49 protein-coding genes, 1 pseudogene and 1 riboswitch (1 of these 51 running past the window's edge) are annotated in these 57671 nt (G+C 38.9%); of the genes and pseudogenes, 1 reads left to right on the top strand and 49 read right to left on the bottom strand.

Going from position 1 to position 57671, the window contains the following annotated elements; all coding sequences use genetic code 11:
• From lepB to RWZ05_RS03950, 49 genes and pseudogenes are all read right to left on the bottom strand, one after another.
• Window positions 1–363, bottom strand: partial view of a signal peptidase I gene (lepB, locus tag RWZ05_RS04190; protein ID WP_314642408.1) — the 5' portion only. 222 nt of this gene lie to the left of the window's left edge; only the first 363 of its 585 coding nucleotides appear in the window; the start codon lies at window positions 361–363; the stop codon falls past the left edge of the window.
• 9 nt (window positions 364–372) lie between these two features.
• On the bottom strand, window positions 373–1242 hold the full coding sequence (locus tag RWZ05_RS04185) for a YitT family protein (protein WP_314642406.1): 870 nt from the start codon (window positions 1240–1242) through the stop codon (window positions 373–375).
• Window positions 1232–1759, bottom strand: coding sequence for a hypothetical protein (locus tag RWZ05_RS04180; protein WP_314642404.1), 528 nt, complete (start codon window positions 1757–1759; stop codon window positions 1232–1234). Before RWZ05_RS04180 ends, RWZ05_RS04185 begins: the two co-directional genes overlap by 11 nt.
• A 119-nt stretch (window positions 1760–1878) precedes the next feature.
• Window positions 1879–3093 carry a DUF3084 domain-containing protein gene (locus tag RWZ05_RS04175; RefSeq protein WP_314642403.1) on the bottom strand — a complete coding sequence of 405 codons (1215 nt, stop codon included), beginning with the start codon at window positions 3091–3093 and terminating at the stop codon, window positions 1879–1881.
• Between the two features lie 86 nt (window positions 3094–3179).
• Window positions 3180–4271, bottom strand: a complete 1092-nt coding sequence (locus RWZ05_RS04170; protein ID WP_314642402.1) for an LptF/LptG family permease — start codon at window positions 4269–4271, stop codon at window positions 3180–3182.
• A gap of 8 nt (window positions 4272–4279) precedes the next feature.
• Window positions 4280–4999 carry an LPS export ABC transporter ATP-binding protein gene (gene lptB / locus RWZ05_RS04165; protein ID WP_314642401.1) on the bottom strand — a complete coding sequence of 240 codons (720 nt, stop codon included), beginning with the start codon at window positions 4997–4999 and terminating at the stop codon, window positions 4280–4282.
• Between the two features lie 9 nt (window positions 5000–5008).
• The gene (locus tag RWZ05_RS04160; protein ID WP_314642399.1) at window positions 5009–5734 is read right to left on the bottom strand and encodes an LptA/OstA family protein; all 726 of its coding nucleotides are present in this window, start codon (window positions 5732–5734) and stop codon (window positions 5009–5011) included.
• A gap of 12 nt (window positions 5735–5746) precedes the next feature.
• Window positions 5747–6283, bottom strand: coding sequence for an LPS export ABC transporter periplasmic protein LptC (lptC, locus tag RWZ05_RS04155; protein ID WP_314642398.1), 537 nt, complete (start codon window positions 6281–6283; stop codon window positions 5747–5749).
• Window positions 6270–7202, bottom strand: coding sequence for a lysophospholipid acyltransferase family protein (locus tag RWZ05_RS04150; protein ID WP_314642395.1), 933 nt, complete (start codon window positions 7200–7202; stop codon window positions 6270–6272). Before RWZ05_RS04150 ends, lptC begins: the two co-directional genes overlap by 14 nt.
• A 14-nt stretch (window positions 7203–7216) precedes the next feature.
• Window positions 7217–7738 carry an HAD-IIIA family hydrolase gene (locus RWZ05_RS04145; RefSeq protein WP_314642393.1) on the bottom strand — a complete coding sequence of 174 codons (522 nt, stop codon included), beginning with the start codon at window positions 7736–7738 and terminating at the stop codon, window positions 7217–7219.
• A complete protein-coding gene (locus RWZ05_RS04140) occupies window positions 7738–8709 on the bottom strand; it encodes a KpsF/GutQ family sugar-phosphate isomerase (RefSeq protein ID WP_314642391.1) in 972 nt (323 codons plus the stop codon). The genes RWZ05_RS04145 and RWZ05_RS04140 overlap by 1 nt, the downstream gene beginning before the upstream one ends.
• Window positions 8710–8720: 11 nt before the next feature.
• Window positions 8721–9539 carry a 3-deoxy-8-phosphooctulonate synthase gene (gene kdsA, locus RWZ05_RS04135; RefSeq protein WP_314642387.1) on the bottom strand — a complete coding sequence of 273 codons (819 nt, stop codon included), beginning with the start codon at window positions 9537–9539 and terminating at the stop codon, window positions 8721–8723.
• Window positions 9540–10271 (bottom strand): 3-deoxy-manno-octulosonate cytidylyltransferase, encoded by a 732-nt coding sequence (gene kdsB, locus RWZ05_RS04130; protein WP_314642384.1) that lies wholly within the window; start codon window positions 10269–10271, stop codon window positions 9540–9542.
• A 44-nt stretch (window positions 10272–10315) separates the two neighbouring features.
• On the bottom strand, window positions 10316–11428 hold the full coding sequence (lpxK, locus tag RWZ05_RS04125; protein ID WP_314642382.1) for a tetraacyldisaccharide 4'-kinase: 1113 nt from the start codon (window positions 11426–11428) through the stop codon (window positions 10316–10318).
• A gap of 56 nt (window positions 11429–11484) precedes the next feature.
• A complete protein-coding gene (locus RWZ05_RS04120; protein WP_314642379.1) occupies window positions 11485–12789 on the bottom strand; it encodes a 3-deoxy-D-manno-octulosonic acid transferase in 1305 nt (434 codons plus the stop codon).
• A gap of 2 nt (window positions 12790–12791) precedes the next feature.
• On the bottom strand, window positions 12792–14522 hold the full coding sequence (msbA, locus tag RWZ05_RS04115) for a lipid A export permease/ATP-binding protein MsbA (RefSeq protein WP_314642378.1): 1731 nt from the start codon (window positions 14520–14522) through the stop codon (window positions 12792–12794).
• Window positions 14515–15657 (bottom strand): lipid-A-disaccharide synthase, encoded by a 1143-nt coding sequence (gene lpxB, locus RWZ05_RS04110; protein WP_314642377.1) that lies wholly within the window; start codon window positions 15655–15657, stop codon window positions 14515–14517. Before lpxB ends, msbA begins: the two co-directional genes overlap by 8 nt.
• Window positions 15654–16493, bottom strand: coding sequence for a UDP-2,3-diacylglucosamine diphosphatase LpxI domain-containing protein (locus RWZ05_RS04105; RefSeq protein WP_314642376.1), 840 nt, complete (start codon window positions 16491–16493; stop codon window positions 15654–15656). The genes lpxB and RWZ05_RS04105 overlap by 4 nt, the downstream gene beginning before the upstream one ends.
• A gap of 220 nt (window positions 16494–16713) precedes the next feature.
• Window positions 16714–17526 (bottom strand): acyl-ACP--UDP-N-acetylglucosamine O-acyltransferase, encoded by an 813-nt coding sequence (gene lpxA / locus RWZ05_RS04100; protein WP_314642373.1) that lies wholly within the window; start codon window positions 17524–17526, stop codon window positions 16714–16716.
• A 20-nt stretch (window positions 17527–17546) separates the two neighbouring features.
• Window positions 17547–17972, bottom strand: coding sequence for a 3-hydroxyacyl-ACP dehydratase FabZ (gene fabZ / locus RWZ05_RS04095; protein ID WP_314642371.1), 426 nt, complete (start codon window positions 17970–17972; stop codon window positions 17547–17549).
• A complete protein-coding gene (gene lpxC / locus RWZ05_RS04090; RefSeq protein ID WP_314642368.1) occupies window positions 17969–18808 on the bottom strand; it encodes a UDP-3-O-acyl-N-acetylglucosamine deacetylase in 840 nt (279 codons plus the stop codon). Before lpxC ends, fabZ begins: the two co-directional genes overlap by 4 nt.
• Window positions 18809–19071: 263 nt before the next feature.
• Complete coding sequence (locus tag RWZ05_RS04085) at window positions 19072–19974, bottom strand: lysophospholipid acyltransferase family protein (protein WP_314642367.1); 903 nt, start codon at window positions 19972–19974, stop codon at window positions 19072–19074.
• 6 nt (window positions 19975–19980) lie between these two features.
• Window positions 19981–21012 carry a UDP-3-O-(3-hydroxymyristoyl)glucosamine N-acyltransferase gene (lpxD, locus tag RWZ05_RS04080; protein WP_314642366.1) on the bottom strand — a complete coding sequence of 344 codons (1032 nt, stop codon included), beginning with the start codon at window positions 21010–21012 and terminating at the stop codon, window positions 19981–19983.
• Window positions 21013–21043: 31 nt separating this feature from the next.
• Window positions 21044–21571 carry a hypothetical protein gene (locus RWZ05_RS04075; RefSeq protein WP_314642364.1) on the bottom strand — a complete coding sequence of 176 codons (528 nt, stop codon included), beginning with the start codon at window positions 21569–21571 and terminating at the stop codon, window positions 21044–21046.
• An 11-nt stretch (window positions 21572–21582) separates the two neighbouring features.
• Window positions 21583–22554: a hypothetical protein gene (locus RWZ05_RS04070; protein ID WP_314642363.1), complete on the bottom strand. Its 972-nt coding sequence runs from the start codon at window positions 22552–22554 to the stop codon at window positions 21583–21585.
• Window positions 22555–22586: 32 nt separating this feature from the next.
• Window positions 22587–23072 (bottom strand): OmpH family outer membrane protein, encoded by a 486-nt coding sequence (locus RWZ05_RS04065; protein ID WP_314642359.1) that lies wholly within the window; start codon window positions 23070–23072, stop codon window positions 22587–22589.
• A 118-nt stretch (window positions 23073–23190) separates the two neighbouring features.
• On the bottom strand, window positions 23191–25392 hold the full coding sequence (locus RWZ05_RS04060) for a BamA/TamA family outer membrane protein (protein WP_314642358.1): 2202 nt from the start codon (window positions 25390–25392) through the stop codon (window positions 23191–23193).
• A gap of 177 nt (window positions 25393–25569) precedes the next feature.
• Window positions 25570–29856: a translocation/assembly module TamB domain-containing protein gene (locus tag RWZ05_RS04055; protein ID WP_314642356.1), complete on the bottom strand. Its 4287-nt coding sequence runs from the start codon at window positions 29854–29856 to the stop codon at window positions 25570–25572.
• Between the two features lie 329 nt (window positions 29857–30185).
• The gene (locus RWZ05_RS04050; protein ID WP_314642354.1) at window positions 30186–31646 is read right to left on the bottom strand and encodes a TolC family protein; all 1461 of its coding nucleotides are present in this window, start codon (window positions 31644–31646) and stop codon (window positions 30186–30188) included.
• 42 nt (window positions 31647–31688) lie between these two features.
• Window positions 31689–32948: an MlaD family protein gene (locus RWZ05_RS04045; RefSeq protein ID WP_314642352.1), complete on the bottom strand. Its 1260-nt coding sequence runs from the start codon at window positions 32946–32948 to the stop codon at window positions 31689–31691.
• Window positions 32948–33706, bottom strand: coding sequence for an ABC transporter ATP-binding protein (locus RWZ05_RS04040; RefSeq protein ID WP_314642350.1), 759 nt, complete (start codon window positions 33704–33706; stop codon window positions 32948–32950). The genes RWZ05_RS04045 and RWZ05_RS04040 overlap by 1 nt, the downstream gene beginning before the upstream one ends.
• A 20-nt stretch (window positions 33707–33726) precedes the next feature.
• The gene (locus RWZ05_RS04035; RefSeq protein WP_314642496.1) at window positions 33727–34488 is read right to left on the bottom strand and encodes an ABC transporter permease; all 762 of its coding nucleotides are present in this window, start codon (window positions 34486–34488) and stop codon (window positions 33727–33729) included.
• Between the two features lie 31 nt (window positions 34489–34519).
• Window positions 34520–36526 (bottom strand): SpoIVB peptidase S55 domain-containing protein, encoded by a 2007-nt coding sequence (locus RWZ05_RS04030; RefSeq protein ID WP_314642348.1) that lies wholly within the window; start codon window positions 36524–36526, stop codon window positions 34520–34522.
• Window positions 36527–36537: 11 nt separating this feature from the next.
• The gene (locus RWZ05_RS04025; protein ID WP_314642346.1) at window positions 36538–36822 is read right to left on the bottom strand and encodes a biotin/lipoyl-containing protein; all 285 of its coding nucleotides are present in this window, start codon (window positions 36820–36822) and stop codon (window positions 36538–36540) included.
• Between the two features lie 88 nt (window positions 36823–36910).
• On the bottom strand, window positions 36911–38254 hold the full coding sequence (locus RWZ05_RS04020; RefSeq protein WP_314642342.1) for a phosphodiester glycosidase family protein: 1344 nt from the start codon (window positions 38252–38254) through the stop codon (window positions 36911–36913).
• 212 nt (window positions 38255–38466) lie between these two features.
• Window positions 38467–39852: a rod shape-determining protein gene (locus tag RWZ05_RS04015; RefSeq protein ID WP_314642340.1), complete on the bottom strand. Its 1386-nt coding sequence runs from the start codon at window positions 39850–39852 to the stop codon at window positions 38467–38469.
• Window positions 39833–41098: a UDP-N-acetylglucosamine 1-carboxyvinyltransferase gene (gene murA / locus RWZ05_RS04010; protein ID WP_314642339.1), complete on the bottom strand. Its 1266-nt coding sequence runs from the start codon at window positions 41096–41098 to the stop codon at window positions 39833–39835. Before murA ends, RWZ05_RS04015 begins: the two co-directional genes overlap by 20 nt.
• Window positions 41099–41310: 212 nt before the next feature.
• Window positions 41311–42273, bottom strand: a complete 963-nt coding sequence (gene glpX, locus RWZ05_RS04005; RefSeq protein ID WP_314642337.1) for a class II fructose-bisphosphatase — start codon at window positions 42271–42273, stop codon at window positions 41311–41313.
• Between the two features lie 63 nt (window positions 42274–42336).
• Window positions 42337–42981, bottom strand: a complete 645-nt coding sequence (gene fsa, locus RWZ05_RS04000; protein ID WP_314642335.1) for a fructose-6-phosphate aldolase — start codon at window positions 42979–42981, stop codon at window positions 42337–42339.
• Between the two features lie 13 nt (window positions 42982–42994).
• Complete coding sequence (gene serS / locus RWZ05_RS03995) at window positions 42995–44275, bottom strand: serine--tRNA ligase (RefSeq protein WP_314642332.1); 1281 nt, start codon at window positions 44273–44275, stop codon at window positions 42995–42997.
• 125 nt (window positions 44276–44400) lie between these two features.
• Window positions 44401–45187: pseudogene (locus tag RWZ05_RS03990) on the bottom strand (cation diffusion facilitator family transporter).
• 169 nt (window positions 45188–45356) lie between these two features.
• Complete coding sequence (guaD, locus tag RWZ05_RS03985; RefSeq protein WP_314642330.1) at window positions 45357–46637, bottom strand: guanine deaminase; 1281 nt, start codon at window positions 46635–46637, stop codon at window positions 45357–45359.
• A 105-nt stretch (window positions 46638–46742) separates the two neighbouring features.
• The gene (locus RWZ05_RS03980; protein ID WP_314642329.1) at window positions 46743–48086 is read right to left on the bottom strand and encodes an NCS2 family permease; all 1344 of its coding nucleotides are present in this window, start codon (window positions 48084–48086) and stop codon (window positions 46743–46745) included.
• A gap of 62 nt (window positions 48087–48148) precedes the next feature.
• Window positions 48149–48247: riboswitch (purine riboswitch) on the bottom strand.
• A gap of 308 nt (window positions 48248–48555) precedes the next feature.
• Complete coding sequence (speC, locus tag RWZ05_RS03975) at window positions 48556–50730, bottom strand: ornithine decarboxylase (protein ID WP_314642327.1); 2175 nt, start codon at window positions 50728–50730, stop codon at window positions 48556–48558.
• 115 nt (window positions 50731–50845) lie between these two features.
• On the bottom strand, window positions 50846–52369 hold the full coding sequence (gene lysS, locus RWZ05_RS03970; RefSeq protein ID WP_314642326.1) for a lysine--tRNA ligase: 1524 nt from the start codon (window positions 52367–52369) through the stop codon (window positions 50846–50848).
• Between the two features lie 29 nt (window positions 52370–52398).
• Window positions 52399–52872, bottom strand: a complete 474-nt coding sequence (greA, locus tag RWZ05_RS03965; protein ID WP_004695428.1) for a transcription elongation factor GreA — start codon at window positions 52870–52872, stop codon at window positions 52399–52401.
• 123 nt (window positions 52873–52995) lie between these two features.
• Window positions 52996–53982: a tRNA dihydrouridine synthase DusB gene (gene dusB / locus RWZ05_RS03960; protein WP_314642322.1), complete on the bottom strand. Its 987-nt coding sequence runs from the start codon at window positions 53980–53982 to the stop codon at window positions 52996–52998.
• Between the two features lie 94 nt (window positions 53983–54076).
• Window positions 54077–54844, bottom strand: a complete 768-nt coding sequence (locus RWZ05_RS03955) for a type III pantothenate kinase (RefSeq protein WP_314642320.1) — start codon at window positions 54842–54844, stop codon at window positions 54077–54079.
• A 9-nt stretch (window positions 54845–54853) separates the two neighbouring features.
• Window positions 54854–55828, bottom strand: a complete 975-nt coding sequence (locus tag RWZ05_RS03950) for a biotin--[acetyl-CoA-carboxylase] ligase (RefSeq protein WP_314642316.1) — start codon at window positions 55826–55828, stop codon at window positions 54854–54856.
• A 171-nt stretch (window positions 55829–55999) separates the two neighbouring features.
• On the opposite strand from RWZ05_RS03950, the gene RWZ05_RS03945 reads away from it, so the two are divergent.
• Window positions 56000–57343, top strand: a complete 1344-nt coding sequence (locus RWZ05_RS03945; RefSeq protein WP_314642315.1) for a threonine/serine exporter family protein — start codon at window positions 56000–56002, stop codon at window positions 57341–57343.
• The last annotated feature ends 328 nt before the right edge of the window (window positions 57344–57671 follow it).

Genomic DNA, 57671 nt, shown 5'->3' with positions numbered 1-57671 from the left:
ATCACCAGGACGGCCGATAACGCGTTTTACCCATACATCATTAGTTTGAGCCGCTTTATTAAAGATAGATGCATAGTTCATCAATGGTTCTTTCACATCATCTATCCAAGTGCGAGGACGGTTAACACGACTATCAATGATAACAATTTGACCGTAATCTGGCATTTCGTTCATAATATGGTGCCATTTTGTGACGATTAAATATTGGCCATTGTGTAATGTGTCTTCCATAGATTCACCAGACACACGTGTTGGTTGAATCAAGAAGATGTGAATTACCATAGCAATAACCAATGCTAACACGATAGCATAAATCCAATCTAGTATTTCTTTTATTATTGTATTACCTAATTTATTACTCATATTCCCCCCTTAATGACCATCTTTCGTAAATCGTCCACCAAAGACATCATGTACATCTTGAATGGTAATAAACGCAGTTGGGTCTACTTCATAAACAGTATCCTTTAATCTTGTAATCTCAAGACGAGTTACTACAGAGTATAATACATGCTTCGGTTGTTTTAAATAACCACCTTCACCATACATGATTGTAACACCACGATTGAACTTCGCATTTAATGCATCTGCAATATCTTTAGAATTATCCGCATCAGTAATAATCATAACGCCCTTAGATTCTTCAAGACCTGTAATTGTTACATCAATCATCTTATAAGCAATGAAATAAGCAATTAAAGAATACATTGCACTATTCCAGCTGTATACAAAGCCCGCTACACCAAAGATGACTAAATTCATAGCCATCACGATTTCACCTACGGAGAAAGTCGATTTCTTAGCAAAAATAATAGCTACGATTTCAGCACCGTCCAAAGAGCCACCATTTCGAATGATAAGACCTACCCCAATACCTATAATAATACCACCAAAGATAGCACTTAAGAATGGATCTGTTGTAATAGGTTCATAATTATGGACAAACTTAGAAAATACTGCCATCCAGACAATAGAGAATAATGTGGATAAGATAAATCCTTTACCAATTGCTCTATAGCCTAAATACAAGAATGGTAAATTGATAAGTACTACAAAGATACTAAAGGATATACCAGATAGTTCCGCAGCCATCAAAGAAATACCTACTACACCACCATCGATGATGTTATTGGGTACTAAAAATAAATCTAAGCCCACCGTATAGATTAAGGCTCCTAAAATCATCATTACACAACGCATAATAATGTTTAACCAGTTATGCGTTGACATTTCACTTTTCATGTATATCTCCTTTTCCGTATAAGTGCTCCATAGCATGTAATCGTTTTTCTTCTAACTCACTAGAGCTTATTGTCTGTTCTTTTACTTCTGCGGCATATTGAGCCAACTGCTTTGTATAGCGCAATCCAATAACAAGAGCTGTTAAATCATCTACAGGTTCAGGTGGAAACTGCATAGATGTGGGAACAAACTTACGCCACCCTGTAGGAGGATTATATGCCCAATATAGTTTTCGCGCCTCTTCTGTACTGTGAGACTCATCGATTAAGCTTGTAGTAATTTTATGATTACGTCCAATTTGTTGAAGTGATGGATACAAATGTCTATGATTCGTACCATTACCACATACAATATGAACGATTCCATAATATTCTGTTAATAGACGTTCAATATCATCATTGAAGGTCTTCGTAGAAATAATGTTGCGACATACCATAACCCCACTAGGTGTCACGATAGCCACACCAGTTTTTTCACTACCTGGATCTACTGCTAAAATATATACATTTTCAGTCATTTAACTATCCTCATTGTAAATACAATAGTTATATTTTAACACAAAAAGAAGGTCTTATGTGAAAATTTGCATAAGACCTTCTTTTTTATAATATAAGAAACCAATATATCTTTAGCAGATTAATAAGTTTGCATTTTAGCCTTATCATTAAAAACAGGCATTTGGGTAATGCGCAATTTAAGATGTACAGGGCCAGAAGAATACGTATCACCATCAACGTATGCTTCTACATGAACCTTACCATTCATTGTGCTGACACGCCTAATAGCAGTAAATAAATCATCCCCTGGTATCGTCCCAATATCTCCAGATAAAGAGTCTGGAATAATGCCTTTCGCTCTCGCCTTTTCATTTACTTGCTTTAAAAATTGAAGCATAGCAGATTGAGCATTAGGGCCTCCATCCATTACAGCAGAGTGGATTACTTCTCCATTTTTAAATATAAATTGTTGTGGATACACTTGGATAACTGCCACTGCAGGCTCACCAGAAATAATATTTCCTGCCGCTACAACCTGAACAACCATAGGTGTCTTAGAATCAATTAGCTTTTGAGTAGCAACCTCAAGATTTTGACGATCAACATATACTACAGATTGTCCTTGATCTTCTATCCCTAGACGGCGCAATACTAACTTATTAGTATCATCAATAATGTTTTTAATAGCTGCATTGCTATCTTCAGCACTCAATCCAGGACGAACGACAGCTTGGGCCAACAATTGATCTACTTGGAATAATATTGTCCCTTCCCGTAAATGAATGATGCCATTTTGCAACTGCTCTTGTGTACTCTGTAGATTCTTAATATGAGCTTCCATCTTAGCTCTTATTGCTTCTAAATCAGCTAACTTTTTAGACACTTCATCATATGAAGATTGAAGTGTTGCTAACTCAGCTTCAGTCGCATCTTTAGCAGCCTGTGCACTGGCGAGCTCAGCTTTAGTTGTTTCAACTTCACTGCGAATTCGTTCTATCTCAGCCATTCGCTCCTCAAGCTCTTGTTTATTTTGTTCAAGCAAAGCTTGTCCACGAATAAGCTCTTGTGTCTTAGCGGCCACCTCTTCATTCAGTTGCTTCATATCAGCTCGTAACTGATCCATACCGAATAATGCAGTCCGTACACTTTGAGAAGTGAAGGTTAAAACGCCTACCGTAGCTGCCGCAACTAAAAGCCCTGTTACAATCGTAACAATAATTGATGTATGCTTAGGTCGTAATCCAAAGAGGGACATGCGACGCTTACCAATTTTGGTACCTAACTTATCCCCCATGTAGGCTATTAGACCACCCATAAGGGCAATAATTATTAAAATTTTAACACCTACTAACATCGAGTCCCTCCTTTCATAAGATTACAATAGTTCAAGTCAATTATACTACTAGATTTCGTAATTCTAGTTTCGCTCTTTCTCCTAGGTTACTTCGATACGCGCCAATTTAAATATAAACCTGCAATGACACCTAATGTATTAGGTATTAGTGCTGCCAATAAAGTCGGCAATGCACCACCTTTACCTAAAGCACCGGCAAATGTCATCACACCATAGTAGATAAAGATGATTAAAATACTAATACCAAAGCCGATAGATGAACTAGAACGTTGCTTTTGAAGACCTAATGGAGCACCAACAAGAGCAAACACAAAGCTCGCAAGTGGAATTGTAAAACGTTGGTACAGTTCCATTTCTAGCTTATTAGCATTTGTATAGGCTGCCTTATAAGCTTTAATTTGATGACGCAACTCTTTAATCGTTAATTCTTCTGGTTTACGTTGATCTTCTTGAATATCCTTTGGTGCAGACTTAATCGGCAAGGATTGTTCCTTGAACTTCATAGTTCTCTCTACGCCATCACCAGCAGATAAATCATAGATGATACCATTCTGCATCACCCAGTATTGACCATTCCAGATAGCCGTATCAGCATTTTCAACCTGCTGCAACTTACCGCCTTCGCCAAATTGTTGCACCGTAATCATGCTCAACTGTTTCGTTTCAGCATTATAGCTCTTAGCATACATCAATGTTCCCAACTCATCACCATTCATCGTTTTCAAAACAATATGATTTTGTGTTTGAGGTGATGCATTTTTTATGATTTGTTCGCGTACAATCGTTTGATACATATTGTTCGTACGAGGTACGACGAACTCATTAAATGCTACGGCCCCAATAGAAATGATGAGGGCAATGATATACACCGGCATCGCTAAACGCAAGAAACTAAGGCCACCGGCACGCATAACAACAATCTCACTAGTACTACTCAAACGACTAAAGGTCATAAGAGAAGCCAATAGTACCGACATAGGGAATGTTAAGATAACAATGCTTGGTAACGCCAAGACAAAAGCTTTCATAACAAGCAATAATGGTGCCCCATATTCAGTAATATATTGAGCAATTCTAAATAATGTGCCTGTACCAATAAAAATACTAGTAAAAGCAAATACACCAAATAGGAATGGGCCTACGAAGGCTTTTAAAATATATTTATCTAATAATCTCATAGTCCCTCCTATAATTTAAAGTTATCCCCTAAATAATGCTCACGAGCGATTGGATTGTTCGCGATTTCATCAGGGGTACCCTCTAGGAGAATTTTGCCACTACTCAAAATATAAGCTTTATCTACAATCCCCAATGTTTCACGCACATTGTGATCTGTAATCAAGATACCTATACCTCGATTTTTAACATGTAAGATTATTTGTTGAATGTCAGCTACCGCAATTGGATCGACACCAGCAAATGGTTCGTCTAAAAGGACAAAATTAGGCTCTAGAGCAAGACAACGAGCAATTTCTACACGACGTCGTTCACCACCAGATAATTGCATCCCCATGCGATCTCGAACATGACCAATATTGAACTCTTCAAGTAACGACTCCACAATAGCCTCAATTTCATCAGATTTCTTTGATGTCGTTTGTAACATTGCACGAATATTATCCTCTACGGTCATAGATCGAAAAATCGAAGCTTCTTGTGGTAGGTATCCAATACCTTCAGCAGCTCGTTTATACATTGGAATATTGGTAATATCCTTACCACCAACGGTAATAATACCAGAACTAGGTCGTTCAATACCTACAATCATGTAGAATGATGTAGTTTTCCCCGCCCCATTAGGACCGAGGAGCCCTACGACTTGCCCCTTATCAACGCGCAGACTCACCCCATCTACCACATTGCGACCACTAAAGGTTTTGACTAAGTTTTTGGTTTCTATATACATATTTTATCCTTATTGATTCGGAACAATGATAAGTGTACTACGTCCACCTAATGTTTCAGCAGAATCATCAGCTAAACGTATTTTAAGCTCAGGTGCATTAAGCACATTGCCATTTTGAACGGCGTGTGCAGAGCCAGATAATAGTACTACCCCATCATTTTGGTTAGGTGTTTGTGTATAGGTAGCTCGATCGGCAGAACCAGATACATTTCGTTCTGGATTAGAGAATGTTACATTCCCTTGTGCTACTGCGCGAATTTCGTTTAGCCAGCCTTCTACTTTATCGCCTGTCAATGTAGTACCTTCTGCAATTAAGCGAGCGTTACCAGTTACAAGGCCATACTCTGTATCTGTATTATATTCAACTTTGTCGCCAAAAATTTGACGATCACTACGTTGTAAATGAACACCGCCATCAGCAGTGAATTTATTATTATTATAGCTGTGCACTGATTGTGCAGACATAGCCATATCAGAACCAATCATAGATACGCCACCATCAAGATTTGCTTCTTGAGTTTTTGTATTGTACCAACCATTCGCACCAGTCATTGTTTTATCAGCTTGAGTGATTACTACATTACCTTTTGCATCAGCACGTCCTGTATTACCGTCATAAGATAATGTATCTGCACTAATCATTAATGGATCATTATTTGCGGCCCAAGCTGTAACAGATGCTGTCATAAGTATAGCTAAGATAGCCATACCTATCTGTTTTTTCTTATTCATCATATTTCCTCTCAATTACTTCTTCGTTAACTTCGCGTTGCCAATAGCTTTAATAATCTTCAAGGACATATTGCCCTCTAACTTATCCCCTGTTAAAGTTACGTCCTTACTGTTATAGGTGAATGGTGTTTTAGATGTCAACGTTTTCGTTTTATTATCAAAGTGAAGGGCTTCAGTTTTAAATTCTGCCCCTTCCGTATTGGTAGCTGTAACGCCTTGATCAATATCAAGAGAATTACGATCTCCTGTCAATACAGCATGTGGTGCTGTAATAGTAGTAGTCACATCATCTTGATAGAAAAGTCCCTTCAAATTAGTCAAAACTATGGCCTTTGTCCGTGGGTCATATTCAATCTTTTCAGCTGATAAAGCCCACACTAACTTGCCATCCTTTTCCTCTTGTAGGTCAGCACCTTGGAAATTAACAAGTTGACCACTTTGATTTTGAGTAGTACTAACCTCATTAGAGTCTTTCATAATATATACGATAAGACCCACTAAAGCCAACACTATAGCGGCCACAATGGCAATTAATTTTTTATTGTTTTTCATGTGCCCTCTCCCGTGCAGCTATCTTCTTGTCATAATCAATAATTTGATCCATCTTAGTCATCCAACGATGTTGGAACCAAAGCCATTCATCTGGATGCTGACGGATAAAGTCTTCAGTAACACGTACACATTCCTCAGTTAGACGATACATATCTGCATCTTCATCACCAGTTTCAATATAATGCAATGCTGGTAAAATGTTAACAATATGTCCACCTTCAGGTTTACGAGATGCAAAAATTGGAACTACAGGGGAACCAAATTTTTTCGCAAATGTAGCTGGCCCAATAACCGCTGAGGAGTCTTGACCTAAAAACGGAACTGGTAAACCATTTATATACCCATCTTGGTCAGCTAAGAAGCCAAGCAGTTTTTTCTTTTTTAAGGCCTTTGCAGCGGAAACGATTTCGTTGCCACCACTAGCAAATACATCAAGCCCTACCATCTCACGATACTCATTCATGAGACGTGTAAATTGAGCATTCGGTTGTTTCTTAACAATTGTAGTAGATGGGTATCCATGAGCCGCCATAGCCGCGCCCATCCATTCCCAGTTTCCTACATGACCAGTAAGAACGATAACACCTTTATCTTCAGCAATGGCGTCTTCTAAATATTCGACACCACGCATTTCAATATGTTTATCGATAAAGGATTTTGTTAGGTTTGGCATGTATAGTACTTCCATAGCACTACGACCGAGATTTTTGAACAGCTTATCAATTAATTGTTCTGCCTCTTGATCATTCATGTTCATGCCAATTTTAATATTTTTTATACCTCTAAGTTTTTGCTTCTTCGCTATGAATCCATATACAGGACCTAAACTAGCGCCTATGAGCAAAATGAGCTTGTACGGCAGTCGGCAGACAAGCCAACTAATGCCTTTAACTAAATGGTATTGCCATTCGTTATTCATTCTGCCCACCTCCTTTATTGTCCATGAGCATGGGCCTCTCGTGCATAGTCTGCTACGACAGTTTCCCATAATCCTTGATTTTTCAAGATATATTCTACAGCTTCTCTTACGGCACCTTGACCGCCATTAACAGTAGAAATAAATTTTGCTAATTGTTTTACCTCCGGTACCGCATTATTTGGCGCCATTGGTAAACCAACTATTTGAAGAGCCCCCAAATCGTTGAGGTCATCTCCCATGTATGCAATCTTCTCTAAATCGATTTGATGTTCTGCACAGAGAGTTCTTAATGCTTCTGTTTTATTAGCATGGCCCATAAGGAGTACATCAAAGTGAAGCTCCTTAGCACGACGCTCAACCATCGGGGAAATACGAGCTGTAATAATTGCAAGTTTAATCCCTGATTTACGAGCCGCTGTTAAACCTAAGCCATCTTTTACAGAAAAAGATTTTAGCTCTTCTCCACTCGATGTATAAACTAGAGATCCATCAGATAAAACGCCATCCACATCGAGAACAATCCATTGAATATTCATTATACAATGCCTCTACGCAATAAATCCGTAATATGAACAATGCCAAGACATACATTATTACCATCTACAACGGGTAAAACAGTAATTGGACGAGGTTGATTTTTCTCCATCAAGTGAAGAGCTTCAGCAGCCAGTTTGTCCTTAGTAATAGTGCGAGGCATAGCAGTCATCATATCCTCTACAGGCCATTCTAAGAAGTTACTGCCAGAATCAAGACCACGGCGAACATCACCATCAGTAACAAGGCCTAATAAGTGCCCTTCTTCATCGATTACATTAGTAGCGCCCAATCCTTTTTCTGTCATTACAAAGAGTGCATCACGAACAGTAGCACCTTTAAATACAGTAGGATTATCTTCACCACCATGCATGATATTTTCCACAGTCAGCAATAGCTTGCGACCTAAAGAACCACCTGGATGGAATACAGCAAAGTTTTCCGGTGTAAAATGATGACGCTCTAATAAGCATACAGCTAATGCATCGCCTAGCGCCAATGCAACTGTAGTACTTGTAGTAGGCGCTAATCCTAGTGGACAAGCCTCACGTTCTACTTCAGCCAACAATACGATGTCGGAATTCTTAGCTAATGTAGATTCTGGTTTCCCGACAATGCAGATTAATTTTGCACCTATGCGACGCAAGGATGGCAAAATACTAATGATTTCACCAGTTTCACCGCTATTAGAAAAGGCTAATACTACATCATCTTCTGTAATCATACCAAGATCACCATGTACGCCTTCACCAGGATGCATGAATAATGCTGGAGTACCAGTACTTGCTAAGGTAGCCGCAATTTTACGGCCAATATGACCAGATTTACCCATCCCTGTACATACTACACGGCCCTTACAAGCCAAAATCATATTTACAGCATTTACAAAATTGTGATCCAAACGAGAACTTAATTCTTCTATAGCACGAGCTTCCTCATGAAGCACCTGTGCCGCTTGTTCTAAAATAGTCACAAATACCGCCCCTAACCTTTTACGATTTTATCAATAGCTACTAAATCGCGTAGCACAGCTTCGAATTGATCTAAATACAACATGTTTGGACCATCGGATAATGCTTCCTCTGGGTTATCATGTACTTCAAAGAATAGGCCATCTACGCCACTAGCTACAGCTGCGCGAGCCAAGTTAGGTACAAATTCACGATTACCGCTAGATTTAGTACCTGCACCACCTGGTAATTGAACGCTATGAGTAGCATCAAAGATTACAGGATAGTCAAAAGAGCGCATAATAGGGAACGATCTCATATCTACTACGAGGTTGTTATAGCCAAAGCTAAAACCACGTTCTGTAAGCATAAGATTTTCATTACCCGTTTCTTTCATTTTATTAAGAACATTTTCCATGTCCTTAGGTGCCATAAATTGGCCTTTTTTAACATTTACGCATTTACCAGTTTTAGCAGCCCCATAAACAAGGTCTGTTTGTCGGCATAAGAAAGCTGGAATTTGAAGAATATCTAACACTTCAGCAGCAGGCTCTATTTGCTCAATAGAGTGAATATCACTTACAACTGGTACGTTGAGTTCTTTCTTAATAGAAGCGAGCATTTTTAAACCTTCGTCTAGACCTGGGCCACGGAAGGAGCCAAAGCTAGAACGATTAGCTTTATCGAAAGATGCTTTAAAGATGTAAGGGACACCTAAACGCTCACAAATCTCTTTTGCCCGTTTACCAATGGCTAATGTGCGATCATAATCCTCGATAACACATGGTCCTGCAAGAACAAATAAGCCTTTGCCACCACCTACTGTAATATCTTTAATTTGAACTGTTTTCATTTATTTCTCCTCTTGCTCGTAAATTGCATTTACACGAGCTAAGTCTTCCGGTGTGTCCACACCGATAAATCGTTTATCTGTAAGAATAACACGAATAGTATAGCCATTTTCAAGAGCTCGTAATTGTTCTAACGATTCTGTTTGCTCAGCAGCAGTTGGCTCCATCTTGGCGTAATTTAATAAGAAACCTCTACGATACGCATAGATTCCAATATGTTTTAATGGAGTTCTCACAAAATCATGGCGAGGATAGGGAATTAAAGATCTTGAAAAATACATCGCATCATTACGATTATTTAAAATGACCTTTACCGCTGAAGGTTCATCGTATTCCTCCTCTAATAAAGGAGTAGCTACGGTAGCCATTTGTAAGTTTGGATCCTCTTCAAAAAGCTGGGCCAAGTCATCAATAAGGTTTGGCTCAATCATAGGCTCATCACCTTGGACATTGATAACTACATCTAAGTCAGTATAATGACTAGCAACCTCTGCTAATCGATCAGTTCCTGTCGGATGATTAGGATCTGTCATCATAACAGTTCCCCCAAATTGTTGAACTGCAGAATAAACGCGGTCATCATCAGTAGCAACAATAGTACATGATGTTTTTGTTGCTTGAGACACCCTATCGTAAACGCGTTCAATCATCGGTTTTCCTGCAATATCAGCTAATGGTTTACCAGGTAATCTAGTAGAACCATAACGGGCAGGAATGACACATCCAAACTTCACAATAAAACCCCATTTCTGTTATTCGTGTATCTTATTATTATACACTAAATCTCTAAATTTTCTATGAATTCTTGTTTCCCAAAAACAAATTCAATCCCGATAGATAGCACTAGAATCGGTATTTTCAAGTCTTCGATTGCATGCAACTGACTTAACTTCACCGCATCCTTTTCTGTAATGCAAATTGCATCAGCTTGATGTGCAAACGCTTCTTTCCAAATGTCTACTACATCATCATTGGTGAAGTCGTGATGATCACCAAATGGTAAAGTATGAACCACATTATATCCTACGTCAGTCAAAGTTTGCGTAAAGGAGTGTGGATTACCGATACCACTAACAGCCATAATACGCTGATCCTTATAGGAGTCTACTGGATTACCAGCTGTACCGTTAGCCCACTCATCCAACGTATACATACATTGAGGCTTATGTGTAGTTTCATAAACAGGTATATTGGGAACCAGTTGAGATAAGCGCTTACGAACAGCCGACACAATACCTGGTGCCACTTGATCTACCTTCATAAGGACAATAATATTAGCCCGTTGTAAACCACTGAGTGGTTCACGCAATAAACCACGTGGTAATACATGGTCATAGCCAAATGGATTAGACGCATCGATAAGTACAATATCAATATCTCTAGCTAATGCGCGATGTTGAAATCCATCATCCATTACTAGACAGTCGGCTCCGAGTTCATTAATAGCAATCTCTGCTGATTTCGATCGTTCACGGCCAATGATAACATTAGATTTTTGCAAAACCTTTGCAAGTAACCAAGCTTCATCACCACTAATAGTTGGTTCTACAAGTATTGTGCCATCTTTAGAAATAATGATGTTCTTCTTGTTATCTTCTGCTCGATAACCACGACTAAGCACGGTAGGATGAAGACCCTTTTGGGTAAGCACATCACAGATAAATCGTACCATCGGTGTTTTACCAGTACCACCAGTCGTAATATTACCAACGCTGATAACAGGTACAGTAACTTTTGTAACGCCTTCGCCTTCATCAAATTTAGCATTGCGCATAGATATAGCCTTCTCATAACCTTTACTTAAAAAACCTAAGCTAGAACGAGCTATATCACCTAATATGGATTGATTTTCACCACTAACTATGGATTTAAATAATGCTTCCCCACTCATAGGTGACCCCTCCTATTATGAAATATTATGGATTAAAGAAACAAATCATATCTATCTTATGGGACAATATGATGTTTTTCGAATAATTGACGCAACTCTTGTGTATTACGTTGAGTAGCACCGCGATTCTCACGAATAATATCAAGGCAATTTTGACCCATTTCTGCTGCCAAACCTTTGTCTTTACATAAACGTAACACCATAGTGGTTAACTCTTTACCATTCTTCACTTGCTCACAAGCATGACGAGAATTTAATAAACTGAAAATCTCTTTGAAATTGAACATATATGGTCCTACAAGAATTGGTTTGCCATGTGCTGCAGGCTCGAGAATATTATGTCCCCCAGTTTTTACAAGAGAACCACCCACAAAAATGATATCCCCTAAACTATACAAACGACCTAGTTCACCAATAGTATCTAAAACAACTACAGGTATCCCTTCATGAACTGGCTCGGTCATATCGCTACGACAAATAGCATTCAATTCATAACGTTTTGCTAAAGTTTGAACATCATGGCCTCGATATATCTCACGAGGTGCAATTAGTAAGCGAGCCTGAGGATATTCTTGCAAGACTTGTTTAAAGGTCTCAAAGATAGTTTCTTCCTCACCCTTATGTGTACTACCTGCGATGATGATAGGGTGATTATTGCCAAAACCAAACTCTTCAAGAAGAGACTGTTTTTCTTCATCTGATACGCTAGCATACGTTTGATCATACTTCATATTACCCGTTACGGTAATATCAGATCTTTTGGCTCCTAGTACTTCAATATGTGCCTCATCAAATTTTGATTGCATGCAGAAACGCTCTATGGGACGCAACATTTCCTTAGTGAAAGCACTAATATATCTATAGCGTTTCACACTACGATCAGAAATGCGACCGTTAACCATCATAACCGGAATACTTTCCGATTGAGCAATACGCAAAAAGTTAGGCCAGATTTCAGTCTCTACAAGCAAAATAGTAATTGGCTTGATAATATGCAAAATTTTGCGTGTTAAATATGGCAAATCTAAAGGGAAGAAAATAATCCCTTCTGCCTCAGGAATGATTCGATGTGCCATAGCATGACCAGTTGCAGTAACAACAGACACAACTACAACAGCTTCAGGAAATTCCTTTTTAATCTCTTTTACCAATGGACTAGTAGCCACAATTTCCCCTACAGAAGCAGCATGAATCCAAATGGCACGGCGTCCTTCAATTTTCTTTAATAGTGAGGCTGGCATATAGCCTGCACTCTGTTTGATACGCTCATAGAAACCTTCTTCAAAGGCGAGTCGGTATAAAATAACCGGTATCAATCCAATCCAATAGATTATGAGCAATATATTATATATCCAGTACATGGTTATCCTTTGTGGGAGAATTGAACGGAATAGAGATGGTTGTACAATCCGCCGTCAACAGCTAATAGCTCTTGGTGAGTCCCCTGCTCTACCAAGCGACCTTGATTAAGTACAACAATTTGATGAGCATTTTGAACAGTGCTCAATCGATGGGCAATAACAAATGCTGTACGCCCTTTCATGAGGCGATCGAGCGCCTCTTGTACAAGTTTTTCACTTTCTGTATCTAATGCAGATGTAGCTTCATCTAAAATTAAAATACGAGGATCTTTCAAAATAGCACGTGCAATAGCAACCCTTTGACGCTGACCACCAGATAAGGAGCTGCCTCGTTCGCCTACGAGGGTATTGAGACCATCAGGCATCTTTTCAACGAATTCAAGCACATTAGCAGCTTTAGCCGCCTCATATACCTCTTCATCAGTTGCATCTAAACGACCATACAAGATGTTCTCTTTAATAGTAGCATTGAACAATACAGTTTCTTGTGGTACAAGGCCGATTTGCTCACGCAAGGACTTGAAGGTAACATCCTTAATATCGTAACCGTCAATGGTAATAGATCCACCTGTAACATCATAGAAACGAGGTAATAGGTTTGCCAAAGTGGTCTTGCCCGCACCAGAAGGACCTACGAGGGCTACACTTTCACCTGCCTTAACAGATAAGTTGAAGTTTTCTAGTGCCATCTTTTCTCCATCATAGGAGAAGGATACATCTTTAAATTCTACATCACCTTTAATATTAGGCAATGTAATGGCATTAGCTTTTTCTACTACATCCGTCTTAGTATCTAAAATTTCAAAGACACGATCCGCCGCAGCCAACGCTTTTTGAATATTGCCATATACTTGGCTTAAACGTTTTACTGGGTTGGACAAGTTGATAGCATAAATCAGGAAGGCGATCAAAGAGCCCGCCGTAATTGTACCAGTTACTACGGAATAGCCACCGTACCAGAGAATAACCGCTATAGCGATAGCTGCAGAGAACTCAACCATAGGACTTAACAAACTAGTTAATTTAGTGGCTTTAATAACGGCTCTAAAGTTACGATCATTTTCGTCTTCAAAGCGCTTGCGCTCAAAATCTTCACGAGAGAAGGATTTTACAACACGAATTGCACTGATGACCTCTTGTAAAAGTGCCGTAATATCAGCGATACGACCTTGTACATCATGGCCTGCAAAGCGAAGCTTTTTACCAAATACATTAATAATCACCAATACCACTGGTACGGTAATAAAGGTAACGAGTGTCAAGCTCCAGTCGATGAGAAGCATAGACACCAAGGAACCAATAAGTGTTACAGATTCCGTAATAAAGGAAATCAAATTATCTACTACGGCGGTTTGCAAGGCAGCAACGTCATTCGTAAGATTACTCATGATAACGCCTGTTTTACGGCGATCAAAATAAGATAGACTTAATTTTTGTAAATGATTAAAGATGGCCTCACGTACATCGATAATGACGCGTTGTCCAATGTAGGACATATTATAGGTTTGACCATATGTAGCAAAGCCACGAATTAAGAATATTAGAATGATAGCACCTACAATGAGGTTCAGCATAAACATATTCTTTTCATCTAATACTTGGTCTACTACATTTTTAATAAGCCAAGGGACTACCAAGTAGGCCGCAGCAGCAACAATCATGCAGAATACTGCAAAGATCATACGCTTATAATAAGGCTTTACAAAGTATAAAAGCCTAGAATAACTATTCATTACATTTCTCCTTACCGAGATCATATACAAGATGTGCTACTCGTTTTACGGCACCAGGCTCACCTAATTTATGATGTACCTCACGCAATTCGCTACGCATAGCTTCGTTCTTTTCTACATCACTAATGAGTGGTTCTACTAAGGATACAATTGCCTCTGGTGTAACAGCATCTTGCAACAATTCAGGAATTACTTCTTTACCAGCCACAATATTAGGCAAACCTACATGTGTTACATTGACCACCATCTTACCAATACCATACGTAATTGGAGATACGCGATACAATAAAACGGTAGGCAATTCCATCATAGCCGTTTCTAATGTAGCTGTTCCTGATGCGGCAAGGCACACATCGCAAATTTGCATCAAATCATATGTATGGTCTTCTGTAATCGTAACAGGCACCTTATGAGCATCGATGAAAGTTTCTAACTCACTACGATCGATGGTGTGTGCACGAGGCAAGAAGAATTGAATATCTTCATGGTTTGCCATCAATTGCTCACCACTTTTTAACATCGTATCAAGTAGAGATAAAACCTCTTGCTTGCGACTACCAGGCATGAGTAATACCTTTTTAGCGTCTTTACGAGCCCCAAAGTATTCTTCAGCCTCCTCTTTAGTCATCGTAGGATGTACGATATCTAATAATGGATGACCTACGAACTCTACATCGCATTTATATTTGCGATACGCCTCAGCTTCAAAGGGGAATATGGATGCAACCTTTGTTACATACTTGCGAATTGTATTTCCACGACTGCTGTGCCATGCCCAAATCGTAGGAGCAATATAATACAGAACTGGAATACCCAGTTCATGTGCTACAGCAGCAAGTTTCATATTAAACCCAGGATAATCTACACAAACGAGGATATCTGGTTTTTCCTTCAACATGACGCGTTTTAAGTACGTCCGTAACTTAAAGAATTTTGGTAAGGATTTCACAATTTCAACAATACCAATAACGCCAAGGTTTTTAATGTCATATACAATGCGAACACCAGCGCGCTCCATCAAGGTGCCGCCCATGCCAAACATGTCTACAGAAGGATCTATTTCTCTCAATGCATTGGCAACACTTGCCGCATGAGTATCACCGGATGCTTCACCGGCAGAAAACATGACTTTCATTCTGCATCCTTTCTGGAATTTACAAATTCTTGGTCTACAGCACAAATAACAATACCATGACGATTGGCCATATCAAGTACATCTTGTTGTTGTACAAAAATAGTTTTTTCAGCTTCAACAGCAAGCACTTTACATCCGCTATCAATCATGGACATCAATGTCTTTATACCGACTGCAGGCACATCAAAGCGCACATCTTGATTTGGTTTCTCTGTTTTTACTACAACAGCCTCACCACGGCCAAGCTCACCACCGCGCAAAATACATTTATCAGTACCCTCAATAGCTTCAATAGCCATCGCCGCTTTATGCTTAACAACAACAGTTTGCCCAATATCAAGGCCGCCCATTTGTTTCGCTAATTCAAAACCAAAGCAAATATCTGCCCATTGTTCTTCGGTTGGCTGTGCTTTTGAAAATACACCGACCTTAGGCATAAATGGTTTTAAGTATACTGTCTGATCTAATACTTTAAAACCTTCTCTTTCAATTTCATCAACAATGGCAAGCATGATCGTATCATCCTTGCGATTCTTTAACCGTTTAAGAATACCTAATGTTTTCAAATCTGGAAAGCTAAGGCCCTTAAAAAGTATTTCCTTAGTTACTTTGCCTAACATAGTTAACTCAACAACACCTTCATTTTTTAAGGTCTTGAAGATTTTACCTAACTTAGCAACACTAATATCATAGAAAGCATCGGCCTCAGCTTTTAAAGCTGGGTCAATATCAGGTACCACACCAATAACAACCACTTCGTGGCCTAATACATGAGCGGCACGCATGAATTCTACAGGCAAAGCACCAATGCCCGCAATTAATCCTACCTTTGCCAAGACTTTACCTCCTAGATGGCTCTATGGCCTATATATCAATTAGTAATCTCAAATTTATAATGATTTGACTAAAAAAAGACATAATCATATACAATATATTGTACTATAAATAGCCACTTTTTACCATTAAAACACCAAGGTTTATGCCCTTTTCTTCATCATTTTATCAGAATTTTTTAGCACACAAAAAGACCTCGCACATAATACGAGGTCCTTACATTTAGTCGCGACGTGTACGCATAATGCCACGATCGGCATTGCGCAAGAAGCGTAATAAGTTTTCAATTTCTACGGAAGAATCTAGTTGCAGTTCCATCTCTTCAATAGCTTTGGACAAACTAAAACCAGAGCGATAAATAATACGGAAAGCTTGTTTCAAATCTCGGCGTACTTCCTCAGAAATACCCGCACGAGATAAGCCTACAGAGTTAAGACCGATAACACGTGCTGGTTGACCATCAGCGATAACATAAGGTGGAATATCTTGTACTACCTTAGCCATCCCGCCAACCATTGCATTGCGACCGATTTTAACAAATTGGTGAATGCCAGCAAGGCCGCCAATTACCACGCGATCTTCAACGATAGCGTGTCCAGCAAGACCTGCACAGTTACTCATAATTACATTGTTACCAACGATACAGTTATGAGCCACATGTGTACATGCTTGAAGCAAGCAGTTATTGCCCACTCGTGTTTCTTCACCTTCTCCAGTAGCACGGCTAATAGTCACGAATTCACGGATAACCGTTTCATCACCAATATTACAATAGCTTTTTTCGCCTTTAAATTTTAAATCTTGCGGTTCCAACCCAACAGATGCGTTTGGATAAATTTCACAACGCTTGCCAATGGTTGTCCAACCACCAATTACAACATTTGCACCAATTTTTGTGCCGTCGCCAATCTCGACATGTTCGCCGATTACAGCTCCGGGGCCTACGATTACATCTTTGCCCAATTTAGCATTTGGATGGACTATGGCTGTACTATGGATGTTGGATTCTGCATTTTCCATGCCTACAACTATCACTACAATCACTCCTCATTCTATTATACAAGGGCAAACATGTATTCACCACTAGCGCACAATTTATCGCCTACATAGGCACGGCCTTCTACCTTGCCCATTTTGCCTTTAATCTTAACGATTTCAACTTCCATGCGCACTTGGTCACCAGGTTTTACTGGATGACGGAAACGTACTTTATCAATACCTGTAAACATTGGAGTAAGACCACGGTTTTCTTCTGGGTACAATAAAGCAATACCGCCAACTTGAGCAATTGCTTCTATAAGCAATACACCTGGCATTACTGGGTTACCTGGGAAGTGACCTTGGAAGAACAATTCGTTGAATGTAGCATTCTTAATGCCCACAGCACGTTTCATAGGTTCTAACTCAACAATTCGATCTACCAAAAGCATTGGGTAACGATGAGGTAAAATTTCTAAAATATCTTCGTGATTAAGAATCATGGCTGTGTCTCCCTTATTTCTTCCATTATACTGCGAGCCAATCTAGAATTTAATTCATGACTCGATTTCAAAGCAATTACATGACCTTCTATTGGTCCTAATAAGAATAAGTCACCTATAACGTCTAGCGCCTTATGACGAACTAATTCATCATCAAAGCGTGGTACAGATAAACATTTTTCATCATCATAGACTAATACATTATCTAGGCTACCGCCTTTTGCAAGGCCCATGGCCTGTAATTGTTCTAACTCTTTCATAAAGCCAATAGTCCTTGCAGCTCCAATATGTTCTTTAAAATATTCAGGAGATACTTCAAAGTCACATTGTTGTGTGCCAAGCAACGGATGACTATTAATAGATGTGAAAGTCATTCGATAGCCATCATATGGCAAAACGACTACAAATCGATCACCATCATAAATACCATGTGATCGTTTAACTTTATATACTTGACGTGGTTTTGCTTGTTCTTTAATACCAGCCTCTTCAATAAGGCCTATAAAAACAGCACTACTGCCATCACCTACAGGAGGCTCTGGAGAATTTATTTCTATATAACAATTATCAATATTCATAGCACTGAACGCTGCCATCAAATGCTCTACAGTGAATACCTTTGCCTCACCATTTTCCAATGTGGTAGCGCGCATAGTGTTCGTCACATTATCAATGTGTGCTCGCACAGAAGGATGACCTTCAATGTCCGTGCGGACAAACACAATTCCTGTATCTTCAGGTGCAGGTCTGAAAACCATATGTACTGGTTCACCGCTATGAAGGCCAATCCCTTGATATGAAACAGCCTTTTCTATTGTTTGTTGGGGCTTACTCATAAGAATGTCCTTTCATAATCTGAATTCACGTTTACTATACACCAATATGTATTATACCCTATTTGCATAGGTGTTACAAGAAATTTACCACATATTACGCTATTTTGAAAGGCTATTCTTATTCTTTAAAATTAAAATAGCCTATTTTTAAATACTGCGTAATAATTTCCAAAATAAAAAGAGATTTCATTTATGAAGCAGGAATCAGTTCTATCTAGAATATTCTTACTTATACATAAACAAAATCTCTTTATAATTATTTATTATTGGTATACATCAGGTGGTATTTCTATTTGTTCGCCATAGAAACGACGAGTCCACTTCCAACGGTTGTGAAGCCAGAACCAATCTTCAGGATAACGTCTAATATAGTCTTCAATAAACTCATTAAGTAGAGTTGTAGTAACAGCTATATCGCGTTTTTTATCATCTGTACGTTCCACATAAATCGGTGGATGAACTTCAATCTCATGTTTTCCAGAGTATGGACTATAATGTATGGTCACAAAGATAATCGGTACGTCCTGCATACGAGCCAACACAGCGGGGCCAGCAGCGGTTAATGTTTCATAACCAAAGAATGGTACAAGAACTCCATCATCACCTGGATCTTGATCCATGATAAGCCCTAAAAAAGCGCCCTTTTTAAGTTCATTAATCATTTCACGTACACCCGTTTTATACGTTACATGTTGGTTCATAAGACGACGATATTCATTGATAAACTTGTCTGCGTCACCATTTTGTTTCATGGCTACTGAAATCAATGGATAGCCTTCAGATGCGAGTACACCGCCAAGCAATTCCCAGTTGCCACTATGAACAGCTGCTAAAATAGCCCCTCGACCGTTTTCCAAAGCATCATCTAAGTACTCGCGATTAATAAACTCTACCATATCTTTGTATGCGCCATCTTTAATCTCAGGATATCGCAATACATCAATAATCATACGCCCAAAGCGTGTCGTACTAGCTTTAGCAATACGACGCGCTTCTTTAGGATCATCCGTAATATTACAGAATAGAATTTGGCCTATTGCTAGGCGCTTGCGTTTTGGCGGTACCGCCAACCACGCAATTTCACCAAGCAATGTTCCAATAGCATATTGCAAACCTTTAGGTAATAAGCAAATAAAGGCACTAAAGATTTTCATAAACCTATACATGGATTATTAGCTCTCCTTAAGCTGTGCTTTCAAAGCATCAATTTCTTTTTGTAATTGTTTTACAGTTTTCACCATATCTGGCAAACGAGTTTCATAGGCTGCCAATTTTAACCACTCTTTATGCGGTCTCATCGGATAACCCGCCATGATGGAATTAGATGGTACATTACCTGTAATACCAGTTTTACCGGCAAATTGTACATTATCACCAATTGTAATATGACCAGTACAACCTGTTTGACCTGCAAAGATTACATGGTTACCACATTTTGTACTACCTGCAATGCCAACTTGAGCAATCAAGAAGCAATCTTCACCAATTTCAACATTATGTCCAAGGTGAACAAGATTGTCAATTTTTGTACCACGACGAACTAATGTAGAACCCATTGTAGCGTTATCAATGGTAGTACAGGAGCCAATTTCTACATCATCCTCAAGGATAACATTGCCCACTTGCGGAATGTGAGTATGAACACCATTCTCCGTAGCAAAACCAAAACCTTCACCACCAATAACTGCTTTAGCGCGTAATACAACACGTTTACCTAAAATACAGTTTTCATGAACAATAGCACCGGCATAAATATCGGAATCTTCACCAATACGCACATTATGACCAATATAGACATAAGGGCGAATCGTTACATTATCACCGATAACAGCATTATCATTAATAACACAGTAGGCACCAATGGCTACATTTTTGCCAAGAGTTACATTATTGCCAATAATTGCAGTACTATGTACCTCGCGAGGCACTACAACAGGTGGATGGAAGAGCTCTAACACTTGTGCAAATGCTGCTTTTGCATTATCAACTATGATTTGTGCCATCGGTGCATCTTTCACTTCAGATTCAACGATAACAGCACCCGCTTGGCATAATGCGATATGTTCAACATATTCACCAACAGCAAAAGTGATGGATTGTTTTACAGCTTGTTCAAAGCCACGTGTCTCTGTAATGACAATAGACTCATCGCCTACAACGCGACCACCTACCAATCTTGCAAGTTCCTGTAAAGTTTTTTCCAAGGTAAACTCCTCCCCCTGTGATAATCCTTAATTATTGTGCACTCTCAGTGGTAACTGCTGTAGCTTGACCTGCTTGTTGAGCATTTTGTTGAGCTTCTTGTTGCTCTTCAGCTTTTGCAGCCTCTTCAGCTTCTTTAATTTGAGTATCAGAAGCTTTGCCCATTCTAGTGATCAACTCTTCAGTCACATCAGATCCACCACCAACAACAGCACCTTTTTCAATAATAACATCAAGGTTTTTCTCTTTTACAAGCTCATTGATTTTTTGCTCTTGATATTGGTGATATTCTTGTGCTTTTGCATTTGTGAAAGCAGTTAATTCTTGAGAAGCTTGGTTATATACGTTTTGTTTGGAAGCATCATCAGCAGCTTCAATTTTCTTGTTCAACTCAGCTTTTTTAGCGTTAATTTCTTTAGTAATCTCGATACCTTTTTCAGTGCTGTTAGCTACTTTAATTGTATCAACATAACCGATATTATTGGAACCACAGCCACCTAAAATCGCCATGGAAGCCACTAAAGTTGCACTCAATACTAAAGATTTAATACGTTTATTCATTATATAACTCCTTATTGAACTCGATAAGATGCCTTTACTGCATCTGTAATATCAAGCTCTTTAATATTACCACCATCATCAATGATGACTAAATCTAAATGTTGTTCTTTTGCAATTACAGCTACGCGCATGCGTACATCTTCTAAAATAGCTTCATGAATAGCACTTACTTCAGCCTCTTTATCAGAAAGCTTTTTCGCCCACGTATCATTCCACTCTTGCGCTACAGGGAGGTTATTATTAGCAATAATCGCTTGTGCTTGTTGTTGCACCATAGTATCTCGTTTTTCAGCTAATTCCTTCTGCAAAGACGCCGCATATTGGTTAAGTTCTTCTTGCCCTTTTTGTTGCATTGGAGCTAACTCAGCTTGTACCTTCGCCTTAATAGAGTTAATATCTAAATTTGATGGTTTTCTCTTAGCTAATAATTCTTTAAGTCGTTCTTCTTTCGCAGCTTTTTCAGCCATTGCAGCCTGCTTTTGAGCATCATCAATATATACACGTGCATCATAAGCATACAAGTCTAATTGAAGATTTACGATTTCTAAGTCGTATTCATTAGTACTAACCTTTAACTCAGCTAGGTATTTTTGAGTTAATTCGTTACGCTTAGCATTTAATTGCCGATTTAATTCATTTTCTTTTGTTGCAATACGCGTTTGCAATTCCACCGTAAGAGCATCTGACAAAGTTGAATCCAGTGCAAGTGTTTTTAATTGTTCATCTTGTGTCTCTGACTTGGCATTTAAAGCTTGTTGTTCAAGTTCATATTGACGTTGTAATAGTTCTAGCTCATTCTTAGCTTGTTTATAATCCTCATAGGATGGATTAAATTCTAATACGTCATCAATACGCACAACACCTATTGATACCCCATCAAGGCCCTGTTGGCGATTTGTTACAAAACCATAGGCCCAAACCATAGCACTTATTGCAGCAACGAGAAATATGACTAAACCTATATATCGTTTTCTCCCGTCCATTGTCGTTCTCCCTTACATAGAACTACAGCTTATTATTTTGCATCACTAGCTAATTTTTTCAACACTTGATCCGTAATATCTACGCCACCGTACAATACAGTATCTTTAGACATAACAACGCTCAAGCCTTTGCCCTCGCCAACGGCTTTTGCCGCTTCCATAGCTTTATCTTGGATGGATTTTGCAATTTCTTGATCTTTTTTAGCCAAGTTTTGACGCATTTCGTCTACTAATTTTTGTTTTGTTGCATCATCTTGTGCAGCATCAATTTTAGCTTGAGTTTCTTGTTGTAATTGACTTTGATAACTCATGAACTCTTGTGCTGCAGACACAAATAATGGATTATCTTGAGACATCATACGAGATGTATCGATAACACCAATTGTACTAGACCCACCATTACCACTAGGCGTAGCCATTTGCGTATATGCTAATGCACCAATACCGATAATAAATATCGTAGCAATGACGATGGAAAAAATCTTCACATTCGTCTTGTTATTCATCATTCGCATCATAATAGAGTGCCCTCATTTCTATAAAATTTCCTGTAAATTAATGCATCAAAGGATGCCATATAGAGATATTGGTGAAAGCCTCTTCGAAAAGAGGCCTCCACCATATACATTTACTATATTAGAATTGTGTGCCGAAGCTGAAGTGGAATTTATTTTCGTGTTTACCCACACCATAATCAAGCTTAACCGGACCAATAGGTGTTGTAATACGAACACCAGCACCAACGCCATAGTTAAAGGATTTTTTACTGTTATACCATGTAACATTAGGCGCATCCCATGCATCGCCGATATCAGTGAACAATACGCCACTAACCTTTTTAACGATTGGGAAACGGAATTCCAATGTAGCATTGTACATGTACTTACCACGGAATTGATCATCTTCGTAACCACGTAAGGAGTCAGCACCACCCAATGTAAATAATTGACTATACGGTGCATCACCTTGGATGAAACCACCACGTGCGCGGAATGCCAATACGTTTTTAGCACCCAATTTTTTGTACATACGCGTTTCTGCTGTAAATTTATAGAAGTCAAAATCACCGCCCAAGCCATGACCAGCCCATTGCGCTGTATAGGAAATACGACGACCACGAGTTGGTTCATAAATATTGTCACGGGAATCGTATACCTTTTGCCATGTAATGGAGTTAATTCGTCCAAAGTTATTTTTTACGTAATTATTAGATGCAAAATTCCAGCTACCACCAGTATTTGGGTTTGTATTATTCCAATCATTACCGCTACCACTTGTATTAGAGATATCATCTGTGTCATAACGGTAGCCAGAGCTATCATCACTATCCCATTTATAGGTATCTTTACGGGATTCTAATGTCAAGTAGTCACGTGTATATTCCCCAGTTTGACGGCCGAAGGAAATATTGAAGCCACGAGATTTCTTGTTGTATTCTGCTACTTCATCACCATCTTCGTTGTAATCTGTATATTCATCTTCACGGTTGAAGAAGGAGAAGCCAAGAGATGTGCCTTTGCTATCAATCCAAGGTTTCAAGTAAGAGATTTGGTAGTTTTTATATTTTTTCTTACCACCGATTTCCCAATGAACCTTGAATTTATCACCAGTACCGCGGAAGTTATCTTCACCAAACTCAATAATCCCCATCAAACCATCAGATTTGGAGTAGCCCGCACCTAATGTAATAGTACCAGTTTTATGTTCCAATACGTCGATTTCAATGATTACATTGTTAGGATCTTGTTCGCCAGGCAACATACGAACATTTACGTCGTCAAAGAAGCCTAAGTTGTATACACGTTCTACGGAACGACGTACCAAGAATTTATTGAAAGGTTTGCCTTTCTTTTGAACAAATTCACGTGTAATAACTTTATCGCGAGTTTTTTTGTTACCAGCAGGAATGATATCCTCTACAATGCCTTCTACGATGTGTACATGAAGCACGCCTTGATCATCTACACGGATACCGTCTACATGAGCCAACATGTAACCATCACGAGCGTATGCAGCGTTGATACCTTGAATTTTTTGACCAACGTATACAGAGTTAAGGACTTGACCAGGTTGGATATCCATGAACTTAGTCAATACTTCAGATGTGTAAACAGTATTACCTTCGAAGGATACGCCTGTAGTAATTGGATTTACTGTTACAGCAAAGTCCAATTTAACGCCTTCAGGTACTGTTGTGAACACAGGGTTTACTTCGGAGAAGTAACCTGTATTACCAAGATTAGTAACATCTTTAAATACACCATCTACAGATACGGTATCGCCAATTCGTTCAGACAAAATAGGCAATAAATCTGCTTGTTGTTCAGCTGTAACACCAGAGATAGATACACCTGTAATCAATTTACCTACATATGGATTTACAGTTTCTGCACTAGCAGAAGAAACATATTGCGCCTCTACAGTTGTAACAGCTTGCGTTTGGCCATTTTCTGCAGCCTTATCAAGGTCAGTACCACCTGTAGTTTTAGATACCATTTTTACTTGTTTGTCATCAGTTTTTAAAGCTGCATTATTTACTGTAACAGTGCCGTCAGAACCTTTTACTATAGTGCCATCGCTGGATACTGTTGTATCACCACGAGCAGCTAAAATAGCCGCATCAGTTTCATCTTGTGTAGTTGTAGTAGTTGCATCAGCATTATAAACAGCTTGAGTAGTGGCTGCATCATTAGTAGTAGCAGCACTAGTTGTTGTTGTGCTATTTAAATCTGGAGTATAGCCAGCTTGTACCTCAGCAGCAAAGACACTGCCTGTCCCCATGACAGCCGTCAACACAGACGCTGCAAGCATACTTTTATAGGCTTTTGGTTTAAACATAAATTCCTCCTAGAACTCATCCCCATAAAGAGTTTACTTCTTGTTTTATAAAGACTAATAAATCTTTATCATTATAGCATAAATTATGTGGAATGAGTACTACTATAAACAAATTTTATGAAATTAATATGACTAGAATGTGCATACCTATGGGATTTGCACACTCTAGTCACACACTTAGAAGCTTCGTGTCCAACGACCACCCAAATAATTGTTTCCTTGCGATGTATGCCATGCAGTGAACTTAAGATTTCGTTTAACAGAATACTCTATACCATATTTATTTTGCTTGTTATTGATACCTTGAGAATAGGTCAACATAACTCTCGGTAATACATACTTACCAATTTCAATATTGTAGTTACTTGCCGTGTCCTTATTGGTCGGCTCATCAGGATCAATAGAACCAGTAGTGATATTGATTCGATCCAAACCTAAGGTATTTTGCAACGCATCTTGTACATAGCCAAAGGCAAACATTTGAAGACCAGCAGTAGCCACAGCATTAACGTCATCATTTGTCAACGTACTACTATTAGAGTCAGCACCGCGACCAAAGGTCAACATAGAAATAATTTGTTTACGAGACAGACTTGGATTAGACGTCAATGTTAAATCCATATGATCTACTGTCCCTTTTACTCCCAGCATAATATTATAATTGTTTACATTAGTTTCAGCTTCTAATTGTAAATTTGGCAAATAAGAACCACCCAAAAAATGAGCTTTCCCTTTTGTAATATTAAATACATGGCTCAAGTATTTGAATGTACCATTTCTTACATCGAATTGACCACTAGCTGTTGGATTTTGCAAGGTACCACCAAAGTGAACATCACCACTGATAAACATGTCATACAACGTGCGATCATACAAGCGTACGCCTTTACCTGCACGAACAGTGACATCGATACCCATATTTCTAGTACTTTCAGTAGATTCCATGGAAAGCGGAATTTTAAATTGAACCTTTTCTAGATTTAAATTCCCCATTAATGTAGGCAAACCATCTCTATCTACAATATAAAGCTCACCATTTAATGGTCCTCGAACATATTCGCTACGCACCTCTAAATCATCGAGCTGAACTGCGGCCTTATAATTAGTAACACTATGTCCAGACCAGTTTACTTTAGCCGCTAAACCTGCAGAGCCTTTCCCCATATTAATACGGGATTGGAAATCACCTTGTTGACCAGAGAAAATTAAATCTCCATCAATACCTGTGATTTCATTATCCACACTAGCTAACTTCATCGTGCCATTGCGAACTGAAACTGTACCATATGCTTCAGGTTGATCGATAGTACCAGTAAGTCTAATAACACCTTTTAACGGACCAGTTGCATTTTTTACACTCGTCGTAACAAGAGGAATAACCGCCATATCAGCTTCATTAAAGTCAATTGTTACATCCATGGACTTGCTGTCATTTGCCGGAATATAGCCAGACGTATAGATAGCGGCTAACGGAACCTTACCGTAGATGCTTAACTTGTAACCACTTTTAGTACCTTGAATTCGTTGAATTTGAATGACTTGATCTTGCATTGTAGCCAATGCAAAGCCTTCATCGATACCAATACCATTAAAGGAACCAGATTCTACAGCACCAGATAATTCTACTTTAGGATTTTTCGTTTCTCCAGAAACGTTTATAACACCCGTTACCCATCCTGTAGCCTGAATATCCTTACCTACTAACGGCAAGAACGGTACAATATCAACATCCTTTAAAGCAACCTGTAAATCCGCTTGACCATCAAGATCTAATGTACCACCCATGGCAACAAGGCCTTCGTCAACAGGCAATTTTAAGGTTGTAATTTTGAACTTACGGTTTGCAAGACTAGCATTAATTGTAGCGTCACCTACAACCTTGTCATCAATACTTACATCACTAATCTTACCTACTACATTAACACTTGGATTATCCTTTGTGCCCCCAATTTCTACAGAGCCATTTAACTTGCCATCAAGATGTTCATTTGAGCGATCTAGTAAGTTTAATAAATTGTTTACGCTACCATTAGTAACATCTAAAGCGCCAAATAATTGTTGGCTATCGTCAAGCTTCATGCCGCCTCTAGCAACATATCGACCTCCATCTTTTTCAGCAAAGGTAAAGTCTTGTACATTTACTACCGTTTTATCTACATACACATGACCATGAATATCATTTAATAATACCCCATTAATCGATAATGCATCGGATAATATGTATCCATTAAATTGAGGATTATCCATAGAACCCGTGATAATCCCGCGCCCCGATAATAAACCATCAACTTGATGGTCTGTGTTGATGAGCAATCTGCCCATATCAATTTTCTTACCTTCAAAGTCAACATTAATGGCGTCTTTAGAGATTGTACCTCCACCAGTGATAGTTGCACCATAACCTTCGACATCAAATCGATATAGCTCTAATATATCATTCTTATAGTTGTATTTTACAAAGGCATTAGTTACAAGTTTTCCATACGCAGAACCATCCCATAAATGAGCACGACCTTCTATAATAGGATTCGCTGCAGTACCTGTAATATGATTATCTGTTTCAAACCAACCTGTAATTGGAATATCTGTAACTGTACGAATTAGATTTTCAATACGTACTGCACGAGCTCGTGCATTTAAGTCTAATGCATCAGTATTAAGGTCATACCAGCCCGTTACATCATAGCCACCACCAGAATCGCCAACATGTCCATTGGTGATGGTAAGAACATGATTATCCAACTGAAAATCCCCATGGATATTATCAAATCGAGCCCCTTTATAGTGAACCTCTTGTCCCCATACAGTGCCGGTCACATTTGGATTATCTAAAATACCTTTTATTGTAATAGACGTATTCAACGTCCCATCTACATCTTGTCCGATAATAGGGCTTAATGACGTCAATGGTAATGCATTACCAGAAATAGTAGCATCTACATTGCCATTTTGGATATAACCATATCCACCAAACGTACCATCCCCCATATTTCCTACAATGGTAAGATTAGTTCGATTGTCACTATGTGTAAAATTAGCTTTCACAGTATCAATTACTACACCGCGAATACCAATTTGGCGCCCTTCAACTGCGCCCACTATATCCGTAACTTGATTGTTTTTTCCTAAGATACGAACCTCACCGTCCACATTACCTGTAATAGGGGTGGATAGATCTTTTGTAAAAGTATCCAAAGGTAAATTCTGAGCCTTTACGGTAGCATCAAAATCGCCTGTATCAACTACATATTGACCATTAATCTTTACATTACCTTCGCCAACTGATAAGCGTGTATTTTCAAGGCGAACTAATCCATCATTAAAGATAATATCGCCTTGTACGCGATCAACATAATACCCGTTATAAGAAATACCATCACTGCTAATCGTAGCATCTACACTAGGAGCTACCGTTGTGCCACCAATATGTGCACGACCACCTATAACACCAGTTACGCCTACATCGGTAAGCGCTTCTAAAGCAACCTTATCAGCCACAACATTGAGATTTAGATACGCTTCCTCTTTACCTAATGTAACAAGACCATTAACCTTGGCTACTTGATCATTAACACGCCAAGAGCTACGACTAATAACGATTTGGTCACGATTTAGCATAATGCGGCCCGAACCATCGGTAATATTATAAGTAGTATTACCACTCTTATAGGTACCTGTTAAGCCCTTAAAACCGACATTACCACTCATAATGTAATTTCCATCTTCGCTTTTAATATTGAGATGTAAGTCTTGTAATTTCCCACCCGTTACAGATAAATCTTTATGAAGTGGTACAAAACTCACGATACCTGCCGTATCAATTTCATCTGCTTGTACAAAGAGATCAAAATTAGATACATGGTTCATATCAATGTTGCCATTTAATACAACAGAAGAACCATCAACATCAGCAGTAAATGCCCCTTTAGACAATCCACCCATATTAAGTGCCATTGTACCATCGAGACTTTCTACATTTCTCTTTATTCCATCTTTGGTTCGTACAGCTACGCGACCATCATGTATTGTAATAGAACCATCAAAGCTACCCGACTTATTAGGATCAGATGGTTTTACTAACTTTTCTACACTCCACGATCCATCAGCTAGCTGCCAGATATGAAGATCCGGCGCCTCTACAATCACACTTGAAATAGCCGTTACCCCTGATGTATTACTTGTAATAATACTAGGTAAAGCAGATAGCTTAATTCCTACTGCTACCTCTCGTGCAGTCCCTACTAAATGATTATCTCTATCTTTAATAGTAACGTCCGTTAGAACTACATCACCATTCCAGTTAATACGTAGAGAATCATAGTTTACAGATCCGTTTATGGCATTATTTACTTGTTCTTTAACCATAGGCGCTACATAGGTCTGAGCTATAGGATTTATACTAGCACCAGCTGCAGATATTCCTAAAATTGCGGCTCCTATGAGACACCACTTTTTACGGGTCATAATGATCTCCCATACACATTATAAATACTATAAATATATATATTAATCTTACCACAGACACAGTAATAACTATAGTGTTTTAGGGGTAAATTTTATAAAACTAATATAATTTCATACTAATCAATTTCTGCTATAAGTATACTGCCAATACAGTCGCTCTAATATAAGTACATTAAGTTATACGACTATACATATATCAGCAATTAATTGCTTTTTTACAATAACATAATCAATCTAAACTAATATGAAATACTCATATAAAATACTGAAGTAAATACTAATATAGAAAAAAAGACGACCTCGGTCGTCTTTTTAGGTTACATATTATATTATTGATTGCTGCCAAGTTTTGCTAATTGTTCAACTGCACCACTGTTTGCAATAATTTCAGCCCCTTGTCCAACTGGCGTATTCAATGGAACACCTGTCAATTGTTCAAGCTCTGCAATGCTAATATTATAGTTATAAAGAGCTTCTACATAGTTATTACGAGCATCTGTTAATGTAGTTTCAGCATTGAGTACATCAAGGCTTGTACCAACCCCTGCACGATAGCGAAGTGTTGCAATACGGAAGTTTTCTTCACCTTGATTAACTGCAGTTTGAGTACTGTTAATTGTTTGCTCAGCAGAGCGCAAGTTCAAATATGCTTTTTGTACAGCTAATAATACAGTATCAATAGCAGCTAAATTAGCTTCTTTAGCTTGTTCAAGTTCTGCATTTGCTTTTTTTATGGCATTTTGTGTAGCACCGCCATCCCATAAACTCCAAGATGCACTAGCACCTACGCTCCAAGATTTTGTACTTGTACCAAAGTACCCATCTGGATCAGTATAACCACGCCCAATGCTTACATTTACTGTTGGCAGGTAGCCCGCTTTTGCAGACTTAACAGCTTCTTCAGCAGATTTTACATCAAGGGCAGATTTTACAAGAGCGGAACGATGAAGCATAGCATACGCTTTAGCTTGCTCTAATGTGACATTGTACGGCTTATATTGTAAATTACTTTCTACCGTAGTAATAGATGTTTGTACAGGGTATGCGATGACTTTATTTAAGTTAGCTTCTGCTAAATTCGCAGTGTTTTGTGCTTTTAGAAGTGTTGTTTCAGCATCAGCAAGATTTGTCTTAGCGCTCAATACATCAGAACTAGCTACTAAACCGACATTATATTGAGCCTCTGCATTTGTTAACTGGCCTTGATAATTTTTAACAGTTTCCTGAGCCACATCAACCAGGTTACGATTCATAATCAATGTATAGTAGTTGTAAATAGCATCGTATTTGGCTTGTTGAAGTGCTTCTTCATAACTAGCACCAGTACCTTCACGTGTATAACGAGCAGAATCAATGCTTGCATCAAGTTGAGGATTAAATACAGGCGCTGTAATAGAGAAATTATGGCTACCAGACTTACCACTACCAGAATCGCCACCATTTCTATTTACGCTCCAACCATAACTAACGCTTGGATTTTTACCAGCTGCTACCTCGCTAACTGCAGATTTTGCTGCCTCATAACCCCACTTAGTTTGTTTTGCAGTACGGTTATTCGCTAATGCTAACTCAATCGTGCGCGACTCATCGAGGTCCAATTTGCTCTCATAGGTCTTGCTATCTTGCACAGATTTTTCAGCTAATTGCTTTTGTGTTAATTGAATGGCTTCTTTTTGATATTTACTTAATTGATCTCCATTATTAACAGAAGTTGTAACTACATCAGCAGCCATTGCACCTGTAGTAGCCAAGGAGAGCATTACGCCTAATGATAACACCTTTTTATTCATAATATGTACCTCCATATTCATCCAACGTGAATATATTAATCTTTAGAATACTTGTTTGATACCAAAGTAGGTACCACCATTCGTGGAACCGAATGGTCTTGTCATTTGAATAACCCCATAAGTATCTTTATGTAAACGTATATCACTACGAATACGATATTTACGATTGTTAAGATCATATATAGCTGCGGACAAGGAAATTGGACCGCCTAAATTATAATCAGCACCTAGGCCTAATTCACTTTCAAATATACCGCCGCGCACTAACCATTTAGAACTAACGAATCGACCTACATTCAAGTCAAATTTAGTACCATCTCCAATATTGGAAAGGCCAAGCTCAGCCATTCCTTTATCATTAAAAGCACGAAGTCGGCCATTAATGCGGAATTCATCATCTGTTGTGTTATACAACAAATCTACAGATGGCTCGATTTTAGTAGACGACTTTTTTTCAATATTATTTCCGGCTACAACATTTCCATTTGCATCAGTTTGATACGACGTCCCCCCCATTAATTTATTGATACGAGCAGAGATTTGCGCCGTATTATGTAATGTTTCCTTAATATTTTCTTGTGCCTTAGAATCTGTTACGGTAGACTCCATGGAACGAGCCATATTATCTACGCGATCCGTAGTTTGTTTTAAATTAGTTAAAATAGCACGCATATCATTACCAGCATTACCATCAGCGTTAAATTGCTGAGCAGCTTGATTTAACTGAGCAGTAACATCCGCCATATTTTGCGTAATGGCTACTGCATTATCAGCCATCACCGCCGTAGATTGCAAGGAATGCTTAAGCGCATTTTGTGTTGCTGGGTCACCAATAATACTATTGATAGACTGCAACATTTTTTCGGTGCCTTCCATTAATTTCTGAGCACTTTGCATGGCTTTATCCATAGCATCAGCGCCTTCCCCTTTAACAGAGTCCCCATCTTGTAAATATACTTTAGATTGGCCCGGTGAAATTTGAATAAATTTATCACCCAAGAAACCATCAGAACCTAATGTGAAAATAGAATCACTTGGAATCTGAGCTTTTTCATCAAGTTTCATCTCAACTATAACGCCATGCGGTGTAATTTCAATATTAGAAACTGACCCAATAGCTACGCCAGAAAACTTAACTTGATTACCATTTTTCAAACCATTTACTTGGGCAAAATCACCAGTAATTGTCATTTGTGGTTTAGCCCATATATCAATGCGTCCTACAAACAGTATGCCCGCAATAAATAAAGCTATACCTATTATTGTGAAAACCCCTACCTTGGCCTCCGTCGTCCACTTCATTATATATCTCCCATCGCAGATACGTTAATCGGTTCTGCTTCGCCATTAATAAACTGTTGTACCTTTTTGTTTGTAGAATTCTTAAAGTCTATTGTATCAGAAATTTCTACAAAATGCCCCTTATCAAGTAAAGCTATGCGATCGGCTACAAAAAATGCAGATTGCATATCATGTGTTACTACGATAGAGGTACAACCAAGCCGATTTTGCATCCCTTTTATCAGCATACTAATTGTACCTGATGTAATTGGATCTAAACCAGACGATGGTTCATCATAAAGAATTAAACTAGGATCTAGTGCAATAGCACGAGCTAAGCTAACACGCTTCTTCATACCACCAGATAATTCATTTGGCATATAGGACTCATATCCCTTAAGACCAACCCAGTCGAGTCGCTCTGCCACAATGCGTTTAATCTCGTCTTCCCCTAACTTCGTATGTTGACGTAGACCAAAAGCTACGTTTTCCCCCACCGACATAGAGTCAAAAAGAGCAGAGTATTGGAACACCATGCCCATTTTTCTACGTACTGTATTAAATTCATCTTCAGATAATGTTGTTATATCTGTGCCATCTACGATAATCTGACCCGATGTAGGACGTTGTAAGCCAATCAGCAATCGAAGTAGTGTACTTTTACCACTACCACTACCGCCTAATATAACTAATGTTTCCCCATCATTAATAGTGAGATTAACGGAGTCTAAAATCACACGCGACTCATAGGCAACTACAACATTGCGTAGTTCTATCATAAATTCCTCTAAAACCTCTACTAATATAACAAAGTAGATAAAAAGTAATTTAATACAAATACTAAAATGATACTAGTTACTACAGAACTAGTTGTGGAGAAGCCTACTGCTTCTGCGCCCATTTTAGTTTCCATCCCCTTATATGAACCTACTAACGCAATGACCGCACCGAATACACTCGATTTAACTAAACCTAATGTAAAATCAGAAATAGTAGAGAACATTTGAATGGAATCTAAATATGTACTTGGGGCCAAACCTTTAATAGCAGTAGCTACAAAGTAACCACCGGCAATACCAATTACCATACCGTAAAAGGCTAAGATTGGCACCATTACCATACAAGCCACGACACGAGGAACTACGAGGTAACCTACTGGATCAACAGCCATAACCCGAAGAGCATCAATTTGCTCGGTTACCTTCATAGTACCAATTTCTGCAGTAATGGCAGCACCTACGCGGCCAGCTAGTACGACACCTACTAAAATAGGTCCTAATTCACGGCCCATAGCTACCGCCATAAGACCACCAACTGTACTTTGTGCGCCATACGTAATTAACACATCTGTGATCTGCAAAGTCATAACCGCCCCTGCGAAGAGCAGCGTCAAACTTATAATCGGCAATGAATCCACCCCTAGGTGAGCCATCTGCTGCAACACATGCCACAGATTAATCATTTTTAGTTGTCTTATAGTGTGCCATACCAATAATGTAGCACTACCCATCTGCGATAGGCCGTTTATTACAGTTCTACCTATCGATTCAAACCACTTCAACAGATTCACCCATTCCTCTTACAGTCTTAACTTATTCAGCTGAATTAGTACCATCAACATTAGACTCGCCTTTTTTATCAGCCTCTTTAGACTCCTTTTTATGGGAATCTTGTACATCCTTTTTATCGGATTTTTTAGCTTCTTTTTTATCAGCTTTGTCGTTCTTTGCTTGATCTTCCAACTCTAGTTTATGTTCCATCTTGATCTGATTTTTAACTTCTTTCATGCGTTTAGCTAATTCTTTATCGCGATCAGCTGGCTTCATAACATGAATTGTAAATTGACCATCGCCCTGTACGATGTACTCAGTATCAACGGCAGTCTTTTCGATTTTTTTATCATCATCTTTACCAGAGCTCAAGTCTTCTTGACCTGTTTTCTTTTGTACATCCCCTGGCATAGGTTTTGACTCAACATCTTTGATTTTTGCTTTTTTAACAGATTTAGAACCATCCTCATCAACTAGACTAATGCCATCTTCCAAAAATTCTACGACGATTTGATTATTTGTATCTGTTTTTTGAATTTCATCGAAAAGCTCATTAAAGTCTTTATGAATTTTCAAACGACGCAAAATTTCATCTGTTAAATTATATTTTTGTTTTTCTAACACATATGGCAATGGAATTTCCCCACCACCACGTACCTCTAAGGTATACTTGCCAATTGCTTGATCTTCTGGAACCTTAAAGAAGATTTGTTTAACAACCTTTTCACCGCGGAACGGTTCTAAAGTCACATCTACAACAATTGTATCCCCAGGAGAAACAACAGTAGATGATGCAGACGCATCAATGAGCTTTGCTGTTTTCTTATCTTGTGTTACCTCTGTCTCTACAGAGATATCGGAAATTTCATAATTAATAAATCGGTTATTCATAAGAACATCGATAACATTATAAAACTCATCAACAGCTTTCTCTGAGATAGAATCAGAACTATAGAACATATTGGTTCGTGTCAACGGTTTATGCTCTTTACCTCTTGGTGTAATCGTATAAGAAATTGTAGCTGTACCAGCTCCACTACGATCCAATGTTTTATTCAACATATTATATAGAGATGTAGCCGCTAGGGTCGGTGTCATTTCACTATCTTCAATGACCTTAACAGAGCTAGTTTTATCACGGCCCATATCAAGATCTTTCAAATGGAATCTCATAGGAATCCCTGGCGAAATCACACCAGAAACACCAGCAATACCAGCACCTCTATCTTCAGTTACAGAGCCAACTTCCTTGCCCATAGAGCCCAATTTAAAAGCAGCATCATAACTCTTAACAACTGTAAAAATACTCGCATTATGCATGAAGTAGTTTGAAGTTCCATGCTTCAAGAACGGATGACCAAAGGCTACGATTTTTTCACCATCTACATAAGTAACAGTACCAATAGCCCCTAATTTAAGATCTCCATCAACTAATAATGCTGCTACGGATCCACCAGCCTCTAATGGTTTAGCAATTTCATCACCACTAGCACTGGCTGTATCATAAGTTTCATATTTATATTGTGGCAACTTGGATTTGAAATAATCCATAGATGCTGCATCAAAACCATAAGCCATAAGTGGAGTTCCAAGAGGAATCAATTGTTTATCGTCCCATGGTCTAGATAGATTTTTCTCATATGGAATATTCCATAATTTTACCATATCTTCGATAGGGGTAATCATCCCAATCGTACCATCTGCAAAGCCCCAGCCATAAGCAACAGCGCCAACGAGCTTGTCATTTATATATACAGGACTACCACTCATGCCGTGAGCAATACCACCGGTTTGTTCCATAACAGGACCGGAGAATTTCGCCAAAATAAGATGACCAGATGGTCCCTTATCCTTCATGACACCAAGCACCTTTACATCAAAGGTGGAAATAGTATCCCCTTCAATTACAGTTTTTGCAATGCCTTCCATACCTGTAGTTACATCATTGACAGGCATGAAATCGACAGCCTGTGCAGCTGTAAGTGAAGTACAGAAGAAAAGCGCCAGTATCGTTTTTCTATACCGACGCCAAGAATGAGAAAACTTCATTCCTTCTCTCCTTATTTACTTTCTACGGTGACAACGATTTGATCACGAGAAACGTCTGAACCCACTGTAACATTAACCGCCGATACAGTACCAGTTACAGTAGATTTAGCAGCCGCCATAGGGCCCGCTAATGTTTCGACAGTCACCAATGTTTGGCCTTCTGTTACAGAAGTGCCAACAGAAACTGTAGAAGCAACTTTACCTGTTAATACACTTTGGTATGATACAGGGGCCGCCATTACAGAGCTAACACTAAAAATGCCTAGCGCAGCTAAGGCCAACACTACTCTTTTCATAACGATCCCTCCTTTTACAAAATTAGTTATGTATGTATAGTATACTAAATTATTAGTAATTTTTCAAACAAAATTGTATGCAACGAATTCATTTTATGATTACTATATCTTCATAGCTCGTAGGTGCGGAGGATGATTTATGTACATAATCATCTTTAATAACTAAATCAACACTCCCTTGGTTAGACAATTCAGCACCATCGACTACACCAAGCTTAGATAGTAGATTTGCTCCTTCCTTTTGAGTAACGCCAACAGATTGAAGGCCTGCTTTATCAACAGCTAAGACTACTAAATTATTGTCCTTTGTAGTGCCTATAAAGCTACGCGCTTTATTATTAGATGAATCAGCCCCTACATAGCGACCATTTTTCATTACCATTGTCCCCACTTGTAGACTAGCACCACCAGTCGTGCTTACTTGAGCAAGCTCTTGACGATTTTGAATCGTAATAGGTGTTCCCACCTTTAACTTCCGCAAAGCCTCGCGAGCCTCACCATGACCAGATAATACATATTGGTTTTCACCTAGCTTAGAGTTACCGTTTTGTCCACTAATAACCTTACCATTGGCTACAGTCACTTCGTACCCATAGTCATTAGTCTTTGTAGAAGATCCATAAGCATTTGTATACAAGGTCAAAGCATTCTCTTTACGTGGTGCATTTACAGCAGTAATCATAAAGCTTTCTTTTTGCGTTTTAGCTTGTAATAAAGGCTTTTTCTCTTCTATGAAATAACCTCGATTCGGAGTATACCGCAAAGTACCACGATTAGAGATACGCTCTAAATCGATAGTGCCATCACTAGCTACAGAATAAGGCCTCTCAAAGCTACCACCTTTTACCTTAGCCCCTATCAAAGCTGTATGAGCCTGACTGACAGCGGCCAAGGTTTTTCCTTCTGGAACATGGGCTACGACCATAGGCGAATCATTATCTACGGTTAAAGCATAGGCTTGAATTTTACCTTCAGGCACGGTGTTATTAATCTTACTATACGCCACAGATTTATTTATATCTTTTGTAGTCTGTTGAGAATAGCTAGAAAATAGATCTACAACGATACGTGTCGGTTTTTCCAAGGTAAACTCATGATGTTGTACATCTTTATTTGCCGTTAAAGTTACTTGTAAATTTCCATTTACTGGCTGCAAAGCGATACCTTTTAGAACACCTGTCTTTGTATCATTTTGACTAATAGGCCCTGTTAGACCATTTGTAGTCCCCCCTAAGTTAAGGGTCAGCGCATGAGTTGCTTCATTATAGGATCGAGTCCACGACACAGGCATTTCAGATACATCTAAAACTATACGACTAGTGCCGTCATGATTAGATACACGCACCCCTGTTAAATTACCTGCTTCAGCATAAGGAACTGTGCTGCCTAAGAAACCTAAAACAGCAAAAGTCATGTATAGATATCGTTTCATATATAATTCCTCTACAACGATAAACCATATAAATGGTCATATATTTTATATCAATTTTATGCAATATACTTTTACTATAGTATACATCATAAAGATGAAAATTTCAAAAAGATAAAATAAAAAACGAAGTTACTAGCTATAGAAAAATCATTAAATAATGATCAAGCCATAGTTAGTAACTTCGTTACTTTTAACTTATATTAAAGCGTATATCATTGTAAGTCATCTAATGTGTCACGAAGTTGTGACATTTCATCAAGAGCCTTCGCAACACCCTTAATAACTGCATATCGTGGAGATTCTACTATATATGCCGCAATACCAACAGAACGGGTTATAACGCGATCCAAACCATCAATAAGAGCGCCCCCACCCGTTAGGATGATACCATGATCATTAATGGCAGCCACAAGTTCAGGCGGTGTTTTCTCTAAAATAGATTTAATACCCTCTAAAATATTCATGACTTGAGCCTCTAACGCACGCTGAATCTCTAAAGAGTTCACTGCTACCATCTTTGGTAAACCAGTGCTCGCATCGCGTCCACGCACCTCTATAGTGCGTTCCTTAGCACGGCGATCCACAGTCCCTACAGAAATTTTAATCTTTTCTGCTGTTAATGGTCCAATGACAAGACGCTTCTTCCGACGAATATAACGAATAATAGATTCGTTAAAAGAATCTCCGCCTATACGGAGAGATTCACTTACAACGACGCCTGTATCACATAGAACAGCGATGTCTGTTGTGCCACCACCAACGTCTACAACCATGGCACCTACTTGCTTAGCATCGTTGAGACCAGTCCCCATAGCAGCAGCCAGTGGCTCCTCAATAAGAACAGTCTTTTTAGCACCGGTTCTAAGCAAAGCCTCTAAAATGGCGCGCTTCTCCACAGGTGTAATACCTGATGGAACACATACGATAATTCGTGTTTTCATCAATCGCGAAGCAGGTACAACGGAGCGAATGAAGTACTTCAACATGAATTCCGTCATGTCATAGTCCGCAATAACCCCTGCTTGAACAGGACGAATAACAGAAATTCCCTTCGGTGTACGACCAACCATCGCTCGAGCTACCTCACCTAAGGCAAGAACATCGCCTGTTTTATCATCCCGTGCAATATAAGCCGGTTCGTCTAACACCAAGCCCTTCCCTTTAGCATATATAAGGACATTAGCGGTCCCCAAATCAATACCTAAATCAAAATTTAAGGATCGATTCAAACGTCCCATCAAATCTCCAACTTGCTCTGGACGTACTAAACGTTTTAAAGTCATAGCCGGTGTTGTTTTAGCAATGGCTACCGTCTCTCGACTTCGTCTTTCAGCGCGACGCATCTTTGTAACCTTAACCATAGCCTCACGCATATTAGATGCTAAGTGATTCGCTTGTTTAGCTACGCCTTCTGAAAGTTTCGTAGACTTGCGCTTTGTTCTACGCAAAGGCTTGCGAGTCGTGCTCGCCTTAGAGTTTTCAACCTTTGCAGCACCTAGGTTTTGTTGCTCGTTGTATAAAGCCGGCCCTTTAGAGCGCCGGCTTCTTTTCTTTTTATTCTGTTTTGGCTCTGTACTCTTATTCGTCAACCCGAACAATATCAGCACCTAACCTTTGCAATTTACCTACAAAATCATCATAGCCACGGTCGATATGATGTAGACGACCTACCTCAGTTCTCCCCTCTGCAGTCAATGCAGCACAAACAAGAGCTGCACCAGCACGCAAGTCAGTAGCATTTACTACGGCACCGTGCAAGCGAGGCATACCTTCTACAATGGCCTGACGATTGTCAATATCGATATGAGCACCCATCTTACGAAGTTCGGCAACATGCATAAAGCGGTTCTCAAATACCGTTTCTGTTACTGTACTTGTACCTTCTGCAATCGTAGTAAGCGCCATAAATTGAGCTTGCATATCTGTTGGGAAACCAGGATATGGCAATGTTTTAATGTCAACAGCTTTAATGCCTTTACCAGTGCTGATAACGCGAATACCGTCAATTTCTTCCTCTACAGTAACGCCAGCTTCTTTTAGTTTAGCTACTACTGGTTTCAAATGTTCTGGTAACGCATTTTCTACGAATACATCACCACCTGCCATAGCTGCTGCAATCAAGTATGTACCAGCTTCGATACGGTCAGGAATAACTGTATGAATAGCACCATGCAATTGAGGTACACCTTCAATACGGATTACATTTGTACCAGCACCGCGGATATTGGCGCCCATAGCATTCAAGAATGTTGCTAAATCAACAATTTCAGGCTCTTCAGCAGCATTTTCAATAACTGTTTTACCTTCTGCCATAGAAGCCGCCATAATTATGTTTTCTGTAGCCCCTACACTTGGGAAGTCCAAATAAATTTGAGTACCTTTAAGGCCTTCAGGAGCATGAGCATAAACATAATCTTCAGTAATTTCAATTTTAGCACCTAAAGCTTCAAAAGCTTTCAAGTGAAGGTCGATAGGACGTGCACCGATAGCACAGCCACCTGGCATAGAGATTTTAGCTTCTCCTTTACGCGCCAATAAAGGCCCCATTACAAGGAAGGATGCACGCATTTTGCGTACAAGTTCATAAGGAGCTTCCGTAGCAGTCAATGTAGATGCATCGAAAATAATTTCATCATCTGCTTCATTACGAGTAATTTTAACCCCCAAAGACTCGATAACTTGACAAATCGTACCTACATCTTCCAAATTTGGAATTTCAAGTAATTTACTAGGCGTTGATGCTAGCAAAGTACCGGCAATAATAGGGAGTACCGCATTTTTAGCACTACTAACACGTACACGGCCTTCCAACCGATTGCCACCTTGAATGATTAGCTTTTCCAACAGAATTCCTCCTACACTTTATATCGATCATCTTGTATGAACTACAAGACGTTGTATTTATAACGTCATATACTAAATGTTATTATACTATTTTTCGATATATCTCATCAAGAGAGTGAGAGAAAATACTGAGAAAAAAGCCCCTCTTTTTTGAACAGTTCACCGAAAATATTGTTAATTTTTAGGTCCCGTTCATGTAGAGGGGCTTCTTATTATTTTGCTTTTAAGGATTTCAATTTGTCATCCATATGCACTGTATCAAGGAAACGCACAGTACCAGTTTTAGAACGCATTACGATAGTGTGTGTACGCGCACCACCTGGGAAGTACTGAATTGCATTCAACAAGTTGCCACGAGTAATAGCAGTAGCCGCAAAGATAACATCATCTGTACGAACTAAATCATCTAATGTAAGTACTTGGTTTACATCGGTAATACCCATTTCATGACAACGACGAATTTCTTCGTCAGTTTCTGGTTTTAAGCGAGCTTGCATATCACCGCCTACACATTTTAATGCAGCAGCAGCCAATACACCTTCAGGTGCACCACCAGTACCAACAACCATATGTACACCAGAACCTTCGATACAACATTCCATAGCTGGGTTAACATCGCCATCAGAAATTAACATAATACGCGCACCAAGATCACGAGCTTCTTTCATCAAACCATGATGGCGCTCACGATCAAGCATAACAATTGTAATTTCATCTACACTACGTTCCATTTTAGCAGCTACATTTTTGATATTCTCAGTCAAAGATTTTGTAATATCGATAGCACCTGCACCGCGAGGACCAACACAAAGTTTCTCCATGTACATATCTGGTGCATGTAATAAACCACCTTTTTCAGCAATAGCCATAACTGCAATAGCGCCATTTTGACCTTTTGCAATTAAGTTTGTACCTTCAATAGGGTCAACTGCGATATCTACTTCTGGACCACCTGCACCTACATGTTCACCAATGTAAAGCATAGGCGCTTCGTCGATTTCACCTTCTCCGATAACTACAGTACCAGAAATGCGAACAGAGTCAAAAGCTTGACGCATAGCGTCTACAGCAAGGCCATCAGCTGCGTCTTTTTGACCGCGGCCAAGCAAGCGACCACTGCGCAAAGCGGCTGCTTCAACGACACGAGCAAATTCCAAAGATAATGTACGATCCATAATGGGCCTCCTTATAAGTCCTCTATGTTTTGATATGACTCCTACCCAGAGTCTTTACTTAACTTATTGATTAGCTTGTTTCCAGTCTTCCATAAACTTTGCAAGACCCGCATCAGTCAACGGATGTTTCATAGCTTGCATAAGCACTTTAAACGGAACGGTTGCAATATGAGCACCTGCTTTAGCACATTGAATGATGTGCAATGGTGTTCTCACACTAGCAGCAATGATTTCAGTTTCAATTTCATGAATAGCAAAAATGTCTGCAATATCTTGAATCAATGTAAGACCATCCATGCTGATGTCATCAATGCGGCCAACAAAGGGACTAACATACGTAGCACCTGCACGAGCCGCCAACAACGCTTGGTTAGCCGAGAAGATCAACGTCACATTTGTTTTAATGCCTTCTTTGCTTAAAACTGCAACAGCTTTAAGACCTTCAGGAGTCATAGGCACTTTAATAACTACATTAGATCCTAATTTTACAAGCTCATGCGCTTCTGCCACCATGCCTTTAGCATCAGTGGAAATAACCTCTGCACTAACAGGACCGTCTACAAGATTTGCAATTTCAGAAATAACTTGCTTTAAGTCCCTTTTAGCTTTCACGATAAGAGATGGATTTGTCGTAACACCATCAATAAAACCAAAGGCATAAGCCTCTTTAATCTCATCAAATTCTGCTGTATCAATAAAGAATTTCATAGAATGCCCCCTTTTATTTAGCAGGTGTAATAACTTCAACGCCACCCATGTAAGGTACTAAAACTTTTGGAATCACTACGGAACCATCAGCTTGTTGGTAATTTTCCAAGATAGCTGCCACTGTACGCCCCACCGCAAGACCCGAACCATTTAATGTATGAACAAATTCAGGTTTGCCTTTAGGACCACGACGGAATTTAATATTAGCACGACGAGCTTGGAAGTCAGTCATATTGGAGCAAGAAGAGATTTCTCTGTACTTGCCTTGTGCTGGCATCCATACCTCTACATCATATGTTTTAGCAGAACCGAAGCCCATATCACCTGTACAAAGAGTGATAACACGGAATGGCAATTCTAATAAACGTAATACTTCTTCTGCATTATCGGTCAAAGTTTCTAATTCTTTGAAAGAGTCTTCAGGTTTAGCTAATTTTACCATTTCAACTTTGTTGAATTGATGTTGACGAATAAGTCCACGAGTATCGCGACCTGCAGAACCTGCTTCTGCACGGAAACATGCTGTGAATGCAGTGTAGTATTTAGGTAATTCCTCTTCGCTCAAGATTTCACCACCATGGTAGTTAGTCAATGTAACCTCAGCAGTAGGAATCAAGAAGTATTCTGTATCCTCTACATGGTACATATCTTCCGCAAATTTAGGTAATTGACCAGTACCAGTCAATGTTTCACGAGTTACCATGTATGGTGTCATCATTTCAGTATAGCCATGTTTATCTACATGAAGATCAACCATGAAATTGATAAGGGCACGTTCTAAACGGGCACCTAAACCTTTATAGACTGTAAAACGGGCACCACTCATTTTACCGGCCCGGTTAAAGTCTAGAATATCAAGACTTTCACCTAAATCCCAATGAGCTTGTGCTTTAAAATCAAATTGACGTGGTTCACCCCATTTGCGTTGCTCTACGTTCTCCTCTTCATCAGCACCAACTGGAACAGATGGATCACACATATTTGGCAACATTAACGCTGCATCACGCAAAGCAGTTTCTACTTCGCGAATACGGTTATCAAGGTCAGCAATTTCATCGCCTACTTTTTTCATTTCCGCGATTTTATCATCCGCATTTTCTTTATTGCGTTTTAATTGGCTAATTTCTTCAGTTACGGAATTGCGAAGGGCTTTTAATTCTTCTACCTTACCAATCAACTGACGACGTTCATCATAAGAGGATACAAAGGTTTCCAAATCGCCTGTTGTGTGACGATTATCTAAGTTTTGTTGCACTAAATCAATATTTTCTCGGACAAATTTTAAATCTAACATGCTATAAACCTCATTTTCCAACTATGCTACGTACAATATATTCAATACGTTTAAGTATACCATATATTGGTGTATTTATCATTAAATTATACGTTATATACTAGTCTTTTCATCAACTTTTTTTACTATTCATCATCTTCTTCATCGAGCAAATAATCTTTCGCCATCCATTTACGAGTGCCTGTGAAAGAAATGGTTACCCACTTCTCCGTGGGATTGTCTCCGATTTCTTGGTCAATTTCGTTGCGAATTTCATCAATTTCAGCAATTGTCTGATATGGGAAATTCTTGCGAACTAAAATATCAATCTCGATGATACGGGTATTACCATATACTTGCACACTCGTTACATAATCTTTGAAGTTATATTTCTCCATAAAACGATCCATAATTTCTTGTACTTCATTATGTAATGAAGATGGCGCCCACCCCAATATTTGCTTCATAGATGGCACAATTATATGAATAGCAGACGGTAACATATATACGGCTAATACAATTAATACAATAGGATCGATATAAACTACCCATTCAGCATACTCCGAACCTTCTAACATGATAGCCACTACAAAGCTTATCAAAATAGCGACCTCTAGCAAGGCATCTACATACCAACTTACATTGTCAAACTTAACCAAGTTAGACTGTAAACTTTTATTAATACGACGTACATATAAATAATACGCAGTATCTACAATGGTAAAGAATATAGCATAATAAATAGCTGGGCCAAAGTCTACATGACGGCCACCAGATAAGAGGTCTGTAATGCCACTCGACAAAGCATAGATGACGATAAGTAAAATAAAGAAACCTTCTACAGCTAACACAAGCGGTTCAAATTGCCATCAAGGCAACAGACTGCATTAATAACTTTTGTTCAATAGAGCGCCTTGCGCCTAATATATCCATTAAGTTCCCCACTTTCTTAATTTTTACATTTTTTTATTATACACCAAGTATTTTGATACACAAAAACAGCTGATTTGAATGCGTTCCAAATCAGCTGCTTTTAATGTATCCATATTCTTTTTCTATAAGGAGTAACTTTTCAATTTTATGGTATGCATTTAATCTTTATTTAGTTTGTAGGCTTTGGAGCTACTTTACCAGCTACATAGCGTTCCACGATGTGTCGATCATCGCCTACGTATAACCAGCGTTCCAGTCGCTCTTCTAAGGAGCGTTCATTAGGATCAAATAACGTCGTATCGTCTATAACAAGGGCATCAAATTCACAACCTTTTTCAAAGCTGCCCACCTTACCGAAGAACTTGCCGCCCCCCTTTGTAGCCATATAGAAAGCTTCACTCAATGTAAGTGGCGCATACGTTTGATCTACTTCCACCCATTTCATCTTGGATAATCCAATCGCTTCTGTAAGAACCTTTGCCATGGATACAATATGTCCACCAGAAATATCAGAACCTAAGCCAATAGGTATTTTCCGTTCAAACAATTTACGAATCGGTGCAATGCCACTAGATAAATTCACATTTGAATACGGACAATGAGACACCATAGTTTGTGTTTCTGCCATGCGGTCCATTTCTACATCACTTAAATGAATACAATGAGCCATCACTGTGGGAACCGTCCCCATGAGATGATGTTCATAGTACACCTCTGTATAATTAGCTGCCTCAGGATGCAGGGCTGCTACCCAGTCAATTTCTCCATGATTTTCTGATAAGTGAGATTGAACCGGCACATTATACTCCTTTGCCAATTTCCCTAAACCACTCATTAACTCGCTTGTACAGGATGGAACAAAACGAGGGGTAATGATTGGTTTTACTAAAGGACCAAATTGAGTTGATGCTTCTAGCCACTCTTTAGTATCAGCTAAGGATTGATATGTGTCTTCAACCAAAAATTCCGGACTATTGCGGTCCATATTAACCTTGCCTACATAGGCAGATAAACCTGCTTTTTGTAAAAGCTCCATCAGTACTAATGTACTGTTTTTATGAATAGTACCAAACAAGATGCTCCGCGTCGTACCATTTCGCCATAAGTCGTGAACAAAGGCGCCATATACTAAACGAGCATACTCTTGATCACTAAACTTTGCTTCCTCTGGGAAGGTATACGTTTCAAGCCAAGGTAAGAGTTCCTTATCCATACCTAACCCGCGATTACAATATTGCGGTGCATGAGCATGAGTATCCACAAAACCTGGGATAATGAGATGATCTCCATAATCCGTAATCGAATGTTCTGCATACGCTGGCGGTATACTTTCACCACAATGAACCACTATACCATCGACGGCAATAACATAACCTTGTTGAATAGCTACAAATTTTGATGGTCGTGGTGTATATAAAATATTTCCTTTTAGAATAATTGTTGAATTCATATAACCTCCTCGCATGTTTAGGATTATAGATGAGTCGCTCACTACCACATGCTAGATCAATTTTCAATCATTATACAATGCTATATGATTCATAGTATAGGCATTTTAGATGGCAAAGTGAATAATAAATGCCAATGTCATGATATACATAATAGGATGAATCTCATGATGACGACCTGTAGTCAATTTAATCAATGTATAAGAGATAAAACCAAAAGATAAACCTTGAGCAATACTGAATGTTAAAGGCATAAGAAGAATTGTTAAGAATGCTGGCAATGCTTCTGTAAAGTCTGTAAAGTCAATATGTGTTACCTCACTCATCATAAATACACCAATTGTGATAAGTACCGGTGCTGTCGCTTGTGGTGGCACCAATAAGAACAATGGTGCAAAGAACAAGGATACCAAGTATAAAAGACCTGTTACAACTGCGGTAAGACCTGTACGACCACCGTCGGCAACGGCTGCCGCACTTTCAATGTAAGAAGTAACTGTAGACGTACCTACAACGGCACCTGCTGCAGCCCCAATAGAAGTACACAGCAAAGCTCTGTCTAAACCTTCGAACTTACCATTTTCATCTACCAAATTCGCTTTTCTTGTTACGCCAATCAATGTGCCGATATTATCAAACATATCTACAATAGTGATGGAGAAAATGATAGAAAAAATACCATATTTAATAGCCCCCATTATATCTAGTTGAGCAAATGTATCAACTGGAACTGGTGGCACCAAGTTAAAGATATCTGCACTGGTAGCAGGCATCTTAGTTAAACCTAAACCCATTGCTGCAATTGTAGTAAAAGCCATGCCGATTAATAGGCCACCTTTAACTTGTTTTGCAAGCAAAATACTAGTAATAAATAAGCCTAATAAAGTCAATAATACCGCTGGATCTTGCATATTACCTAGTGTTACAAAGGTAGCATTATTAGGTACGATAATATGAGCATTTTTAAATCCGATGAAAGCAACGAATAAACCAATACCTACACCAATAGATGTTTTCAGCACTTGAGGAATACCATCTACAATTTTATTAAGAACTTTAGTAACCGTTAAAATAACAAATACTGTACCAGAAATAAAAACGGCACCTAATGCAGTTTGCCAACTAAGACCCATGACACCACAAATAGTGTACGAAAAGAACGCACTAAGACCGAGGCCTGGTGCTACGATAACAGGAACATTAGCTACTAAACCGATAAGCATGGTCGCAAAAGCTGTTGTTAATACAACCGCCGCCACTGCACTAGCATGCGGCATGCCTGATACAGATAATAAGTTGGGTATTACTGCCAGAATATATACTGACGCAATAAACATCGTAACACCTGCAAAAAATTCAGTTTTCACTGATGTGCCATGTTTGGTTAACTTAAAAAAGCGATCAAGAAAACCATTTGCTTGACTAGTTCTTTCGTACTCCATTGAACTCATCTCACATTCCTCCAAACTTTTAGAAAAGAAATAAAATAGATAAACAAAAAACGACTACAAGAGCATCGTAAAGAAGCTCTTGTAGTCGTAAAATTCGGTTTACGCTAGAGAGCCTTGACCCATCCCGTCAAGGTTATACAAGATTAGCAATATGTCTATATAATTAATCCTTATCTACTATTTTGTATTGATAAGGCTAAATGAGAAATCTCCACATTTATGATTTTTTCTCATATATATTATGCCAATAATACAATCTATGCACTTAGTATAAAATTATTTTTATGCACTGTCAATAACTATTAATGAATAATTACAAGAAATTTTAGTATCCCTAAAAAATATTTTCTATAGATTTTACATCTAATAAATTCGTTATTTATATATGTATTAACAGATAACATTATATGCCTATATACTAGTACATACTATTTATAGATTCTCTATCGTATTATCCCGATGTATAATTTTACATTTCATATTCTTTTTTCAATACATAACCATAGGCTTTTTTAGAGCCATCTGGTTGTTCAATAAGGTATACACCTTGTATCTCTGGAGCAAAGCCAGGCAACTGGTTAATGCCTTCTTCTAAAGCAAGGAAGTAGTCACAAGCAGTCTGAGACCATCGTTCTCCAGGCTGTACGCATAATACACCTGGTGGGTACGGCAAAGCACCTTCAAGAGCAATGCGCCCTTCTGCCTCATCTAAAGGTACAAGCTCGCCCTTATTACGTTGAAACTCAAAGTTTGCCTCTTGTGGATTCATTACATATTCTGGGAAGTACGCCTTGGAAAATAATCGTTGTTGTAGAGTACTCACGTTTCTATCTTTATAAAAGTCATGCATTTCTTGACACAGTAGGCGAATATGATACCCTCTATATTTATCTATGTGGCTAAAGTAAATTGATGGTAATACCTCTTCCATAGGGGCATTGCGATCTATCAGCTCTTCAAAACACACAAGCTGATCGACCAATGCATCCATTTTCCCTTTAGATTCTGCAGGAGTCATAAGGAATAGAATCGTATTGAGATCACACTTTTCTGGAATAATTCTATTTTCCCGTAAATAATTGGCCAATATATTGGCATGAATACCAAAGTCTTCATACTCCCCTGTTTCAACATTAATACCAGGCGTAATCAACTGGAATTTACAAGGATCGATAAAATACTGCCCTTCACCATAACCTTTAAAGGAATGCCATTTTGCATTAGGTTCAAAAGCAAAATAACTCACATCATTAGCCATCTCTTGTGTATTGCCTTCTTCCCACTTCTTACCATGTACTATAGGTGGCACCAAAGGTCTAAGATATTTGCATCGGCTTAATACCGACTTACGGGCATCAATCCCTACTTCAATACATTCACGCCACAACTGCTTCCCCAATTCACCTTCATGTATTTTGGCATTTACATCGAGAGATGCAAAGAGTGGATAAAAAGGAGATGTAGAAGCATGCATCATAAAGGAGTTATTAAAACGTTTATGATCTACATAGCGGTCTTGCCCTTTGATATGTTTATCTTTCTTATGGATTTGAGACGTTTGAGAGAAACCAGCTTGTTGTTTATGCACAGATTGGGTCACTAAAATTCCAGGATCATTAGGGCCTAATTCCAATAATAGGGGGCTACAATCTTTCATCATAGGAATAAACTGCTCATATCCAACCCAGGCAGAGTCAAAGAAAATATAGTCGCACAAGTGACCTATTTTATCAACTACTTGTCGCGCATTATAAATCGTGCCATCATAGGTACCTAATTGAATGACGGCTAACCGAATTGGACGGTCTGCTTTAGCTTTATTAGGATCCTTCTCACCGATTAAGTTTCGAATATAGCTTTCATCAAAACAATGCTCTAAAATGCCACCAATGGAGCCAAAAGGATTCCGTGCAGTCTCTAAATATATTGGTGTTGCACCGGACATAACGAGCCCACCATGGCAAATAGATTTATGATTATTGCGATCATATAAAATAATATCTCCTGGTGTTAAAAGAGCATTGAGTACTACCTTATTGGCAGAAGATGTGCCGTTTAGTACAAAATATGTTTTATCCGCATTATAAACTGTAGCTGCATGAGCCTGCGCATCATGAGCATACCCTTCATGAATCAAAAGATCTCCGAGCTTTACATCCGCATTACAAAGGTCTGCACGGAAAATACGGTCTCCAAAGAAATCATAAAAGGCACGTCCCGTAGGATGCTTAACGAAAAACTGTCCCCCTTGATGTCCTGGACAGTCAAATTGAATATTGTTATCTCCTACGTAATCACATAAGGCTTTAAAGAAAGGTGGCAAAATCGACGCTTCATAACTTGCTAAAATTTGCTCTATCATCTCTTTATAGTCGTTTATACTATTAGAGGTAACATCTATTACCGCCGAAATTCGCTCCATATCAAAAGGTATATTATGGGATGAATCTACTACCATTACAATAACAGGTATCCCAAAAGAACGGATTTGTTCATTATCGAGTACATTCAGTTCAGCGGAGCTCACCACAACGGCACCTATGTTAGTAAAATCCGTTTCATTAATAGGTATACAGGTACGTTTCTCTATGGAACTAATCCAAGGTTTTACACTATCTGTAAAAGCAATTTTTAAATGTTTCACCATAGCCTCCGCGCTTAATATTAATATTTAATATGCTCATAGTATGTAACTTAGTACATTAAAGTCATGTAAAAAAGCTCCCTACTCAAAGAATAGGGAGCCTTTATATGTTAGATTATTCAGCTGCTTCTTCTTCAGCTTCAACGTGCTTATGCACTTCTGGTTTCATCAATGGGAACAACAATACATCACGGATGGATGCAGAGTCTGTTAAGAACATAACGAGACGGTCGATACCAACACCTAAACCAGCTGTTGGAGGCAAACCATACTCAAGAGCTGTAACAAAGTCCTCATCCATACGGTGAGCTTCATCGTCGCCAGCTTCACGTTCTTTTAATTGATCCAAGAAGCGTTGTTTTTGATCGATTGGATCATTTAACTCGGAAAAGCCGTTTGCCAATTCACGACCATAAATAAACGCTTCAAAACGTTCTGTAGCCAATGGGTTTTCACGACTGGCTTTAGCAAGTGGAGAAATTTCCTTTGGATGACCATATACGATAGTTGGTTGAATCAAGTTTTCTTCAACATAATCTTCGAAGCAAAGATTCAAGATTTTACCAATGCCATCATTTTCTGTATATTCTACATTTAGACGATCAGCAATAGCGCGAGCTTCTTCAACAGTAGTTACTGCATCAAAGTCTTCACCAGTGTATTTTTTTACACCTTCCGCCATTGTGATGCGATTCCAAGGTGGAGTCAAATTGATTTCTGTACCTTGGTATGTAATTTCTTGTGTACCTAGAACTTCTTGTGCACAGTAGGACACAAGGTTTTCTGTTAAGCGGATAGCATCCTCAACATCACCATAAGCTTGATAGGATTCAATCGTAGTGAATTCTGGGTTATGACGGTTGTCTATACCTTCATTACGGAAACAACGGTTCATTTCGAACACGCGATCCATACCACCAACGATTAAACGTTTGAGGTACAATTCAGGAGCAATACGCATGTAGATATCAATATCAAGCGCATTGTGATGTGTAATGAACGGACGAGCAGCCGCACCACCAGGGATAGCATGCATCATTGGTGTTTCCACTTCCATAAAGCCATCACGCATCATATATTCACGAATTTTAGCAACGATTTGGGATCGTTTAACAAATGTATCACGCACTTCAGGATTTACGATCAAATCAACATAACGCTGACGGTAACGCAATTCTGTGTCTTTCAAACCATGCCATTTTTCTGGCAACGGACGCAAGGATTTAGACAACAAAGTCAATTTCTCAACTTTAATTGTAATTTCACCTTTTTGAGTTTTGAACACATGACCTTCGATACCTACGATATCACCGATATCGAGCATTTTAACGTATTTGTAATTATCTTCGCCCAAGACATCTTTACGGAAGTACACTTGAATATCGCCAGATTTATCACGCACATTCGCAAATGCCGTTTTACCATGGGAACGGATAGTCATCAAACGACCTGCAATTACCACAGGTTGACCGTCGTATTTCAAGAAGAACTCATCTTTAATGTCTTTTGCATGATCTTTTACAACAAAACGTTGGCCAAATGGATAGATCCCATCTGCTTCGTATTCAGCCAATTTATCGCGGCGAATTTGCATTTGCTCATTCAGCTCTTCTTGTACATTTTTAATTTCTTCACTCATGTTATCGCCTCTTCGTCAGTAAATGTAAATTATTGGATTGCTAACACTTTGAATGTAACAGGACCATCTGGTGTGGAAACTTCTACTTCATCACCTTTACGTTTGCCCAAAATAGCTTTACCTACAGGAGATTCGTTAGAGATACGATTGTTAAATGGATCCGCTTCAGAGGAACCAACGATAACATATTCTAATTCATCATTGTACATTGTATCTAATACAGTTACTTTGCTACCTACGGATACAACATCACCTTTTACGGATTCGTCGATGATTTTCGCAGTGTTAATTTTATTTTCTAACTCTACAATATGACCTTCGATGAAAGCTTGTTCATTTTTTGCATCATCATATTCAGAGTTTTCACTGATATCGCCATATTCAATAGCTGTCTTAATACGTTCAGATACTTCAATACGACGTACAGATTTATAGTACGCTAATTCTTCTTCTAATTTCTTCAAACCTTCGGCGGTAAGTAATGTTTCTTTTACGTCTGCCATGGGTACCCCACTCTTTCTACATATAAATAATAAGAAAAAGTGTCACAGTAAGATGACACCTTATCTTTTGTTTCTAAATTATCTCAACCATTATATAAAAATACTATTCATTTGTCAATCTAACTACATTGTAGCTAGTATTTTACGGTATGATTCTAGCTCATGGTGAAAGCTTGTTACAGTATGAATTGTATTCACACGATTGCGCCAATATGCAGATTCAGGAAGTCCCTTCATATACCACCCTGCATGAGTTCGTATTTCCTTAACGGCCATACTTTCACCCTTATATTGGCATAACAAATCAAAATGCTTCAATAGCATATCGAGACGCTCAATATCGGTAGGGGCCGGTAATATTTCACCAGTCGCCAAATAATGGTGAATACGACCGAAGATCCACGGATTCCCCTGTGCACCACGGCCAACCATTACCGCATCACACTCCGTTTCATCAAGCATGCGCTTCGCATCCTCTGGCTCCACTATATCGCCATTACCAATAACCGGTACAGACACAGCCTCTTTTACAGCCTTAATATAAGACCAATCGGCATATCCACTATACATTTGTTCTTTAGTACGACCATGTACAGCAATTGCCGCAACCCCTGTAGACTCGATGCGTTTTGCAAAATCTACCACATTAATGGAATCACTATCCCAACCGATGCGCATTTTTACGGTTACAGGTACATCGACAGCCTTAACTGCAGCCTCTGCAACACGAGCTGCTAAATCTGAATTTTTCATAAGCGCAGAACCATCACCAGAGGTTACTACCTTTTTCACAGGACAGCCCATATTAATATCTACAATATCGGCACCTGCATCAGCTACTACCTGTGCACCTAACGCAATTGCATCTGGATCGGAACCAAAGATTTGCATAGACACGGGTCTCTCTACCTCTTCAATGCGCAACAACTCATGGGTGCGCTCATTTTTGTATTTAATGCCCATGGCACTGACCATTTCGGTACAAACCAAGGCGGCGCCATGCTCCTTAGCAAGTAAGCGATAGGCAATATCGCTTACCCCTGCCATAGGCGCTAATATGGCTTGACCATCGATTTTGACGTCCCCTATTTGCCACTGTTTATTATTCATATAATTCTATATCCCCTAACAAAAAGGGTACAGCATAAGCTGTACCCAAATGTACACTACTTCGTTACATATACGTAACTATATTATAGTAGCATTATTTATTTCTTTCGTAAATAAGGCGTAAACCTTCCAGTGTAAGCATAGGTTCTACATGTTCAATGCAGTTTGTAGCACTGCTAATAAGTTGTGCTAAACCACCGGTAGCCACTACCGTTACATGGTCACCCATTTCTGCTTTCATACGAGATACGAGGCCTTCTACTTGACCTACATAGCCGTAGAACATACCGGATTGCATAGAGGATACTGTATTGCGGCAAATGACTTGCCCTGGGTCTCTTACTTCAATACGTGGCAATTTAGCAGCCCGTTGGAATAGAGCCTCCGCAGAAATTGTTACACCTGGAGTAATAACACCGCCCATATAATCGCCATTACCTTGTACTGCACAATAAGTAGTTGCCGTACCAAAGTCGATAATAATCAAGTCACCCTTGTATTTTTCATGAGCCGCTACAGCATTTACGATGCGGTCCGCACCAACCTCACGCGGATTATCATACTTAATAGCAATACCTGTTTTAGTACCAGGTCCGACGATAAGAGGATTCACATTGAAATAACGCAAACATACGCGTTCTAAGGTAGGCATCATTGGAGGCACAACAGAAGAAATGATAATATCTTTAATATCTTTTACATCCACCTTGCGATCGTGGAAGAATAAGTTCATCATCAACATGCCATATTCATCAGTGGTGCGAACCCTATCTGTGGAAATACGCCAGTGACCCACAAGATCTGTCTTGTCGTATACACCGAGAACAATGTTGGTGTTCCCCACATCAATTACTAATAACATGAAAGCCTCCTATTTACGCGGACGAATTGATACGTCCCCTGCCACAACACGTTTAACAGCCCCATCCGGGATTCTTACTAATAAATTACCATCTTCATCAATATCGGTTGCTACGCCTTCATAGGTACTACCAGGAGCACGAACCTCGATTTCTTCACCGAGAGTCACCGATAATTGACGCCATTCATTGAGCGTATCCTCAAAGCCCCTATCAAGAACATCATAATATTGCTGCTCTAAGGCTTCTAATATAATTCTAAATGCTTCTGTCCGCTCAATATCGATTCCTTCCATCGCGAGGGATGTAGCAATTAATTTTAATTCTTCGGGTAGTTCTTCTTGTTTTGTTTTAACGTTGACACCAATGCCCATCACAATATGAGAGATTTCCTCCATAGATCCAGACATTTCTGTTAAGATACCTACCAATTTACGGCCATTCACTAGAATATCATTAGGCCACTTAATACCCGCATCAGTGAGCCCCATTTTATGGAATGCCTTTGTTAATGCCACTGCGGCCATCAAAGTACACTTTGGTGCTTCTACAGGCGCAAAATCAGGGCGCAAGATAAGACTAAACCATAGACCTTTACCAAATGGAGAATACCAGCCACGAGATAAACGACCACGACCAGCTGCTTGCTCTTCTGTAACAACAACAGTACCTTCTTCAGCACCTTGTTGAGCTAATCGACGAGCCTCAAGGTTTGTAGACTCTGTAACATCCATATAAACATATCGTTTGCCAAACACATCAGTCTTTAAGATTTGCTTCATGGCCAATGGACTTAACAAATCAGGTTCCTCCAATAATCGATACCCCCTCTTGGTATAAGATTCAATTTTGTAGCCTTTTTGACGTAACGCCTTGATATGTTTCCAAATAGCTGTGCGCGAAACATGGCATGCTTCGGACATATCTTGTCCCGATACGAAACTACCTTGGTTTTGTCTCAAGAATTCTAGCACTTCATCACGCATAGTTTAGAGCCCCTTTCTTTGTCAACCTAGGTTTACAATTCGATTGTACAAGTGTCCCCTATAAAATGCAAGGATTATTTATAATAATTAATGGTATAATACTTATAGTATTAAGTTATACATTATATAAGAGATAACAATAAGGCTGTTTATTAATATCTGGTGAAATACATGCAACAGTTTACATTAGAGGAAAAAAATACGGTTTTAGAAAATCCATTTATACATATTCATAGGAAACTTGATGTCCTACTAAATATAGGGAAGCTACTCATGGAGTGCGGTGCAGATACAAACCGCATTACCGAGGAAATACTAAAATCAGCTACCTTTATGGGCATTCCTCATGATTATTTAAAAATACATATATCTTATACAACGCTCATGATCAACTTACATCACAATGAGCATAATATAACAGTATTCGAAAAGATGCCAGTTCATGTACCTAATATGGCGATGATTAACGCCGTATCTAAGCTAACATGGAGAGCATTTGAGCGACATTATTCACTTACAACGTATGAGCAACTAATTTCTAGATTAGAATCAACTATACCTGTATATCCCGATTGGGTTAAGGGCATCGCCTGTGCTCTAGGTTCTGCGGGGCTAGCCTTCTTATATAGTGGCGATATAATTGCTTTTATGGTAACCATTATTTGTTCATTAATCGGTTATTTTGGACGTACCTTATCAGTACGCTTTGGTTGCAATGAATATGTAGGCATTACAATTGGCGGCTTTACAGCCATGGTTTCAGCTTACGGATTCTACTCACATATAGAACAAGATTCTCTAGTTTACGTTCTTGTTTGTTGTACTTTATTTATGATACCTGGTGTACCGCTTATAAACTCCGTTATCGATACCATCAACAACCATATTTTATCGGGCATTACAAGAGCTATTAGAACAATCCTCATCGTTGGTAGCATGACCTTAGGGATGGCCATGGCATTACACTTTAGTCCTATGCCTTCTTTTAGTTTTGTAGATATCAAACCTCATGTATTATCTATTGAACAAATCATTGGTGCATTCACAGCAGCTGCTTCCTTTGCAGTACTCTTCAACGCTCCTGTGCGATTACTAGTGTCCATTGGCATTGGCGGTGTATTATGCGTATTTATTCGCAATTTATTAGCTGTTGAGTTTGGCTTCTCTATTCCCGGTGCTACCTTTGTAGGCGCTGCTGTAATGAGCGTGATTTATGTAAAAGTTTCTACTTGGCTAAAAACATCTAGTACAATCATCATCGTCCCATCTGCTATAGCCTTAATGCCTGGTATTTTATATTACAGATTCCTCTTTGATATACTCCATATCAACGCGCTATCAGAATCTGGTTTACTTCATATGGTCCAAAACGGTGTAACAGGCATCCTCACTATTGTAGGTATTGCGGTTGGCGTAGCGATTCCAAATGTACTGGCTCAAAAATATTTAAAATCCCTAAAAGAGCGTAGAATCCAACAGTACTTGGCAACACGTCACATCAACGACGGCCAATAGCTACACCTCACCAACTACATCACAAGTTTCACAATATAAATAGAATACTAAGTAACTATAGCTAGTAATAGGTAATTATACTCCAAAGAGCATATACAAAAAGGGGCTGTAACAAAACAGCCCCTTAAATTTAAAAGCTCTGAGTTGATTATAGAAATCAACTCGGAGCTTTTGTATTTCTAAGCAAAAAGGACCCCGAAGGGCCCTTTTCATTGGTATAATTAAATTATGAAGAAAAACCATACCAATGAACCTAATTATACCAAACTAGTCATGCCTCGCCAACTAGTTTTACCATTGGATTATGGCATTTTGATAAAAGAAACAG

The organism is uncultured Veillonella sp. (assembly GCF_963543145.1).
GTDB lineage: Bacteria > Bacillota > Negativicutes > Veillonellales > Veillonellaceae > Veillonella.
This window is presented reverse-complemented; position numbering and strand designations above follow the sequence as displayed.

Bases quoted from the DNA above. Each gene is read 5' to 3' on its own strand.
- kdsA (WP_314642387.1), bottom strand. From the start codon at position 9,539: ATGAAAACAGTTCAAATTAAAGATATTACAGTAGGTGGTGGCAAAGGC.
- RWZ05_RS04060 (WP_314642358.1), bottom strand. From the start codon at position 25,392: ATGTTTAAACCAAAAGCCTATAAAAGTATGCTTGCAGCGTCTGTGTTG.
- RWZ05_RS04070 (WP_314642363.1), bottom strand. From the start codon at position 22,554: ATGGACGGGAGAAAACGATATATAGGTTTAGTCATATTTCTCGTTGCT.
- lptB (WP_314642401.1), bottom strand. From the start codon at position 4,999: ATGTATATAGAAACCAAAAACTTAGTCAAAACCTTTAGTGGTCGCAAT.
- RWZ05_RS04055 (WP_314642356.1), bottom strand. From the start codon at position 29,856: ATGACCCGTAAAAAGTGGTGTCTCATAGGAGCCGCAATTTTAGGAATA.
- lpxB (WP_314642377.1), bottom strand. From the start codon at position 15,657: ATGAAAGTCATGTTTTCTGCCGGTGAAGCATCCGGTGATACTCATGCG.
- RWZ05_RS04050 (WP_314642354.1), bottom strand. From the start codon at position 31,646: ATGAATAAAAAGGTGTTATCATTAGGCGTAATGCTCTCCTTGGCTACT.
- RWZ05_RS04045 (WP_314642352.1), bottom strand. From the start codon at position 32,948: ATGAAGTGGACGACGGAGGCCAAGGTAGGGGTTTTCACAATAATAGGT.
- RWZ05_RS03945 (WP_314642315.1), top strand. From the start codon at position 56,000: ATGCAACAGTTTACATTAGAGGAAAAAAATACGGTTTTAGAAAATCCA.
- lysS (WP_314642326.1), bottom strand. From the start codon at position 52,369: ATGAGTGAAGAAATTAAAAATGTACAAGAAGAGCTGAATGAGCAAATG.
- RWZ05_RS04040 (WP_314642350.1), bottom strand. From the start codon at position 33,706: ATGATAGAACTACGCAATGTTGTAGTTGCCTATGAGTCGCGTGTGATT.
- fsa (WP_314642335.1), bottom strand. From the start codon at position 42,981: ATGAAATTCTTTATTGATACAGCAGAATTTGATGAGATTAAAGAGGCT.
- lpxK (WP_314642382.1), bottom strand. From the start codon at position 11,428: ATGAGTGGGGAAGCATTATTTAAATCCATAGTTAGTGGTGAAAATCAA.
- RWZ05_RS04170 (WP_314642402.1), bottom strand. From the start codon at position 4,271: ATGAGATTATTAGATAAATATATTTTAAAAGCCTTCGTAGGCCCATTC.
- RWZ05_RS03955 (WP_314642320.1), bottom strand. From the start codon at position 54,844: ATGTTATTAGTAATTGATGTGGGGAACACCAACATTGTTCTCGGTGTA.
- RWZ05_RS03950 (WP_314642316.1), bottom strand. From the start codon at position 55,828: ATGCGTGATGAAGTGCTAGAATTCTTGAGACAAAACCAAGGTAGTTTC.
- RWZ05_RS04085 (WP_314642367.1), bottom strand. From the start codon at position 19,974: ATGTATAGGTTTATGAAAATCTTTAGTGCCTTTATTTGCTTATTACCT.
- RWZ05_RS04075 (WP_314642364.1), bottom strand. From the start codon at position 21,571: ATGAATAAACGTATTAAATCTTTAGTATTGAGTGCAACTTTAGTGGCT.
- RWZ05_RS04020 (WP_314642342.1), bottom strand. From the start codon at position 38,254: ATGAAACGATATCTATACATGACTTTTGCTGTTTTAGGTTTCTTAGGC.
- RWZ05_RS04180 (WP_314642404.1), bottom strand. From the start codon at position 1,759: ATGACTGAAAATGTATATATTTTAGCAGTAGATCCAGGTAGTGAAAAA.
- msbA (WP_314642378.1), bottom strand. From the start codon at position 14,522: ATGAATAGTTATTCTAGGCTTTTATACTTTGTAAAGCCTTATTATAAG.
- lpxC (WP_314642368.1), bottom strand. From the start codon at position 18,808: ATGAGTAAGCCCCAACAAACAATAGAAAAGGCTGTTTCATATCAAGGG.
- lptC (WP_314642398.1), bottom strand. From the start codon at position 6,283: ATGAAAAACAATAAAAAATTAATTGCCATTGTGGCCGCTATAGTGTTG.
- RWZ05_RS04120 (WP_314642379.1), bottom strand. From the start codon at position 12,789: ATGTACTGGATATATAATATATTGCTCATAATCTATTGGATTGGATTG.
- guaD (WP_314642330.1), bottom strand. From the start codon at position 46,637: ATGAATTCAACAATTATTCTAAAAGGAAATATTTTATATACACCACGA.
- dusB (WP_314642322.1), bottom strand. From the start codon at position 53,982: ATGAATAATAAACAGTGGCAAATAGGGGACGTCAAAATCGATGGTCAA.
- RWZ05_RS04030 (WP_314642348.1), bottom strand. From the start codon at position 36,526: ATGAAGTTTTCTCATTCTTGGCGTCGGTATAGAAAAACGATACTGGCG.
- RWZ05_RS04160 (WP_314642399.1), bottom strand. From the start codon at position 5,734: ATGATGAATAAGAAAAAACAGATAGGTATGGCTATCTTAGCTATACTT.
- RWZ05_RS04150 (WP_314642395.1), bottom strand. From the start codon at position 7,202: ATGAATAACGAATGGCAATACCATTTAGTTAAAGGCATTAGTTGGCTT.
- RWZ05_RS04065 (WP_314642359.1), bottom strand. From the start codon at position 23,072: ATGATGCGAATGATGAATAACAAGACGAATGTGAAGATTTTTTCCATC.
- RWZ05_RS04175 (WP_314642403.1), bottom strand. From the start codon at position 3,093: ATGTTAGTAGGTGTTAAAATTTTAATAATTATTGCCCTTATGGGTGGT.
- greA (WP_004695428.1), bottom strand. From the start codon at position 52,872: ATGGCAGACGTAAAAGAAACATTACTTACCGCCGAAGGTTTGAAGAAA.
- RWZ05_RS04145 (WP_314642393.1), bottom strand. From the start codon at position 7,738: ATGAATATTCAATGGATTGTTCTCGATGTGGATGGCGTTTTATCTGAT.
- RWZ05_RS04185 (WP_314642406.1), bottom strand. From the start codon at position 1,242: ATGAAAAGTGAAATGTCAACGCATAACTGGTTAAACATTATTATGCGT.
- serS (WP_314642332.1), bottom strand. From the start codon at position 44,275: ATGTTAGATTTAAAATTTGTCCGAGAAAATATTGATTTAGTGCAACAA.
- RWZ05_RS03980 (WP_314642329.1), bottom strand. From the start codon at position 48,086: ATGAGTTCAATGGAGTACGAAAGAACTAGTCAAGCAAATGGTTTTCTT.
- fabZ (WP_314642371.1), bottom strand. From the start codon at position 17,972: ATGATTCTTAATCACGAAGATATTTTAGAAATTTTACCTCATCGTTAC.
- RWZ05_RS04025 (WP_314642346.1), bottom strand. From the start codon at position 36,822: ATGAAAAGAGTAGTGTTGGCCTTAGCTGCGCTAGGCATTTTTAGTGTT.
- glpX (WP_314642337.1), bottom strand. From the start codon at position 42,273: ATGGATCGTACATTATCTTTGGAATTTGCTCGTGTCGTTGAAGCAGCC.